This window comes from Streptomyces sp. NPDC057617, from assembly GCF_042800555.1.
Classification (GTDB): Bacteria; Actinomycetota; Actinomycetes; order Streptomycetales; family Streptomycetaceae; genus Streptomyces.
On sequence record NZ_JBHVGV010000002.1, the window covers coordinates 290929 to 346590 of the forward strand.

General features: G+C 71.0%; 55 protein-coding genes (1 of these 55 only partly in view). 22 read left to right on the forward strand and 33 right to left on the reverse strand.

The window, feature by feature from the left end; translation table 11 throughout:
• Positions 1-338 precede the first annotated feature (338 nt).
• From ACFU9P_RS06725 to ACFU9P_RS06765, 9 genes are all read right to left on the reverse strand, one after another.
• Positions 339-1805, reverse strand: a complete 1467-nt coding sequence (locus ACFU9P_RS06725; protein WP_384078073.1) for a ParB/Srx family N-terminal domain-containing protein — start codon at positions 1803-1805, stop codon at positions 339-341.
• 187 nt (positions 1806-1992) lie between these two features.
• Complete coding sequence (locus tag ACFU9P_RS06730; protein WP_384078074.1) at positions 1993-2460, reverse strand: hypothetical protein; 468 nt, start codon at positions 2458-2460, stop codon at positions 1993-1995.
• Between the two features lie 713 nt (positions 2461-3173).
• On the reverse strand, positions 3174-4754 hold the full coding sequence (locus ACFU9P_RS06735; protein WP_384078075.1) for a hypothetical protein: 1581 nt from the start codon (positions 4752-4754) through the stop codon (positions 3174-3176).
• Positions 4755-4858: 104 nt separating this feature from the next.
• Complete coding sequence (locus ACFU9P_RS06740; protein ID WP_384078076.1) at positions 4859-5671, reverse strand: ABC transporter ATP-binding protein; 813 nt, start codon at positions 5669-5671, stop codon at positions 4859-4861.
• Between the two features lie 192 nt (positions 5672-5863).
• Complete coding sequence (locus ACFU9P_RS06745) at positions 5864-6745, reverse strand: zf-HC2 domain-containing protein (RefSeq protein WP_384078077.1); 882 nt, start codon at positions 6743-6745, stop codon at positions 5864-5866.
• Complete coding sequence (locus tag ACFU9P_RS06750; RefSeq protein WP_376378788.1) at positions 6742-7281, reverse strand: RNA polymerase sigma factor; 540 nt, start codon at positions 7279-7281, stop codon at positions 6742-6744. The genes ACFU9P_RS06745 and ACFU9P_RS06750 overlap by 4 nt, the downstream gene beginning before the upstream one ends.
• Positions 7282-7379: 98 nt before the next feature.
• Positions 7380-7511, reverse strand: coding sequence for a hypothetical protein (locus tag ACFU9P_RS06755; protein ID WP_384078078.1), 132 nt, complete (start codon positions 7509-7511; stop codon positions 7380-7382).
• Positions 7512-7868: 357 nt separating this feature from the next.
• Positions 7869-8255, reverse strand: coding sequence for a hypothetical protein (locus ACFU9P_RS06760; protein WP_384078079.1), 387 nt, complete (start codon positions 8253-8255; stop codon positions 7869-7871).
• Between the two features lie 239 nt (positions 8256-8494).
• Entirely contained in the window at positions 8495-9025 is a 531-nt protein-coding gene (locus ACFU9P_RS06765; RefSeq protein ID WP_384078080.1) for a choice-of-anchor K domain-containing protein, read from the reverse strand.
• 378 nt (positions 9026-9403) lie between these two features.
• On the opposite strand from ACFU9P_RS06765, the gene tgmA reads away from it, so the two are divergent.
• The 5 genes from tgmA to ACFU9P_RS06790 all read left to right on the forward strand — a co-directional run bounded on the left by tgmA (position 9404) and on the right by ACFU9P_RS06790 (position 13227).
• A complete protein-coding gene (gene tgmA / locus ACFU9P_RS06770) occupies positions 9404-9715 on the forward strand; it encodes a putative ATP-grasp-modified RiPP (RefSeq protein WP_376378613.1) in 312 nt (103 codons plus the stop codon).
• Positions 9712-10662 (forward strand): ATP-grasp ribosomal peptide maturase, encoded by a 951-nt coding sequence (gene tgmB, locus ACFU9P_RS06775; protein ID WP_376378610.1) that lies wholly within the window; start codon positions 9712-9714, stop codon positions 10660-10662. Before tgmA ends, tgmB begins: the two co-directional genes overlap by 4 nt.
• Entirely contained in the window at positions 10659-11783 is a 1125-nt protein-coding gene (gene tgmC / locus ACFU9P_RS06780) for an ATP-grasp peptide maturase system methyltransferase (RefSeq protein WP_384078081.1), read from the forward strand. Before tgmB ends, tgmC begins: the two co-directional genes overlap by 4 nt.
• Positions 11784-12014: 231 nt before the next feature.
• Positions 12015-12854, forward strand: a complete 840-nt coding sequence (locus ACFU9P_RS06785) for a Scr1 family TA system antitoxin-like transcriptional regulator (RefSeq protein WP_384078082.1) — start codon at positions 12015-12017, stop codon at positions 12852-12854.
• A complete protein-coding gene (locus tag ACFU9P_RS06790; protein WP_384078083.1) occupies positions 12844-13227 on the forward strand; it encodes a DUF397 domain-containing protein in 384 nt (127 codons plus the stop codon). Before ACFU9P_RS06785 ends, ACFU9P_RS06790 begins: the two co-directional genes overlap by 11 nt.
• 86 nt (positions 13228-13313) lie before the next feature.
• Here ACFU9P_RS06790 and ACFU9P_RS06795 read toward each other — a convergent pair whose 3' ends face one another.
• The 7 genes from ACFU9P_RS06795 to ACFU9P_RS06825 all read right to left on the reverse strand — a co-directional run bounded on the left by ACFU9P_RS06795 (position 13314) and on the right by ACFU9P_RS06825 (position 19819).
• Positions 13314-14294 carry a threonine/serine dehydratase gene (locus ACFU9P_RS06795; protein WP_384078084.1) on the reverse strand — a complete coding sequence of 327 codons (981 nt, stop codon included), beginning with the start codon at positions 14292-14294 and terminating at the stop codon, positions 13314-13316.
• Positions 14295-14753: 459 nt separating this feature from the next.
• The gene (locus tag ACFU9P_RS06800) at positions 14754-15833 is read right to left on the reverse strand and encodes a sensor histidine kinase (protein WP_384078085.1); all 1080 of its coding nucleotides are present in this window, start codon (positions 15831-15833) and stop codon (positions 14754-14756) included.
• Positions 15826-16590, reverse strand: coding sequence for a response regulator transcription factor (locus tag ACFU9P_RS06805; RefSeq protein ID WP_384078086.1), 765 nt, complete (start codon positions 16588-16590; stop codon positions 15826-15828). Before ACFU9P_RS06805 ends, ACFU9P_RS06800 begins: the two co-directional genes overlap by 8 nt.
• A 176-nt stretch (positions 16591-16766) precedes the next feature.
• Positions 16767-17498, reverse strand: a complete 732-nt coding sequence (locus ACFU9P_RS06810) for a VanZ family protein (protein ID WP_384078087.1) — start codon at positions 17496-17498, stop codon at positions 16767-16769.
• Positions 17499-17637: 139 nt separating this feature from the next.
• Entirely contained in the window at positions 17638-18507 is an 870-nt protein-coding gene (locus tag ACFU9P_RS06815; RefSeq protein WP_384078088.1) for an SDR family oxidoreductase, read from the reverse strand.
• Positions 18504-19313, reverse strand: coding sequence for an SDR family NAD(P)-dependent oxidoreductase (locus tag ACFU9P_RS06820; protein WP_384078089.1), 810 nt, complete (start codon positions 19311-19313; stop codon positions 18504-18506). The genes ACFU9P_RS06815 and ACFU9P_RS06820 overlap by 4 nt, the downstream gene beginning before the upstream one ends.
• A gap of 173 nt (positions 19314-19486) precedes the next feature.
• On the reverse strand, positions 19487-19819 hold the full coding sequence (locus tag ACFU9P_RS06825; protein ID WP_376378580.1) for a winged helix-turn-helix transcriptional regulator: 333 nt from the start codon (positions 19817-19819) through the stop codon (positions 19487-19489).
• A gap of 83 nt (positions 19820-19902) precedes the next feature.
• Here ACFU9P_RS06825 and ACFU9P_RS06830 point away from each other — a divergent pair, with 83 nt between their 5' ends.
• Positions 19903-20325 carry an ester cyclase gene (locus tag ACFU9P_RS06830; protein ID WP_376378577.1) on the forward strand — a complete coding sequence of 141 codons (423 nt, stop codon included), beginning with the start codon at positions 19903-19905 and terminating at the stop codon, positions 20323-20325.
• An 85-nt stretch (positions 20326-20410) separates the two neighbouring features.
• Here ACFU9P_RS06830 and ACFU9P_RS06835 read toward each other — a convergent pair whose 3' ends face one another.
• The gene (locus ACFU9P_RS06835) at positions 20411-21880 is read right to left on the reverse strand and encodes a glycerophosphodiester phosphodiesterase family protein (RefSeq protein ID WP_384078090.1); all 1470 of its coding nucleotides are present in this window, start codon (positions 21878-21880) and stop codon (positions 20411-20413) included.
• A 232-nt stretch (positions 21881-22112) separates the two neighbouring features.
• Positions 22113-23006 (reverse strand): NAD(P)-dependent oxidoreductase, encoded by an 894-nt coding sequence (locus ACFU9P_RS06840; RefSeq protein ID WP_384078091.1) that lies wholly within the window; start codon positions 23004-23006, stop codon positions 22113-22115.
• A 180-nt stretch (positions 23007-23186) separates the two neighbouring features.
• Here ACFU9P_RS06840 and ACFU9P_RS06845 point away from each other — a divergent pair, with 180 nt between their 5' ends.
• Positions 23187-23570, forward strand: a complete 384-nt coding sequence (locus ACFU9P_RS06845) for a winged helix-turn-helix transcriptional regulator (protein ID WP_384078092.1) — start codon at positions 23187-23189, stop codon at positions 23568-23570.
• A gap of 123 nt (positions 23571-23693) precedes the next feature.
• On the opposite strand, the gene ACFU9P_RS06850 is transcribed toward ACFU9P_RS06845, so the two are convergent.
• The 4 genes from ACFU9P_RS06850 to ACFU9P_RS06865 all read right to left on the reverse strand — a co-directional run bounded on the left by ACFU9P_RS06850 (position 23694) and on the right by ACFU9P_RS06865 (position 30139).
• Positions 23694-24434, reverse strand: a complete 741-nt coding sequence (locus tag ACFU9P_RS06850) for an SDR family NAD(P)-dependent oxidoreductase (protein WP_384078093.1) — start codon at positions 24432-24434, stop codon at positions 23694-23696.
• 71 nt (positions 24435-24505) lie between these two features.
• Positions 24506-25375: a hypothetical protein gene (locus ACFU9P_RS06855; RefSeq protein WP_384078094.1), complete on the reverse strand. Its 870-nt coding sequence runs from the start codon at positions 25373-25375 to the stop codon at positions 24506-24508.
• 113 nt (positions 25376-25488) lie between these two features.
• Positions 25489-26148: a hypothetical protein gene (locus tag ACFU9P_RS06860; RefSeq protein ID WP_384078095.1), complete on the reverse strand. Its 660-nt coding sequence runs from the start codon at positions 26146-26148 to the stop codon at positions 25489-25491.
• A gap of 40 nt (positions 26149-26188) precedes the next feature.
• A complete protein-coding gene (locus ACFU9P_RS06865) occupies positions 26189-30139 on the reverse strand; it encodes a CHAT domain-containing protein (protein ID WP_384078096.1) in 3951 nt (1316 codons plus the stop codon).
• A 271-nt stretch (positions 30140-30410) separates the two neighbouring features.
• Here ACFU9P_RS06865 and ACFU9P_RS06870 point away from each other — a divergent pair, with 271 nt between their 5' ends.
• From ACFU9P_RS06870 to ACFU9P_RS06880, 3 genes are all read left to right on the forward strand, one after another.
• The gene (locus ACFU9P_RS06870; protein ID WP_384078097.1) at positions 30411-30866 is read left to right on the forward strand and encodes a hypothetical protein; all 456 of its coding nucleotides are present in this window, start codon (positions 30411-30413) and stop codon (positions 30864-30866) included.
• Between the two features lie 2 nt (positions 30867-30868).
• Positions 30869-31888, forward strand: coding sequence for a hypothetical protein (locus tag ACFU9P_RS06875; RefSeq protein WP_384078098.1), 1020 nt, complete (start codon positions 30869-30871; stop codon positions 31886-31888).
• A 77-nt stretch (positions 31889-31965) separates the two neighbouring features.
• The gene (locus ACFU9P_RS06880; RefSeq protein WP_384078099.1) at positions 31966-32784 is read left to right on the forward strand and encodes a hypothetical protein; all 819 of its coding nucleotides are present in this window, start codon (positions 31966-31968) and stop codon (positions 32782-32784) included.
• A gap of 25 nt (positions 32785-32809) precedes the next feature.
• Here ACFU9P_RS06880 and ACFU9P_RS06885 read toward each other — a convergent pair whose 3' ends face one another.
• Complete coding sequence (locus tag ACFU9P_RS06885; RefSeq protein WP_384078100.1) at positions 32810-33718, reverse strand: phosphorothioated DNA-binding restriction endonuclease; 909 nt, start codon at positions 33716-33718, stop codon at positions 32810-32812.
• 139 nt (positions 33719-33857) lie between these two features.
• Here ACFU9P_RS06885 and ACFU9P_RS06890 point away from each other — a divergent pair, with 139 nt between their 5' ends.
• The 4 genes from ACFU9P_RS06890 to ACFU9P_RS06905 are packed head-to-tail and all read left to right on the forward strand — an operon-like array spanning position 33858 to position 36560.
• Positions 33858-34376: a hypothetical protein gene (locus ACFU9P_RS06890; protein ID WP_384078101.1), complete on the forward strand. Its 519-nt coding sequence runs from the start codon at positions 33858-33860 to the stop codon at positions 34374-34376.
• Positions 34373-34756 carry a transcriptional regulator gene (locus ACFU9P_RS06895; protein ID WP_384078102.1) on the forward strand — a complete coding sequence of 128 codons (384 nt, stop codon included), beginning with the start codon at positions 34373-34375 and terminating at the stop codon, positions 34754-34756. Before ACFU9P_RS06890 ends, ACFU9P_RS06895 begins: the two co-directional genes overlap by 4 nt.
• A complete protein-coding gene (locus ACFU9P_RS06900; protein WP_384078103.1) occupies positions 34753-35685 on the forward strand; it encodes an ABC transporter ATP-binding protein in 933 nt (310 codons plus the stop codon). Before ACFU9P_RS06895 ends, ACFU9P_RS06900 begins: the two co-directional genes overlap by 4 nt.
• Positions 35686-35696: 11 nt before the next feature.
• A complete protein-coding gene (locus tag ACFU9P_RS06905; RefSeq protein WP_384078104.1) occupies positions 35697-36560 on the forward strand; it encodes an ABC transporter permease in 864 nt (287 codons plus the stop codon).
• Between the two features lie 69 nt (positions 36561-36629).
• Here ACFU9P_RS06905 and msrA read toward each other — a convergent pair whose 3' ends face one another.
• Both msrA and ACFU9P_RS06915 read right to left on the reverse strand, forming a co-directional pair.
• Positions 36630-37295, reverse strand: coding sequence for a peptide-methionine (S)-S-oxide reductase MsrA (gene msrA / locus ACFU9P_RS06910; RefSeq protein ID WP_384078105.1), 666 nt, complete (start codon positions 37293-37295; stop codon positions 36630-36632).
• A gap of 225 nt (positions 37296-37520) precedes the next feature.
• Positions 37521-38624, reverse strand: a complete 1104-nt coding sequence (locus tag ACFU9P_RS06915; RefSeq protein ID WP_384078106.1) for a hypothetical protein — start codon at positions 38622-38624, stop codon at positions 37521-37523.
• 221 nt (positions 38625-38845) lie between these two features.
• On the opposite strand from ACFU9P_RS06915, the gene ACFU9P_RS06920 reads away from it, so the two are divergent.
• On the forward strand, positions 38846-40045 hold the full coding sequence (locus tag ACFU9P_RS06920) for a cystathionine gamma-synthase (protein ID WP_384078107.1): 1200 nt from the start codon (positions 38846-38848) through the stop codon (positions 40043-40045).
• Positions 40046-40236: 191 nt separating this feature from the next.
• Here the strand turns inward: ACFU9P_RS06920 and ACFU9P_RS06925 are convergent, their stop codons facing one another.
• The 3 genes from ACFU9P_RS06925 to ACFU9P_RS06935 all read right to left on the reverse strand — a co-directional run bounded on the left by ACFU9P_RS06925 (position 40237) and on the right by ACFU9P_RS06935 (position 41818).
• Positions 40237-40509, reverse strand: a complete 273-nt coding sequence (locus ACFU9P_RS06925) for a hypothetical protein (protein ID WP_384078108.1) — start codon at positions 40507-40509, stop codon at positions 40237-40239.
• On the reverse strand, positions 40506-41057 hold the full coding sequence (locus tag ACFU9P_RS06930) for a sigma factor-like helix-turn-helix DNA-binding protein (protein WP_384078373.1): 552 nt from the start codon (positions 41055-41057) through the stop codon (positions 40506-40508). The genes ACFU9P_RS06925 and ACFU9P_RS06930 overlap by 4 nt, the downstream gene beginning before the upstream one ends.
• Before the next feature lie 182 nt (positions 41058-41239).
• Entirely contained in the window at positions 41240-41818 is a 579-nt protein-coding gene (locus tag ACFU9P_RS06935) for a MarR family winged helix-turn-helix transcriptional regulator (RefSeq protein WP_384078109.1), read from the reverse strand.
• 156 nt (positions 41819-41974) lie between these two features.
• Here ACFU9P_RS06935 and ilvA point away from each other — a divergent pair, with 156 nt between their 5' ends.
• From ilvA to ACFU9P_RS06950, 3 genes are all read left to right on the forward strand, one after another.
• On the forward strand, positions 41975-43204 hold the full coding sequence (gene ilvA / locus ACFU9P_RS06940) for a threonine ammonia-lyase (RefSeq protein ID WP_376378519.1): 1230 nt from the start codon (positions 41975-41977) through the stop codon (positions 43202-43204).
• Between the two features lie 345 nt (positions 43205-43549).
• Positions 43550-44608 (forward strand): ATP-binding cassette domain-containing protein, encoded by a 1059-nt coding sequence (locus ACFU9P_RS06945; RefSeq protein WP_376378516.1) that lies wholly within the window; start codon positions 43550-43552, stop codon positions 44606-44608.
• The gene (locus ACFU9P_RS06950; protein ID WP_384078110.1) at positions 44605-45456 is read left to right on the forward strand and encodes an ABC transporter permease; all 852 of its coding nucleotides are present in this window, start codon (positions 44605-44607) and stop codon (positions 45454-45456) included. The genes ACFU9P_RS06945 and ACFU9P_RS06950 overlap by 4 nt, the downstream gene beginning before the upstream one ends.
• 237 nt (positions 45457-45693) lie before the next feature.
• On the opposite strand, the gene greA is transcribed toward ACFU9P_RS06950, so the two are convergent.
• Together greA and ACFU9P_RS06960 are read right to left on the reverse strand one after the other, a co-directional pair.
• On the reverse strand, positions 45694-46191 hold the full coding sequence (greA, locus tag ACFU9P_RS06955) for a transcription elongation factor GreA (RefSeq protein ID WP_376378509.1): 498 nt from the start codon (positions 46189-46191) through the stop codon (positions 45694-45696).
• A gap of 249 nt (positions 46192-46440) precedes the next feature.
• On the reverse strand, positions 46441-46839 hold the full coding sequence (locus ACFU9P_RS06960; RefSeq protein WP_376378506.1) for a DUF4307 domain-containing protein: 399 nt from the start codon (positions 46837-46839) through the stop codon (positions 46441-46443).
• 121 nt (positions 46840-46960) lie between these two features.
• Here ACFU9P_RS06960 and mca point away from each other — a divergent pair, with 121 nt between their 5' ends.
• Together mca and ACFU9P_RS06970 are read left to right on the forward strand one after the other, a co-directional pair.
• On the forward strand, positions 46961-47842 hold the full coding sequence (gene mca / locus ACFU9P_RS06965; RefSeq protein WP_376378503.1) for a mycothiol conjugate amidase Mca: 882 nt from the start codon (positions 46961-46963) through the stop codon (positions 47840-47842).
• Between the two features lies 1 nt (position 47843).
• Positions 47844-48080, forward strand: coding sequence for a hypothetical protein (locus ACFU9P_RS06970; RefSeq protein ID WP_384078111.1), 237 nt, complete (start codon positions 47844-47846; stop codon positions 48078-48080).
• Positions 48081-48351: 271 nt separating this feature from the next.
• Here the strand turns inward: ACFU9P_RS06970 and ACFU9P_RS06975 are convergent, their stop codons facing one another.
• Positions 48352-51579 (reverse strand): tetratricopeptide repeat protein, encoded by a 3228-nt coding sequence (locus ACFU9P_RS06975; RefSeq protein ID WP_384078112.1) that lies wholly within the window; start codon positions 51577-51579, stop codon positions 48352-48354.
• Between the two features lie 310 nt (positions 51580-51889).
• Positions 51890-52492, reverse strand: a complete 603-nt coding sequence (locus tag ACFU9P_RS06980) for a TetR/AcrR family transcriptional regulator (protein WP_384078113.1) — start codon at positions 52490-52492, stop codon at positions 51890-51892.
• 213 nt (positions 52493-52705) lie between these two features.
• Between ACFU9P_RS06980 and ACFU9P_RS06985 the strand changes: the two genes are divergently transcribed.
• The gene (locus ACFU9P_RS06985) at positions 52706-53266 is read left to right on the forward strand and encodes a hypothetical protein (RefSeq protein ID WP_384078114.1); all 561 of its coding nucleotides are present in this window, start codon (positions 52706-52708) and stop codon (positions 53264-53266) included.
• Positions 53267-53389: 123 nt separating this feature from the next.
• Here ACFU9P_RS06985 and ACFU9P_RS06990 read toward each other — a convergent pair whose 3' ends face one another.
• Positions 53390-53956 (reverse strand): Uma2 family endonuclease, encoded by a 567-nt coding sequence (locus ACFU9P_RS06990; RefSeq protein ID WP_384078115.1) that lies wholly within the window; start codon positions 53954-53956, stop codon positions 53390-53392.
• A gap of 199 nt (positions 53957-54155) precedes the next feature.
• Between ACFU9P_RS06990 and ACFU9P_RS06995 the strand changes: the two genes are divergently transcribed.
• Positions 54156-55662, forward strand: the 5' portion of a protein-coding gene (locus tag ACFU9P_RS06995; protein WP_384078116.1) for a thioredoxin domain-containing protein. 563 nt of this gene lie beyond the right edge of the window; the window shows 1507 of its 2070 coding nt (coding positions 1-1507); its start codon is at positions 54156-54158; its stop codon lies off the right edge, out of view.

A 55662-nucleotide genomic window follows, 5' to 3' on the forward strand; every position in this document is an offset into this window, starting at 1 on the left:
TGACCGCGCGGGCACCCGTCTGTGCGCGGGCCGCGTCGGGTCAGGGCTGGATTCCGGGGGACCTGGGGAGCAGGTCCGGAATCACAGGAAGTAGTAGTGCGCGAACATGCCGTCGAGTGTAGCCGGGCCGCGCGGAGGCGGCCCGGCTGTTTTCCGCGCGGGCGGCGGTACGGGGGTACGACCGGGGGCGGTACGGACGTACGGCCTGCGGCATTACGGGCGTACGGCCCGCAGCGTCGTGAGGTCGCGAGTGGCTGCCTTCGTACGAGCCGCGGTGTTACGGACGTACGAGCCGCCGCGTCGCGAACGGCTGTCTTACGGAGGCACGGAGGCGCAGGCTACGAGGCGTTGCCCACGAGCTGGACCGGCCCGTTCAGCGTGTTCGGGGTGCAGCCGGGGCCCGACAGCGTCAGCCGTTCCTTCGTGTTGACGACGGACAGCGGCCCGGTCAGCGATATCCCGCACAGTTCGACGACCCGCGCGCCCACCGCCTGCACCGGACCCGTGATGTCCGCGCCCTTCGCGACCAGCCCGGCGCCCGCGCGGACCACGACCGGCCCGGTGACCCGGGTGCCGTCGAGACAGGTGACTCCGGCGGAGATGACCAGCGGGCCGGTGTGGGTGCCGGTCAGTGTGTTCGTACAGGCCGGCGAGGCCGGAACGCGGCTCCGGAAGTCCAGCGCGTATGCGAGCTTGCCGGGCTTGTCGTCGGAGATCGGCGCGCTGAGCTTCCCGAACTCGCCGCCGGTCGGCTTCTTCCCGTTGTTCCACTCGGCCATCCGGCCCAGCTCGTCGGCGGTGCGGCCGTCGGCGATGACGGTGTCGCCGGGGGTCGCCGACATGGCCTCGGAGGCCTTGCGGACGGCGGCCAGGTAGGGCGCGGGGCTGCTCAGGTCGTACGTACCGAGGTCCACGCGGTCCCGCAGCCAGGTGCCCCAGAGGAACTCCAGGTACTCGGCCGCGTCGGCGGGCGCCTGGTAGCCGATGTCGCGCGTGAAGTAGACGAGGCTGCGGTAGCGGTCGTCATGGAAGTTGGCGAGGCCGAGGCGCTTGGGGAGCTGGTCGACGGTGATGGGGCGGTTGTTCTCGTCGCGCAGCCAGACCCACTTCCGGTCCTGCATGGTCTGCCAGAAGGCGGCGGGGGAGAGGTCGCTGAGATTGCCGGTGACGCGCAGCCGGATGTGCATGGCGGGGCCGCCGTCGGGGGTCTCCAGGAACGACGTCAGGGTGTGGTGCCCGTCGGTCAGATAGAGCTTGCCGCCGGGGCCGATGACGACGGTCTTCATCTGGGCGCGCGTCTCGTCGGTCTCCTCGCCGAGCGGGACGGTGCAGGTGAAGCTCGACGGGTCGGAGAGACGGGCGCCCGGTTCGACGGTGTCCGCCTCCTCCTGCCCGTTGGTCTCGCACCAGTCGTCGAAGCGCTTGTTGAAGTCGCCGTTCTGCTCGTCCTTGGGGCTGCTGTAGCGGCCGAGCTTGTAGTAGATCTGGTCGAAGCCGATGGCGGGCTGGGTGGGGATGAGCTGATCCAGCGTCACATCGAGCAGATCGCCGGGCTGGGCGCAGAGGGCGGCGTTCGTGGCTGCGCCCTTGGCGGCGTTGGTGGCGTTGGCGGCGTTGGCGGCGTTGGTGGAGTTCTTGGTTGCGTTCTTGGCGACGGCGCAGTTCGGCTTCGCGACCGCGCCGGCCGGGCCGCCGTCCACGACGACCCCACCGAGCGCGAGCGCGCCCACGGCGAGCCCGGCGCCTGCCCCGCGCAGCGCGGCACGGGCCCGGGACGGGGACTGCGTACGGGATGAGCCGGTCATACGGTCTCCAGGTGAGGCGGACGGACACTGATGCGAGGGCACAGAAGGCCGTGCGTATCCACTCATCTTTTCCGCACCGCCGGGGCGACTTTCGGTGAACGTGCGGGTGTCGGCAGGGTGAACGGTGGTGGCGTTGGAGTACCGGACGCGCGCTCGACCGGTGCTCAGCCTGCCGCTCGACGGGCCGTCAGCGGCGCGACCCGGCAAGGGCGTACAGCAGCCCGCCGCCAACGGTGAGTACGGCCGAGGTCCAGGTGGCGGCGGCGGTGTCCGCCGGCTGGAGCAGCCAGGTTCCGATCCGGGCGGGCAGGTCCCCGGAGGACGGTACGAAGAACGCCGCCAGGCACCAGCCGAACGGCGCCATCCAGGCATGCCGTCCGCCCCACACCGCCGCCGCGCCCGCGGCGAGCCCCGCCAGCCCCGCACTGTTCCGTACGGCGTACCCCACCGACAACTCCCCGCCGCCCGGCGCCTCCAGCACCGACAACGCGGCGAGCACCAGCAGAACCCCCGCACCGACCGCGCCGATCCCGACGACATGCGCGGCCCGCCGAAGCCCCCACCGAATCGCGGCCGTCCGGTCGAGCGCGGGATCCTGACCGCTGAGCCCCACCGCCCCGACCGCCACAACGGCGGTGAGCAGCAGGGCCCCCATCCGGGGATCCCCGGCCGCCCCGCCTGGGACAACTGCCCATATGGCACAGGCGCTGAGGAGTACGGCGAGCAGGGACCCGGGGATCAGCCGCGAACGCGCGTACAGGCGTAGCCAGCGACCCGGACCGGGCCGCTTGAAAGCGCCCGAATCCTGGCTTACGGCTGCCGCCCCCAGGGCCGGGGCCAGGAGCCGCGGCCCGGCGGGCCTCGGTCGTACGGGCGGCGCCGACGCCCTGCCGGCGCTGTCCCGTGCCGGTTGCCCGGCAGAGGCAGGCCGTCCGCCCGCGGCCGGATCGCTGTCCCCGGCTCGGTCCAGGCCTGGTGACCGTGCTTCGGTCGGTGTGCGTGCTTCGGCCGGTGACTGTTCGCCAGCCGGTATCCGTGCTTCGGCCGGTGTCCGCTCGCCGCCCGGTGTCCGTTCGCTGGCCGGTGTCCGCTCGCCGCCCGGTGTCCGCTCCCCGCTCGGTGTCCGTTCGCCGACCGGCGTCCGTTCTTCGGCCGGTATCCGTGCTCCGGCCGAAGGTTGGACATCGCCCAATCCCGGGTGCTCGCCGGTGGCCTGGGGCCCGGCCGAGGATGGCCCGGCGCTGTTAGGCGTGAATCCGGTCCCGGACCCCGAGGGCCCGCCGGGTGCCCGCCGCCCGGCCGCGGGCCCGGTGTTGTCGGGCCTCCGGCCCTCCCCGGGCCCCGGCCGGTCCTCCGTTGTCTCGTCTCTCACCCTCGCGCGCCGTTCCTCAGGATCGTCAGCAGGTCACCCTCGCAGGCCAGCGATGCCGTCCGCAGTGCCGCGACGCGCTCCCGCTGCTCGTCGGCCGGCAGCGCGCGCAGCGCCGTCCAGGCCGGGCCGGCCAAGGCGTCCGCTGCCGCGCGTTGGTCGCCCGCGCCGGGGAGGGGCTTCAGGTCACCCGTGAACCAGGCCGCGGCGACCGTACGGGCGGCGAGTTCCCGTACCGCCTTCTCCGGGTCGTACACCTTGCGCTCCTCCTCCGTCGGGTAGGTCCTGAGCGGGACAACGCACGGCCCCGTACCGGCACCCGCCAGCACCGCGCGGAGAGTCTCGTCCCTCGTGGCGCCGCTGAGCGCCTGCGCCTCGAAGTCGACGGGGACGAAACCGGCGGGCTGCGGCGGCGCCTGCGGCCGCCACGTGCCGAGCGGCCACGCGGGGACCGTCTCGCGCACCGCGGACGGCGGGTCCGGCAGCCCGGCCAGCAGCCGCAGTGCCTCCTCCCCAGGGCCCTCGGGCCCGGCGAGCGCGGCCAGTTCCCGTTCGTGCGTCCGCGTCACACACACCCGCCCCTCGCACACCAGCGCCGTCGCCGCCTCGTCGATGACGTAGTCGCGGTCGTGCGAGGCCGGCAGCAGCGGCACTCCCACCGCCGCACCCACCACCAGCGGCACCAGCGCCAGCAGCCGCGCCCGCGCCCGTCCCGCCATCAGCAGCAGGAACCCCGTCCCCGCCAGGCCCAGCAGCCACACCGTCTGCCCGGCGTTGACCCGCCACGCCACCGTCAGGAACGTGCTGTGCACCTCGGCCAGCGACGGCGACAGCAGCACGATCCGGTTCGGGAACAGGTCCTTGGTGACCGCGTCATGAACGAGTACGACCGACATCAGCGTCGTGATCGCCAGTGCGGGCGGCGTCAGCGCGGACGGTACGGTCCTCGCGATCCCCATCCCCAGCCAGGCCGCCGCGACCAGCGCCAGCGCCCCGACCGCCACGATCGGCAGCCAGCGGAGATGCGCGTACCCGTCGTTGCCGATCACCTGGACCCCTCCGTAGAGGAACACCAGCAGATAGGCGGTGGCGAGGGCCAGCCCCAGCGCGGCGGCGGTCCAGGCCGCGCGCTGCCAGGGCGGACGCGGGGTGGTGGCGAGGAGTTCCGTCATACGGGAACGGCGGTCCCGCAGCCCCTGTACGGCCCCGGCCGCCATGGCCGACGGCCACAGGAACACCATGAGATACCGCTCCCACCAGGCGGCGGACGTCCACTGCTCGGTCCATGCCTCGGCGCCCGCTCCCCACGGCCCCTTGCTGAACAACTGGAGCAGCGCGACCGAGCCGAGCAGGAGCAGCAGCCCCGTCCACAGGCCGGTGGAGCGCCGGAGTTCGATCCGCAGGATCCGGCCCCGGCCCCGGCCCGGGTTCTTGGGCCGGGCTTTCGGGACCGGGCCCTGGGGGTTCTGGCCGTCGGGCGCCTGGCCGTCGGGCGCCTGGCCCGCGGGTCGGCCGTCCGCACCCGCCTCGCGTGCCGCCCCGACCCCACGTGTCCCGTCCGCCTCCCACGTCCCTTCCATGCCTCGCGCCCCTTCCGTATCCCGCATCCTGTCCGCCCCCCGAGTCCCTTCCGTGTCCCGCGTCCTGGCCGTGTCCCGGGCCCCGTCCGCCTCGTGTGCCGGTTTCACCAGGCACCGCCCCTGCCCCGCTCCGGCCGCATCAGCAGCGCCGCGTACCCCCGTTCGATCGGACTGTCCCCCGGGTCCTCCGGCCCGCCCGCGTCCGCCAGTTGGCCCGGCGTCCCGCTGAACACCGTCCGTCCGTCGGCCATGAGCGTCACATCCGTACACGCCGCCGCGACGTCCTCGACGAGATGCGTGGACACCACGACACACGCGTCTGCGCCGAGTTGGTGGAGCAGTTCGCGGAACCGCAGCCGCTGCGCCGGGTCGAGACCCGCCGTCGGCTCGTCGAGCAGCAGGATCCGCGGGTCGTTGACGATCGCCTGCGCGATCCCCGCCCGCCGCACCATCCCGCCCGACAGCGTCTTCATCCGCGCGTCAGCCCGGTCGGCGAGCCCCACGCGCTCGACCGCCTGCTGCACCGCGCCCGGTATCCGCGCCGCCGGAACCTCCTTGAGCCACGCCATGTACTCGACGAACTCCCGTACGGTGAACCGCCGGTAGTACCCGAACTCCTGTGGCAGATAGCCGATCCGCCGCCGCAGTTCCCGCCGCCCGCCGTGCGCCCCGGCAGGAGCGCCGAGCAACTCCAGCGACCCGGCGGCCGGCCGCAGTACGGTGGCGAGCGCGCGGATCAGGGTCGTCTTCCCGGCGCCGTTGGGGCCGAGCAGACCGTGCACGCCGGTGCCGAGGGCCAGGTCCAGGCCGTCGACGGCCATGGTATGGGCCCCGGCCCGTACCTTCAGTCCTTCGGCGTGGATCTCCCAGGCGTAGGGGGTGGGCGCCACTTCGGCCGCCGTCACAGCGCGCATCATGTGGTCACTTCCTCGGTCATCGTTGATGGCCTTTCGTTTCGAGTGCGTGTGTATGTGCGTGGGTACGTGCGTGTGTGAGCGCATGCGTGCCTGCACGCGTGAGTACGTGTGTGCGTGTGCGTGCGTACGGTTCGGTTGGGTTCGGTTCACGGCCGTACGGAAATGTCGGCGCCGGGGCGTCGGCGCCCGGCCTCAGCGGCGCGCCCCCACCACCGCGTACGCCCCCCTCCGCGCGAACACCACCGCCGCCCCCAGCACCAGCACCGCCCCCCACACCGGCAGCGCCTCCGTCCGGAGCAGGACCGGTGTACCGCTCGCCGCCACCGTCGGCGCCACGATCACCGCCGCCCACACCCCCACCAGCCCGGCCGCCGCCCGGGTCACCCCGACCAGCCCGCCGAACGCGAGCGTCCCCGTCGTGAACGCCAGGCAGGGCAGCAGCCATTGGGCGACCGTCGTACCGGTGATCCACCCCGCCACCCCCAGCAGCGAGATCACCACGACCAGCACGGAGGTCGTGCGCCGGAGCACCAGCGGGAGCCCGGCGCGCGGTGTCGCCATGGTGAGTTCGTACGCCGGATCGAGCCCCCGCGCCCAGGCCGCCGCGACACCCAGCACGGGCAGAACAGGAGCCATGAGCAGTACGAACGAGATCCGCTGTCCGCTCGTCCAGTCCAGGAACACCGCGAAGAGCGTGACGAAGACCGTCATGCACACCCACGGCACCATCACCGGCGACGCCCAGGCCGACAGCGTCAGCGCCCAGCGCCGGCGCGCGGGCATCGGCGCGGTCACGGGCAGCAGGGGCGCCAGTTCCGACCAGACGCCGTCGACCAGCGCGGTTACGGCAGGAGCGGCGGCCGGCGCGAGGTCGGCGAGCCGGGCGCGGCACACCGCACACGACTCCAGATGGGCTTCGAGCGCCCAGACCTCGTTGTCAGGAATCGCCGAATCGCCGTGCGCGTAGCGGGAGATGAGCCGCTCGGAGGCATGGTGCGCGGGCGCCGGGCCCGTACCCGTACCGGAGGCCGGACTCGTACCCGTACCCCTGCCCCAACGCTTGCGATTGCTCATGAAAGTGCCTCCCGCATGGCTTGCCGTGCCCGGCGGGCGCGGGTCTTGACAGTGCCCTCAGGCAGGCCGAGCAGCACGGCGGTCTCCCGTACGGTGAGCCCGTCGAGCACCATGGCCCGCAGTACGTCGCTCAGTTCGGGCGCGAGCCGCCGCAACGCGTCGCCGACCTCGCCGTCGACACTCGCCGCCAGCACCTCGTCCTCGGCGGCCGGCGCGGTAGTACGTACACTCCCGCCGGCCACCGCCTCGGGCAGCCGCGCGTGGTGCGCCCGCCGCCGGAACGCGTCGACGAGCCGCCGCGCCGCAATCGTCCACAGCCACCCGACGGCCGTACCGCCCACCGCCGCCCCCGCGAACGCGCTCGCCGCGCGCCACACCGCGAGATACGTCTCCTGCATGACCTCGGCGACGATCTGCTCGTCCGCGCACCGCCGCCGCAGCCGTACGGCCAGCCAGGGGGCGGTACGCCGGTACAGCTCCTCGAACGCGGCGCGGTCGCCCTTGGCGACGAGCCGGACGAGGCCTTCCTCGTCCAGCTCGTCGAGCGCGAGTGCCGCGAGTGTTCTCCTGCGTGATCCCACACCGGCAAGACGCGCGGCGGGGCGGCCAGGTTTTCGTGGGGGTGTGGGCTGCGTCACATGGGCGGTGGTACGGGAGTCTCGTCGAGCTGGACCACGATTTCAGGCACCTGCGCCCGCGCCACCGCCAGGTTGTGCCTCACGCGATCCTCCCCGCGCGAGTCACCCAGGGCACGGCGGGTGGACATGCACATCGCCGTTGATCGCCCCGGGAGGTACGGGACCGGCTCCGGGCACGGGCGCCCCCGCAGCCGTGGGCGCCGCCGCGTGCTCGCGCGCTGCTCCGGGCCGCCCCGCCCCGGGCGCGGCGGCCGGTGGGGGTGCAGGAGCCGCCTCGGGCTCGGGTGCGGGATGCCCCGCATCCCGTCCATTCCCTTGCGCGGCGCCGTCCACCTGTCCGCTTCCCCCATGCAGATGCTGTCGGTCGGTTACAACCAACAGGCTAGTACCGCCACCGCAGTTGATGTGGCAGGCGGCGCGCCGTACCGCTCGTACGGCACCGGCCACGAGATGGGAAGCGGCATGTCACCGCGTCGGTACGGGCGTCACAGCGTCGTCAGTACGACTGCGGCGAACGACATGACGACCACCGACATGGCGCAGAACGCGAGGTGTGAGCGCGGGTAGTCGTACCTCTCGCGTGTCACACCCTCGTCGATCTCGTGGGCCCACATCGTGAACAGCCTGCGGGTCGGGAACATCCCGATCGTCAGTCCGATGAGGGCGAACGAAAGCACGATGAGCATGGAGGCCAGTGTGAAGCCCTGTGCCCGGCCGACAGCGAGCATGCCGGATCCGCACAGTATCCAGATGAAGGGATAGCCCATCCGGAACTTCCGTAGAGGTATCCATAGCGCCATGGCGGACGAGTGGACCACGATGGCCGCCGCGGCCATCAGCCACAGCCACACGGTGGGAACGGACGCGAGCATGAACGCATCGTGGCACGTGACTGCGCCGCATTTCACTGCCGGGATCAGGCAGTCTTCACGGCGCGGCGCTGCATTGCCCTGACACGCCCTTGCAGGAAACCGCAGGGATCCGGAAACGTCCCGGCACCACACCCCGCATCGCCCGCAAGGGCACCGACTCCCTGGCCTTCACCAGCATCGCGTGCGCTCTCATCCGCCGGCGCCGGCCAACCGCATGAGACGGCCTGTACGTGATGTGGCTACGCCGGGCCCTGGTAGGGGGTGAACGAGGCCCTGAGTTCGGCCTCGTTGGGCTCCTTCGCGTCCTCGACACTGACGAAGTGCCTGGTGATCTCGCCGAACTGCAGGAAACCCTGGACATGCATGTCGTACCAGCGGCCCTCGACCTGCACGACCTGCTCGAACTTGACCTCTTCCAGCTCGACTGTGTCTTCCTGCGAGGGGCCCACGTTGGGCGTCTCGTGATGCTGGAATTTCAGCGGGCCGACGGTGCGCCTGTCCTTGTTCCCGAAGGCCACGGTGATGGTGAGTTCCGCGGTGAACATCGGGTTCGGCGGCATGGGGATCACGTGGTTGTAGTGCTTGAAGGAGCCGATCACGCTCGGGGTGCCGTCGAGCGCGACCTGGGTGGAGGCACCCTCGAAGACGTAAGCGCTCTTCACGTCGTCCGCGACGTCGCCCCAGGCGAGGCGCTTGGTCTGCAGACCGCTGAACTGTGAAGCGTCCACGTCGACACCCGTCCAGACGCCGCTGCTGAGGACATTGACCATGCCAGGAGTGCTCCTTCCCCGGGTTTGACCCGGTGAACTTTCCATCGGACTGGGGCAGTCGGTAACGCAGCCCTGACGCACCGTAAGCGGAGGCGCAGGGTGACCTAAATGTGAAATTGAGACAGATACGGCGCCGGATCCCGCTTGCGCCCGGGATTCGCCTTTGGTCGGCACGCGGCGCATGGATGTACCCGGCTGATCCGAGCCGGGTCGGCGGTCCGGGTGCTGATCGCTCTGCTGGGACTGGGCTGACGATTGCTCTGTCACGTTGCTTTCTGTAATGGATTAATTACGGAAAGGAAGGCGGATGCGTACGCTCCAACTGGGGCTACGGCTCGACAAGTCCCGTGTCACGTCGAACCCATCACGGAGGACGACATGTTCAACCACTCGGATCGACTCCCGACCAGTTCCCCACTGCCCCAGGGGCACGCAACGCCTGTGCCGTGGGGACTCCGGAGGATGGCCCCGTACCCAGCCATGGCCCCCGGCTACGCGCGGGCCGAGATCGATCCCACATCGCAGACCGCCCGCTACTTCGACCGTGACGGCCAGGGCATGGAGATGCCCGCACACGGCACCAGCACCGGCACCAACCCGGCCACCAACACCGGCAACCCGTCGGACGGGTCCGGGCCCGGCGGCTCCGGTGGCGGTGACCAGGACACCGGGAACGACAGCGACCAATGACCGACGTCGGCCCGGTGCTGGTCGTCACCATGATTGACGACCCTACGGCCGACTTGGTGATCAACGAGCTGCATGACCGGGGTGTCCCGGTCATGCGCCTCGACTCCGGGGACTTCCCTGCCACCTTGTCGGTCGCAGCCACGATCACTGAAGAGGGCATCAGCGGCACCCTGTTCACTCCGACCCGGATCGCAGACCTCTCGCAGGTCCGCTCTCTCTACTACCGGCGTCCTTCCGGATTCGCCTTCCCGCACCTCAACGAACAGGACGCGCGGTTCGCGGTCACGCAGGCCCGTTATGGGCTCGGTGGCATCCTCGCGTCCCTGCCCGGCTGCCTGTACGTCAACCATCCCCACCGCATCGGGGACGCCGAGTTCAAACCTTCTGGGCTCGCCGCCGCGGTGCAGTGTGGCTTCAAAATCCCCCACACGATGGTCACCTCCGACCCCATGGCGGCGAAGAAGTTCGTCAAGGACCACGGCCCCGCCGTCTACAAGCCCCTCTCCACCCCGTTGTACCGAGTGGACGGGGTGTCCTGCACTGTGGAGGTCGGCGAGGTCACCGCTGACCAGCTCGATGAGCGAGTGGCCGGCACCGTTCATCTCTTCCAACGGCTCGTTGACAAGGTCGCCGACGTGCGAGTTACGGCCATCGGCGACCAGGTCTTCCCCGTCCGCATCGACTCCGGTCTTCTGGACTGGCGGACCGACTACGCCAAACACTCCTACGGCGTCGTCCAGCCGCCGGACGGGATCGAAGCCGCGCTCAAGCGCTACCTCGCACACTTCGGCCTGGTCTTCGGCGCATTCGACTTCGCCATTGACCGCGACGGTGCATGGTGGTTTCTCGAATGCAATCCTTCCGGCCAATGGGCCTGGCTGGAGCCGCCCACCGGGCTGCCCATGGTCTCCGCCATGGCCGATCTACTGGAGCGTCGTCCGCAATGACCACCGACAAGGACCTTCGCGAAGCGCTGGCCGACCAGATCACGGCCAGCGGCGACCTGCGAACCCCGATGTGGCGTCAAGCCGTCCTCGACATTCCCCGTCATGAGTTCCTGCGTGACGGATTCTTCCGCCGGACGGACGAAGGTGGCCGTACGGGCTGGGTGCCGGTCCGTCCGGAGGATCCGGAATGGCTGCGAGCCTGCTACTCCGATGACTCGTTGGTGACCCAGATCGCCGGGACCGTGGTGCCGACCGATATGGAAGGCCGGATCTACCGGCAGCCGACCAGTTCGAGCACTCTGCCCAGCCTCGTCGTCCGGATGCTGGAGGAACTGAACGTCGGTAACGGTATGAAGGTGCTGGAGATCGGCACAGGTACGGGTTACTCCACCGCGTTGCTCTGTCACCGCCTGGAAGACGGACTGGTGACCTCCGTCGAGGTGGACTCAGACGTTTCCGGCCGTGCCCGAGTGTCCCTGGGGCACGTGGGCCACCTCCCCGACCTCATTGTGGGCGACGGACTGAAGGGCCACGCCGCGGGTGCTCCGTACGATCGGCTGATCGCCACCTGCGGGGTGCTGAACATTCCCGGGGAGTGGATTGAGCAGGTCAAACCGGGCGGACAGATCCTCGCCACAGTGGGCGGCTGGCTCTACTCCTCGGAGCTGGCGCGCCTCACCGTACGGGAGGACGGTACGGCGGCAGGACGACTGCTCGGGGGTGCGATCTCCTTCATGCTCGCTCGTCCGCAGACGCCGCCCCCGCTCGGAGTTCTGCCCGACATGAGCGAAGGCGAGGAGCGGGAAGCCGCCGTGGCGGGTGATGTGCTGGAGGACTGGACGGCACGGTTCGTCGCGCAGCTCGCCGCCCCCGGCGCTCAACGCTTCGGGTTGACGGGCGAGGAAGGCACGGTTGATGCCCTGTTGGACGTGAGCGGCCCGTCCTGGGCGGCCCTGCGTAACGACGGTGGACGGTGGTTCGTGAGGCAAGGCGGCGTCGAGCGGCTGTGGGACCGGATCGAGGACCATCTGATCCGGTGGCGCAAGGACGGAGCGCCGAGCCTGGACCGGTTCCTGATCACCGCGTATCCCGGAGGTCAGACGATCGCCTGGCCCGCCTGACGGCGCCAACGGCTCCCGCCGCGCCCCCGGCCGCAGTCGGCACCGCAAGGAGCGGTGAGTGACGGCGGTACGGGCAGTCGCGCTCGCGCGGTACGGCTCCCCGGGGCTGGGTTGACGTTCTTGGTGTCATGTCGCTTTCTGTGATGAATGCATTACGGAGTGAAGTGTGGGTGCGTACGCTCCAACTGGGGGCACTGCTCGACAAGTCGCCTGTCAAGAAGGAGCGTTGAAATGCGGCACGAGGACAAGCGCGAGACGCGGGACTACCTGTCCCCGCGCAAGCACTTCGGTCAGGAACTGCGCATCGCCCGCGAGGCCGCCGGACTGACCCAGACTCAGCTCGCTGACGGTGTGGTCTGCCACTACACACTGATCGCCCACTTCGAGGCGGGGCGGCGTATGCCCGTCCCGGAGGACGCGAAACGGATCGACCAAGTCCTTGGTACGGGAGGGCGGTTCTACCGGATGCTGCGGACTCTCGAAGAGGTCAAGTACGCGGAGCACTTCCGCGAGGCCGCCGAGGCGGAGCGCCTGGCGACCGCGATCCACGAGTATGCGGTCTCGCTGGTTCCGGGGATCCTTCAGACGACGGCATATGCGCATGCGGTGTATTGGGGCTTCAAGGTCAACCCGAACCCGAAGAGGGTCGACGAGCAGGTGGCTGAACGCGGCCTGCGCCGCAGCATTCTGGACAACCCCAGCACACCCATGATGTGGGTCATTCTTAGCGAAGCGGTTCTGCGGACGGTGGTTGGCAGTCCGGCTGTCATGGCAGAGCAACTCCGACACCTGGCACGGCTGATGCGCGAAGGCCGGATTCTCCTCCAGGTCGTCCCGTTCTCGGCAGGAGCCCACGCGGCCATGAGCAGCATGGTCACCCTGATGAGCTTTGATGATGCGCCCGATATGGCGTACATCGAGGGTGTCCTCTCTGGGGTGCTCTTTGACGATCCGCACCTCGTGCAACAGCTCCGACAGGCATACGATTTGACGAGGGCCGCCGCGTTGCCGCCAGCGGCATCCCTGGCCCTCATCGAATCGGTGGCTGAGGATTACGAAAATGACAGTTAGCCGCATTCCCAAGGCGTCGGCCCTCACTGGCTGGCGTAAGTCCAGCTACAGCGGTGGTGACCACGGCAGTTGCGTCGAGGTGGCCGACACCGTTCCAGCATCTGTCCTCACGGGTTGGCACAAGTCCAGTCACAGCGGGGGCGACAACGGCGATTGCGTTGAGGTGGCGGACACCATCCGCACGCCCTCGGGCTGGCGCAAGTCCACTCACAGCGGCGGCGACCACGGAAGCTGCCTGGAGGTCGCCGACAACGTCCCCGGCCTCGTCCCCGTACGCGACAGCAAGAACCCGGACGGCCCGGCCCTCACCATCCCCACCCCCGCCTGGACCACCTTCATCACCGCCCTCACCAAGAACGCCCCGAACGCCTGACCCGTACCCGTACCCGTACCCCTCCCCGTACTCCCCGCCGAGCCTCGCCGTCGTACCGGACAGCGAGGCTCAGCCCGGAGCAGTTGTCAGGACTTGTGGATGGGAGCGGCACCGACCCAGCGGTGGTAGGCGTCGACGTCGACGTTGCTGCCGCAGACGATGGTGACTACGTGCCGGTCGGCGAAGCGGTCACGGTCTTCGAGGATCGCGGCGATGCCGAGTGCGGCCGACGGTTCGACGACGAGGCCGGCGTGGTCGAGGAGCATCCGCATACCGGCGATGATCGACGCCTCCTGGACCAGGACGGCGTCATCTGCGACCAAGAGGAGGTCGTCCAGGACGGCCGGGATGGGACACCGGCCGGCGACGCCGTCAGCAATGGTGTCGGTCGAGTCGGTGGTGACGACGCGCCGTTGGCGCCACGAGTGTGTCATCGCCGGTGCGCCCAGCGGCTGGACGCAGATCACCTCGGCTTCGGGCGCCAGGGCCTTCACCACATGACCCACGCCGGTGGCCAGCGCCCCGCCGCCGAGGGCGATCAGGACGGTGTCGAACGACCGTGCGGTGTCGACCAGTTCCAGGCCGATGGTCGCCGCGCCCTCGCAGGTCTCGATGTCCAGGCTGTCTTCGACCAGCCGGATGCCGTCGTAACGCGCGATGGCCGCCGCCCGCTCGCGAGCCGTTTCGTGGTCGCCGTCCACCAGCTCCAGCCTGGCGTCCAACGCGCGGATGCGATCGAGCTTGGCCGCGGTCGCGAAGCGGGATGCTACGACGGTGACGTCGAGCCCCCGGCGGCGACCGGACCAGGCGAGGGCCTGGCCGAGGTTGCCCGCGCTGGCGCACACCACGGCTCGCGCGCCCTTGTCGGCGAGCAGGCTCGCGACCACCTCGGTGCCGCGGGCCTTGAAGCTGCGGACCGGGTTCGCCGTTTCGAGCTTGATGCTCACCGCGCACCCGAGGTGGGGCTCCAGTGCCTCGCAGCGGTACAGCGGAGTATCGAGAAAAACCGGGTCGATCACCCGGCGAGCCGCCCGGATCCGAGCAGTGTCAAGGCGCGTCTCCTGCACGACACGGCACCCTAGCGCCACCGACGCTGTTCGGTTTGGGCGGACGCCAAGACCTGTGCCGACGTGTCGCGCGGCTGCGTAGGCGTGCGCGGGGCGCATGTGTACCCGCGTACGTCCACAACGAGGATGGACTGCATCCGTTCCCGTGCCTCAACTGCGACAGCCGAGCCCATCTCGGCCCGGCCGGGGCCGCGCGGCGCGCGGCCGGTGTGTGCGGGACTACGCGGTGCGGGGGGCTCGTAACGGACGTGTTCAGCTACGGCCCCGACGGGGGCCTGGTCGACGTGGCTCGGCTGAGCTGCCCCGACTGTGGCACCAACGGGACGAAGGAGGCCGGCCGTGAGCGAGACGCGCGAAAACATCAGTCGCCCTCGTCCCGGCTGTGACGGGTCGAGAGCCGACATCGTCGCCGACATGATCCGCTCCCGTTCCACTGCCTCTTCACCACAGTGACGATGCCTACGGTGTGCCGGGGAGCCGGACTGTGGTGAGGAGGCCGCCGGCGGGGCGGGGGGTGAGGTGGAGGGTTCCGTTGTGGGCGCGGACGATGCTGTGCACGATGGCCAGGCCGAGGCCGACGCCCGCGTGTTCGTCGGTGCGTACGCGTTCTGTTCCGCGCTGGAAGGGTTCGGTGAGGGTCGGTACCAGTTCCGGTGGGAGCGGACGGCCGGTGTTCTCGACCCGTAGCACGCTGGTGTCGCCGTGTGCCTCGGTGTGGACCGTCACGGTGCCGTCGGCCGGGAGGTTGTGGACGATGGCGTTCTGGACGAGGTTCGTCACCATCCGCAGCAGGAGTTCCGCGGAGCCGCTGGTGCGGGCCGCCCCGCCGGTGACGTCGAGTGTGATGCGGCGCTGTTCGGCGAGGGGAAGCAGTGTTTCGGCGGCTTCTTCGGCGAGGAGGGAGAGGTCGACGCTCTCGCGGGTGAAGTTCCCGCGGTCGCCGCGGCTGAGCAGCAGGAGGGCCTCGGTGAGGTCGATCGCCCGCGTATTCACAGCGTGCAGGCGTTCGATGAGTTCGCCGCGGTCCCGGGTCGGGTCCTTGCGGGCGACGTCGAGGAGGGCCCGCGAGATCGCGAGCGGGGTGCGCAGTTCGTGGGAGGCGTTCGCGGCGAACCTCTGCTGTTCGGCGACGTGTGACTCCAGTTGTTCGAGCATGGAGTCGAACGCGTCGGAGAGTTCACGGAATTCGTCCTGGCGGCCCTTCATGCGGATCCGGTGGGACAGCGACCCGTTCCCGGCCGTGCTTGCCGCGTCCGTGATCTGTGTGAGTGGTGCGAGCATCCGGCCGGCGAGGAACCATCCACCCAGGAGGCCGAATATGAGCAGGAGGACCATCGCCACGGCCGCGGCGGGCGTGAAGGTGTGCACAAGGAGGTAGCGGTTGGGCGAGATCCCGAGCAGGCCCTTGGAGTTGTCGGGTACGTAGCGCAGCAGGAACATCCACACCACGGCCAGCAGGAGAGCGCCGGCGACGGCGAGGAATCCGACGTAGCTGAGGGTGAGTTTCAGCCGGGCGCTGAGCCCTGGGCGTCTACGCATGCGTACTGCCGGGGGCGGTGCGGTCCCTGCCGGGGGCGACGGTGTCCGTACGCGTGTCGATACGCGTGTCGATACGCGTGTCCGTACCGGTGTCCGTACGGGTGTCGATCCGGTAGCCGGTGCCGGGCACCGTGGCGATGATCCATGGTTCGCCGAGCCGTTTGCGCAGTGCGGAGACGGTGATGCGCACGGCGTTGGTGAGGGGGTCGGCGTTCTCGTCCCAGGCCCGTTCCAGCAGCTCTTCGGAGCTGACGACCCCGCCCTCGGCGGCGACGAGGACTTCCAGCACGGCGAACTGTTTGCGGGTGAGCGCGACGTAGCGTCCGTCGCGGAAGACCTCCCGGCGGAAGGGGTCGAGCCGCAGGCCCGCGATCTCGCGGACCGGGGGCCGGGCGTACGCGCGTCTGCGGTCGAGCGCCCTCAGCCGCAGGACGAGTTCCCGCAGCTCGAACGGTTTGGTGAGGTAGTCGTCGGCGCCGAGCCCGAAACCGGAAGCCTTGTCGTCGATCCGGTCGGCGGCGGTGAGCATGAGGATCGGGATGCCGCTGCCGGAGGCGACGATGCGCCGGGCGACCTCGTCGCCGGAGGGGCCGGGGATGTCGCGGTCGAGGACCGCGAGGTCGTACGAGTTGACGCTGAGCAGTTCCAGGGCGGAGTCGCCGTCGCCGGCGATGTCGGCGGCGATCGCCTCCAGCCGCAGACCGTCACGGACGGCTTCGGCCAGGTAGGGCTCGTCCTCCACGATCAGTACGCGCATGCCCGAAGCGTAAGCAGCACAACGTATCGCCGACGTATGCGAAGACGTGCGCGCACCGGGCACGCTGTGCAGACCAGGCACGCTGTGCACACTGGACACGGTGTGTACACCGGACACCGTGTGCACTCCAGTCACCGTGTGCGCACCGGACACGCTGTGCGCACCGGACACGTGGCTCAGCCTGCCGGTGTCGCCGCGGGGTGAGGCTGGTCCGACCGCGCTTCCGCCGTCGTGCGCGTAGTGCGCCACCAGCGGCGCGACGCCAGCCCGGCCAGCAAGGCGCCGGCGGCGTTGACCAGTACGTCGTCCACGGAGGACACCCGGTCAAGCCGCAGGACGTACTGTGCGGTTTCGATCAGGACCGAGCAGCCCGCCCCGAGCGCCAGGATCCGCGGTACGGACGCCAGCGCCGCGAACCGCATCGGGGCGAAGAACCCCAGCGCCGCGAAGATCAGCAGGTTGCCGACGATCCCGCCCGGCCCCATCGTGACCAGGTCCCGAAGCGGTACCAGGCTCACCCGGGCGGGGACGGTGCCCGCTCCGCCGCCCGGCATCATGGTCATCCACAGGAACGGCACCGTCCCGTGGACCATGCCCACCTCGGCCAGCGACATCCGCCACGCCGATGTGACGCCGGCGGCGCGCCGACGGTACGCCAGAGCCCACACCACCAGCGCGGCCAACGGCAGCGCGACCAAGGTGATGAGCACCACACCGTTGAACGTGTCGAAGCAGCCGTGCCACTGCCCGGCCATGCACCTCGGAGCGGACATCATGAGCGGCCGCCGCACGACGAACGCGCCGCCCGCCACGGCGAGGATCGCCAGGCCGAGGAGCACGACGCTGCGCGTGCGGCGGGGCGGTGCCGCCGCCGGCGCCGTCGCTGACAGAGGTGGGTTGTGGTTCATGCCCCCATTGGAGACGGGGGGCCGTTGCGGGGGCGTATGCGATTTTCGATACGCCCGCGATACACGCCATCCGCAGTGCGGATGAGCACACCCATGCCCACCCAACGCCACAACAGGCACACCAGTTACGGGACAGCCTTCAGCGGGACCGTTGTTGTGTGAGGAACGTTCGGAGTGACGTTGTGGGGTGGCCGGTCAGGCGCTCGATGTCGGCGGTGGGGGTGAACTCGCCGGCGGCGATGGCCTGGAACCATGCGCCGGTGAAGCGCGCCCAGGGTTCGGGCATCCCGGCTTGCGTGCGTGCGGCGACGTAGTCCTCGATCGGCGTGTCCTGGTAGGTCACGGGCGTGCCGGTGATCTCGCCGAGAATCGCGGCAACGTCGTCGAGGGTGAAAGCGTGGGAGCCGGCGAGAGTGTAGCTGTGTCCGGCGTGTCCGTCGGTGGCGAGGACGGCGGCGGTCGCTTCCGCCATGTCGCCGCGGGTCGCCAGGGCGGTCGGGGTGTGGCCGGCGGGCACGCGGATGATGTGATCCGGAGGGAGGTCGCCGATCAGCTTGTCGAACGACTCCAGGTACTGCGAGTTGCGCAGTACGGTGACGTCGAGCCCGGAAGCTGCCAGCTCCTTCTCGGTGTACTCGTCCCACTCCGTGGCCTGGGGGATCACAAAGGCCGACCCGGCACGGCGTTGCACAGCCGTGTAGTGGATGTGGCGCACCCCGGCCCGTTCGGCGGTGTGGATCACGTTCCGGTGTGCCGTCTTGGCGTCGGTGAACGATCTCGCCGAGATCAGAAGAAGCTTCTCCACGCCGTCAAAGGCTCTTTCGAGGCCGTCCGGGTCCTCGTAGTCGCCGTACCGTACGGAGACTCCGCGCCCGGCGAGATCGGCGAGCGCCTCGGGTCGGCGGGCCAGAGCCGCGACACGGCCGACGGGCACCCGTTCCAGTAGGAACTCGACGACGTGGCGTCCGAGCGCGCCGGTGGCGCCGGTGACCATGATGAGCCCGCTCATGCCTCGGCTCCCGCTCGTGCGTCCGCTCCTGTTGTCGCGGCCGGCCGGCCCGGTACGAAGGGAACGGTGTCGGGCGCCTCGCGTCGCGCCGCGAGAATCGCGCGCGCGGCATCGCCGATGGGGATGCGCAGCGGGAGCCGCGACGACTCGGCGGCGTCGGCGACCTCGGCGGCGGCCTGCTCAGGCGTGATCATCCCCGCCCTGGCGCCGCCGTTGTTGTCCGGCGCGGTGATCGCGTGGTACGGGTCGTCCGGAAGCGCGTAGCTGGTCACGTCGTCCAGCGCTCCCGAGCTGACCATTCCCGGCTCCAGCAGGGCGGCTTCGAGCCCGAACGGCGCGATCTCGATGGCGAGTGCCTCGACCAGCCCTTCGAGCGCCCACTTGGTCGCCTGGTAGGCGGCACCGGGGGGTGCGACGATGCGCCCGACGACGCTGGACATGAACAGCAGCCGGCCGTTCCCGCGCGCCCGCATGGCGGGGAGGACGGCCTGGGCCACCCGGAGCGAGCCCACCGTGTTCAGGTCGAACAGTTCCGCCAGCTTCGCCGGGGGCGTGGCTTCCACCGCGGCGTAGAAGATCACTCCCGCGTTCGAGACCAAGATGTCGACCTCACCGGCGTTCCGGACCGCCGCGGCGATGCTCTCGGCGTCGGTGACGTCGAGCGGCAGCCGCTGATCGACGTCGAGATCGGCGAGCGACCGGGGATCACGCGCGGTGGCCACCACTCGGTGACCCCGACGCGCGAACTCGGAGGCCGTCGCGCGGCCGATGCCCTTTGACGCCCCGGTGATCAGTACTGATGCCATGACTTCTCCTCAACAGGTTTGACTTTCGAACTCACCCTCCATGGGTACCGTAACACCAAGTTCGAAAGTCAGACTAACCATCGGACGGCCGACCAGCCCGCCTGCCCGGCCGGCTACCGCGGACTCACCGCAGGTTTCACCGTGCGGGGCACGGCCTCAAAAGGCGCACGGCCTTAAAAGGCGTAGTTCTCGCCCCAGATCTCCAGCTCTCGGAGCACCGGCGCGATGGCCCTTCCGGCGTCGGTGAGGACGTACTCGTCGCGCGGCGGGTGCTCGCAGTAGCGGCGGCGGGCGATCACGCCGGCCTCTTCCAGTTCGCGCAGTCGGCTTGTGAGCCTGTCCCGGGGGGCGCCGGTCCTGGCCTGGATGTCGTTGAAGCGATGGATGCCGCGGGACAGGTCGCGGAGTACGAGCAGGGACCACCGGTCGCCGACGATGTCCAGCGCGGCGGCTATCGGGCAGCCGCGACCGCCGCCGGCCTCAATGGATTTGCTTTTCAGACTCACGTTCCCTAGCGTAACCGACCGGCTAGGTTTGATTATCGTACTGACGCCGGGGGACGCACCACTTCCGACGAGGAGATTGCACGATGTCCGTGGATGGCACGACCGAGGCCGAGGCGCTCGTCCGGCGCTTCTACGAGCCGCTGAGCACCGGTGAGACGGATCTCGTTGACGAGGTGCTCGCACCGGAATGGGAAGCCCTTCCGGCCCTGCACGCCGGCCCTGGCCGCGACGGATGGAAGGCGACCACTGCCTATCTGCGCAGCGTCCTTGGGGACCTGGATTTCACCATCGAGGATGTCATCGTCGCAGGTGACCGGGTGGCCGTACGATCCGTCACGCGCGGTACGCACCAAGGTGAGCTGCTGGGCATTCCGGCCACCGGCCGCCAGGTCGAGATCCGCGCCTCCGACTACCACCAGGTCGAGGGTGGCCGCATAGTCCGAAGCTGGCACCTGGAGGACTACTACGGCGTCGTCCAGCAACTGAGCGCCGGAAACAACGCTTGAACGCCGGGAACCACGCTTGACGGTGCCGGCGTGTGGCGCTTGACGGTGGGCCCGGCGGGCCCCGAAGGCCCGCCGGGCGTGTCACTCAGCGGAGGCGGTCGAGCTGGAAGTAGTCGATGTTGAAGTTCTGGTACGCCGCCGGGTCCATCCGGACCGTGAACTCATGCGTGCCCTTCGACAGACGCTGGGCCGCGGCAACCGGCTGCGTCTCGAAGGCGTCGTGCGAGGTGGTGGTCATGACGTCCACCGGTTCGCCGGTCGTGGCATCGTCGAAGGTCAGGGTGAGCTTCCCGGCCGGCCGGTACGGGGACGAGACCCGGGCCGACACCGCGTACGTGCCCGAACTGGGAACGTACACCGAGTACTTGACCCACTCCCCGCCACGGATCCAGCACATCACCAGCGCTCCGGCCTGGTCGCAGAGGTCGACGCCCTCGTACTTCCGCGCGGCTCCGCCCCGGTTGTCGTCCTCCTGGTCGTGGTAGCCCGCGTCCTTCCCCTCGGTGGAGTAGTCCTCGGCCTGTACCCGGACCGTTCCCGCGGGAAGGGTGGGCCACTGCGCGTCCTTGCCGTGCGGGTGCCGCGACTTCAGCCAGCTACGGAGCTGCTCCTGGTTGTCCGTCTGGATCATGGAGGCGCCGTGCCGGTCGACCACTGTCCGCCAGCCGCGGGCGGGGTCGATCAGGGAAGCCTCATCGGTGTAGCCGGCGGCCAGCCCGTACCACATGGTGTTGACCCAGACACGGCCCTCCGCCTGTGCCCGGCGGACCGCGGCGGGCTGGATCTGCGGGTCGGTGAGCCGGTCGAAGATCAGCTCGTACGACTGCGGCCGGCGGCCGGTGAAGGCGCCGACGCTGGCGGCGTTCGCGTCGTCGACCACATGGCTGTAGAGAATGCCGGGGTCCTTGCTCAGGAACGCCTCGACCTCCGCGACCGGAGCGGAACTCTTGAAGATGGCGTGGTCCAGGGTGCCGGTACTGACCAGCAGGTCGTACTCCTGCTCCCGGAAGGCCCAGCCCTTGTCGAGATTGACCATCGCCCGGTTCTTGACGGTCGCCAGCGCTTCGGCGAGCGTGGGAACCCGGTCGTCGGTCAGCGCCGCCTGGCTCCCGCCGAGGCCGGCCCGCAGGCGCAGGTCCTTGATCTGGACGAGTGTCAGGTCCGAGACGTTTCCTGTGCCGTTGGTGGTGCGGTCGACGGATGTGTCGTGCATGAGGACCAACTGCCCGTCCTTGGTGCGCTGTACGTCGATCTCCACGACTTCGGCGCCCTTGTCCACCGCGAAATCGATGGCCCGGAGCGAGTTCTCCGGCGCGCCTCGCCAGTAGCCGCGGTGTGCCACGACCATGACGTCGGCGCCGGGTCTGTGATCGAGGTACTCGTCATATATCCGGTCGATGGCGGGGCGCGGTTTCGCGGGGTGGGCGGGGGCGGCGGGGGCCGCCGGGGTGGCGTCCGCTCCCGCCTCGACGAGACGGGGAGCGCCCCAGACAGCGGTAACGGTCAGTACGGCGGCGGCTGCCGCGCTGGTCAAAGACTTCCATCCGGTGCGCATGGTGCGGACAACTCCTGGAGTCGTGAGATCCGTTGAGATCCGTTGAGATCAGTACCGAGCGTTGAGATCAGTACCGAGCAAGGATGTCCACTTTGTGCGGGAGACCGGTGAACACGCCAACTACCGCATGAGGCGGCCGTTAACGTTCGAGGAATCCTGTGACCAGGGGGAAGACGGGAAAGAACCCTCACCGGAGCGCCGCCCACGCCGGCGCCGCCCGCCGCAGCCTCCTTCACCCCGCCCGCTGGTCCGCCTGCTTGATGCTCTCGATGATCCGGGCGAAGCCCTCCTCCCCGTGGCCCGCGTCGATCTGACGCTGGATCAGCCCCTGCACCACGGCCACCATCTCCGTACCGATGCCCTGGTCGGAACTCGCGGCCAGCAGATCACCGAGGTCGGAGAACACCAGACTCTGCTGTCCTTCGACCGCGTAGTCCCCGCCGTCGATGACCTCGGCGAACCCCTGAAACGCGCCGGTCATCGCCGTCAGCCAGGGCGCGGCCATGCCGGCGAACTCGCCCGCCGTCATACCGGCCGGCGCGACCATCGCGGCGCCGTGCATGAAGCCGGCGAACATGACGTACATGCTCGCGAGCAGGGCGAGGTCGTACAGCGACGCCAGCCCGGCATCCTTGCCGAAGTAGGTACTGGTACCCCACAGGTCGAGCAGCGGCTTGTACTGCTGGAAGACATCGAGCGATCCGCTGTACAGGATCGATGACCCGGGCCGGCCGATCATGGGCGGTACGGCCATGATCCCGCCGTCCAGATACGCGGCCCCGGCACCGGCGGCCCAGTCGGCCAACTCCCGTGCCTGGGCCGGTGTTGTCGTGGTTACGTTGATCAGGGTCCGCCCGGCCAGCTCCTCCGAGAGCGGATCGAGCACCTCATGGACCGACGCGTGGTCCAGCAGGCACACGATCACCAGTCGGCCGGCCCGGACCGCGTCACCGGCCGTGGCGGCGGCCTCCGCGCCCTGGGCGACAAGATCGTCCGCCTTCCCCGGCGAGCGGTTCCAGACCGTTGTCGCGCACCCGGCCTTCACCAGGGCGGCCCCGAGGGCGCTGCCCATCGCGCCCAGCCCGAGAAGACTCACCCGGACGCTGTCGTTGTCGTTGGTCGTCATTGTTGGGCTCCCCCTCGTGTTCGTCCCTCGACTGGATCCTCTCGGCTGCCAACAGCGTTGACCAGTACGGACTAATTAGTCAGGTACTCACTCATTGGTAAGTACGGTGGGTACTTGGTAAGTACGGTTGGACAGTACGTGCGGACGTGCGTGCGTACGGACGTACGGTTGGAGGGGCGGATGGCGACATCAGCACGACGTGGTCCTTACTTCTGCGGCATCGACGCGGCGATGGACGTCGTGGCCGGCAAGTGGAAGTCGTTGATCCTCTGGGAGCTGCATCACCACGGGACCCGCCGGTTCGCCGAGCTTCGACGCGGTCTGCCGGGCGTCAGCGAGAAGATGCTGATCCAGCATCTGCGGGAGATGGAAGAGGACGGGCTCGTGCATCGCGAGGTGTACCGCCAGGTGCCGCCGAAGGTCGAGTACTCCCTGACGGAGCACGGCATCTCGCTCAACGCGGCCCTGGCGCCCCTGGGAGAATGGGGCGCCGAACGCATGAGGCGGATCGGGGCCGAAAAGGTCCCCGTCTCCACCGAAGTTGCCACGACAGCTGGGCGGTAGGAGCGGATGATCCGGGATCTTTGCAACGTACGCGAAGTGCCGCCGGCGTACCGACCGCTGCCCCGCCAACTGCCGCTCGGCCAGGCCTGATTGCCCGCCTGATTGCCCGCCCGCCTGATGGGCTCACCGCCCGCCGGCGACCCGTAGCACCGCACCCGTGGTGTACGAGGCATCCGCCGACAGCAGCCAGGCGATCGCGGCGGCGATCTCGGCCGGCTGGCCGGGGCGGCGGAGGGGGATCCCGGGGGCGACCCGCGCCGGGCGGCCGGGGTCACCCATCGTCGCGTGCATGTCGGTGTCGGTGATGCCGGGGGCGACCGCGTTGACGCGGATGCCGTCCGGGCCGAGTTCCTTGGCGAGGCCGATGGTCAACGCGTCGGTGGCGGCCTTGGTCGCGGCGTAGTGGACGTACTCGCCGGGGCTGCCGAGCGTGGCCGCCGCGGAGGAGACGTTGACGATGGCGCCGGTTCCGCGCGGCGCCATGTCGCGGGCGGCGCGGCGGCAGCAGAGCAGATAGCCGAGGAGGTTGACGTCGATGACCCGGCGCAGGTCCTCGGTGCGGGCGTCGGCGAGCCGGGTGAGGGGGCCGGTCACCCCGGCGTTGTTGACCAGGCCGGTGACCGGGCCGAGTTCGGCCGCGGCGGTGTCGAACAGCCGCTCCACGTCAGCCTCTTCGGCCGTGTCCGCCCGTACGGTCACACACCGCGCCCCGCCCGCGCGCACCTCCGCCGCGACCTGCTCGGCGGCCGCGCCGTCCCGTACGTACCCCAGCACCAGGTCATGCCCCTCGGCAGCCAGCCGGACGCAGGTCGCCGCGCCGATACCGCGGCTGCCGCCGGTGACGACGGTGACGGGACGTGACACGGGTTGCCTCCTGAGATCGCTGCTACGCACGTGGTACCCCGCCACGCGCCCGGATTATCTGGGCGCCCTGATTATCCGTGCGCGCCCCCGCCGGACCCCGGGCCCGAGCGCTTCCGATGCACGTGCGGGGGTGGCAGGCGGCGGATCCGGTTCAGGCGTCCGGCGAGCAGGTCCTTGTGGGTGAGGACGAAGTCGCCGTTGAGCAGGGGGCGTTCGCCGAAGTAGGCGCCCATGACGGTGTCGGGGAGAAAACCGCGCAACTCGTGGCGCATGCGGGGCGGGTAGCTGACGGGCTCGCCCCAGCCGTCCGGGGCTTCGTCTGTTCCGTAAAGTACCCAGTGATCCGCGGGCACCTTGCCCTTGAGGTCCGGCGGCTCACCGGTGTGGCAGTCCAGGGCCGGCAGGGTCAGCCGGTTCGGGTACATCGGCTCGTACCACATGAGCAGCGGCTTCGCCTGTTCCGCCGCCGCGTTGTCGAAGCAGCACACGGCTATGGGGTACCCCGGGTAGTGGTCGGCGTAGAACTCCAGCAGCAGAGGGTTGAGCCGGGGACGCCGGTGCGGCGGGACCTGTGCGAGGGCGGCGTGCAGCAGCGTCGGGTCGGTGGCGAGAAGCACGGTGTAGATGTCGTGGTCGAAAACCTCGACCCGGCCGCTGTCGTCCGAGCCCATCAACGCGACGCCGGACCGCGTCCCGGCGACGGGCCGTACGGCGTCGACCATACGGCTGAGGACATCGGAACTGCGGCCCACCGGAATGAAGTTCGCCCGGCTCATCCGCCGAGCCGGGAGGTGCAGGAGCATGGCGTTGGGGCCATCCGCGAGATTCACCGCGGTGTTCTGGTAGCCCAGCACATGGATCAGCCCATGCGTGTCATGGCGCAGCCGCCCGGCGTACAGGGTGGTGCCGGAGAACTCGGCCTGATCCATGGATACGCACATGGGCCTACGCTAAACGTCCGCGTCCGCGGCCTCGGGCGCGGGCGTGCGCCGGGCCTGTGCTCGGCGGTCCGGCGTCGCGAGCGGGGAGCGGGTGGTGTTCCCGGGGCGAGGATTCAGTCCTCGTCGGGGGTGGTGAGTTCTGATGTGAGTGTTCCGGTCCTGTCCGGAGGGCAGGTCGCGCGCAGGTGGGCGATCGCCTCGTGGACGGATGAGGCGGTGTAGTCGGAGGGGACGGCACCGCGGGAGAGCAGCACGTTGAAGACCCAGTGCACTCCCGCGTCGCTGACGCGCCACAACGCCTTCGCGGCTTCCCGCTTGACCTCCGGCGCGTAGGCGTGTCCGAGGATGTCGGCGAGGCTGGTGAGGTTTCCGAGGTTGTCGCCGGTGAAGGCGTCGCGGAGGCACTGGATGACGACCCCGTCGTCGGGGTGGTGGAGGAAGGCGTCGATCCAACTGAGGCGCAGCCACTGCTCGGGGTGCTCGTTGGCGTCGACGAAAGCGCGGTACTCGGCGATGTCCGGCCAGAGGTAGGGCAGCGGCCGACGGCTCAGGAACTCGTCGACGTCGACCTGCCGTGGAACGCGGACGGGGATCTCCCGGTACAGCTCGCCCGTCCAGCCCGTACCGGAGAGCGTGATCATCCCGTCGCGGTCGGGTCCGGCGGTGTGTTGTGCTGCCGCCGCGTCCGCTGCCGTCGCCTCTGCTGCCGTCGGCTCCGGTGCAGTCGGCTCCGCTTCTGTCGCGGGCTTCCTTCGGAAGCGTTTGAACAGCATGTCGTCTCCGTTCGGTTCGTTGTGTCCACGTGATCCGTCCTCACGCCCCGACGTGGATATGCGCCGCCCACAGGAACGGATTCGCCGATCTGGTGAGGGGACCCGGAAGGTCCCGGCCGTCGCGTACGTCGCGGAGGGCGCTGTGCAGCGCGTACGCACCGCGGCGGGTGTCGAGGCCGCCCTCCGCGGTGCGCAGACGGCGGTAGAAGCCGTCGGCGACGGTGACGCAGAGCCGGTCGTCGACCTCCCAGAGCGTGCCGACGACCTGCGGAAAGCCCGCGATCTGGAAGGCCGAGGCGAGATGCAGGGCCTCGTCGAGGAAGCCCCGGTGGGTGACGGACGCGGTGCGGCAGGCCGACAGATAGGCGAGCTGGGCGCGGTCCAGTACGACGGGGGCGAGGGCGGCGATGGTGAGGGGGTCGCGCTCGTGGTCCTGGAGCAGCAGACGGCTGAGGGACGGGTCCGTACCGTCGCTGTGACCGTGGCAGGCGAAGTGGGCGATGGGGCAGTCCGGGAGCCGCTTCAGCACCTCGGCCTTGACCGGCGCGGCCGGGTCGTCCCCGCCGTCGAGGACCACGAGCCCGGGCAGATGCCCGCGGAGCGCGGCGACCTCCTCGCTCGCGTGGTGCAGACGTCCCCCGCCGGGCAGCCCGGGGGTGACGGGCATCGCGACGCCGAGGGCGCGCGGGATCCCGGACGGGGACGTGTCCGGGGCGGGCGCGTGCCGACGGGCGTGGTGGAGCGCACGGACGCTCGGTGTGTACGAGGACACCACGCGGTCCATGACGGTACGGGGGGCGGTGGTGGACGTGGCGTCGGTGTGGGGTGTGGTGGCGGGCGTGGCGTTCGTGTGGGATGCGGTGCTGACCGTGGACTCGGTGTGGTTGCCGGTGCCGGGCGTGGCATCGGTGTGGGGTGTGGTGCTGGGCTTGGCTTCGGCGTGGGATGCGGTGCTGGCCGTGGCTTCGGTGTGGGGTGCGGTGGCGGGCGTGGCTTCGGGCGTGGCCTCCGTGTGGTGTCCGGCGGCGTGCAGTGGCAGCAGGCTCAGCAGACCGCTCGGTACCCACCACAGCCGGGGCCAGGTGTCCGGCTCGCCGGCCGGCCGGTCCAGGAATCCCAGCTTCTCCAGGACGGGGCCGGCCGCCGCGTCCCACAGCCACTCCAGGACCTCGCGCATATCGCGCTGGGCCGCGCGGCGTTCGGTGCTGTCGCTGCCCGCCACCGCCTTGTCCAGTGCGCCGAGGAAGGTGTCCGTCCTGGCGATCACGGTCTCGAAGCCGAGCGCGGGGAGCGGGACGGCGGACACGCCGTCGCGGGTGAGCAGAAGGGCGTGGCTGCCGTACGTGCTGACGTTGAGCACCACCAGCGGGCCCTGCTCCGCCACGGCCACCAGGTCTTCGAGAGCGGGCGGCAGGCCGAAGGAGGCCAATCCGGGCTGGGCGCGGATCTCGGCGAGGGTGGCGGTGAACTCGGCCGCGAGGGCGGGCCTGTTCAGCGCCGCGCGCGGTTCCGGTGCCGGGGGAGAGGAGTGGCTCGGGGCGGCCCGGGAGCCGTCCCCGCTGGGCAGCGGGGGTACGAGCAGCGCGGGCGCCGGCTGGTCGAGGCGGTCCCGCAGGCCGGTGAAGCGCGTGGCCAGTCCGGGGTGGCGCGCGCGGAGTTCCGACAGGTCGTCCCGGGCGTCGAGTGCCTGGCCGATCAGGACGGTCCGTCCCGTCTCCAGGAGGCGCAGGGCGCGCAGGGCGGAGTCCTGGTCGCGGTCCTGGACGCCGTCTTGGGCGCTGGCTTGGGTGCTGTCCTGGGCGCCGTCTCGGGCGGTGGCGTCGGTGCCGGACCGCCGCGCACCGGCCAGTACGAGTGCCGCGGCGTCGCCGGCCAGCCGACGGGCATCGCCGAGCGCGTGCTGCTGATCGCCGCGTGCGAGTCGGCGCGGAGTGACCTCCGGGAGCAGCAGGACCGCCGCCTCCAGGAGGTCCGCGGCCCGGGCGGGGTCCGTGGGGGCGATGAGTCCGGCCGCGCTGCGTGCGGTGCCGACGCGATGGGAGGCCGGTGAGGATTCCGCTTCCGCCGCCTCGGTGAAGGCGGCGACGGCCGCGTCCAGATCCGCCTCGGCCGCGAAGTGCTCGTACCGGTCCTTCAGCGCGTTGCCGAGGTTGCCGAGGAACCTCGCCCGCTCGGGATGGTGGGCGGGAATCAGCGTGACGCTGTCCCGGCCCACGGTGACGGCCTCGTCCAAGTCCTGTTTCCCGCCGGCGAGTTGGAACCGCAGAGTCAGGGCGTAAGCGAGATTCGAGAGGTAGCGCGGGAGGTCGGTGTCACGCCGTGGGGTGAGGCGGACGGCGCGGCGGCCCGTGTCGATGGCGTCGTCGAGATCGGACGGCACGTCGGTCCGCTGGAAACGCGCCACCAGCGCGGCCGCGAGGTTGGACAGACGCGCCGCCAGTTCGTCCTCGTGGACGGTCGCTTCCACCGCCTCACGGCAGAACCGGATCGCTTCGTCCAGGTCGGCCTCGTCGTGCGTGCGCTCGTAACGGGTCCACAGCAGCATGCCGAGGAGAGCGAGCGGACGTGCCTGGTCCACCGGGTCGCCGGAAGCCGCCGCGAGGCTCGCGCGTGAGAGCGAGATCGCCTCGCCCAGGTCGTCCATGGAGCCGGTGTGCCGGAACCGTACGTACAGCGCCTGGACGAGGAAGTCGTACTGCCGTAGGGCGCCGGGGGATCCCGTGGGGAAGAACGCCAGGGCGTCACGGCCGACCGTGATCGCCTCGTCCAGGTCGGCGATGCCTCCTGCCTGTTCGAAGCGGCTGCGGAGGGCGTGGCCGAGGACGGTGAGATAGCCGCCCCCGACCTCCGGCTGGACCGGCGAGACCTCGTGCCGGGCGGACGCATCCTGCCGCGCCGGCGAGACCTCCTGGTGGCCCGTCGAACGCGTGGCCTCGGCCGCGGCACGCGAGAGCGCGACCGCCTCGTCGAGGAAGGCCGTACCGCCGCTCCGTAGCGATCGCAGGGCCAGGGCGTTCACCACGTGGGACAGGTATCCGGGGCGCTCCGGGTGGTGGAAAGGCGCCGCGGCGAGCGCCTCGCGGCCCAGGAGGAGCGCTTCCTCGATGTCCGCGTCCGCGCCTCCCTGTTCGTACCGGAGTGCGAGTCTGTTCACGAGGTTGACGAGGAGCGGTGCCCGTCCGGTGTGGCCGCCCGATGTCAGCGCGACGGCCTCGCGCCCGAGGGCGACGGATTCGTCCAAGTCCGTGCTTACGCCGTCCCGTTCGTAGCGGAGGTGCAGGGCGTTGCCGAGGTGGGTCAGACAGGCCGGCCGGCTGGCGTCGGCGGCCGGTTCGGCTCTGACGGCCCGTTCGGCGAAGGCGACGGCCTCGTCCAGGACCTCCGGCCGGCCGGTCCGGAGGTAGAGCGAGGCCAGCCGGCTGCCGAGATTGGTCAGGCTTCCCTTGCGCGCGGAGGACCGGGGTGGGGTCAGTGCCAGCGCCGTACGTTCCAGATCGACCGACTCCTCCAGGTCCGCCACGGACCCCGTCCACTGGAATCGCTGGTGCAGCGCCGTGCCGAGGTTCGTCAGCGAAGCCTCGACGTCGTACGGGTCCGTGGGCCGGAGCGTGATGGCCCTGCGGCCCAGCGCGACGGCCTCTTCGAGATCGGCGGCCCGGCCGGTCTGGTCGAAGCGCTCCGCGAGGACGGCGCCGAGGACCGAGAGGTGGCCCGCGTGGGCGGGAGTGAGGGCGACGGCTTCCCGCCCGGCGGCGACAGCTTCGTCCAGATCCGCCAGGGCACCGGTCCGTGCGTTGCGCGTATGAAGAGCGACTTGGAGGTTGTACAGAAGGTTCGCACGGTCCTTATGGCGCCGAGGTGTCCATGCCGCGGCCGTGCGGTAGGCGGCGATCGCTTCGTCCAGGTCCGCGGTGGCACCGGTCCGGCCGAATCTCTCCCACGCGTCGTATGCGCGCCGGATCCACGCCTCGTATCCGCGCGGGGTCCGCACCTCGTGTCCGCGTGGGGTCCGAGCGTCCTGTTCGTACCGGGTCCGCGCTTCCTGTTCGTGCCGGGCCCATGCCTCGTGTCCGTACCGGGTTTGCGCTTCCTGTCCGCGTCCGGCCCGGCGCTCCGGCCGTTCGCGACCGCGACCGCCGGTGAACGGCATCCACCGCATTCGGCACCTCGTCTCCGAACATCCCTGCCACACTGCACAGTTGGGACCACCAGTGTCCCGCAACACTGCCCAGAGGTGTGCCGCATCACTACAGGGAGGACGTGTGAGTGACGGCCTCGACCGTTCAACTGTTCGCAGAGCAAACGCCGTGGCGTATGTCTGCCAGAACCTGGAGCTGCTCCGGGCCCAGTTGTCCGAGGGGCAGTTGGGTCATGACGGACCGCTGGAGCGGCTCCTCGCGGTGATGCGCTCGGGCGGGGATTCCGACGGGGCCCTGGACCATCTGCATCAGGTGCTCCAGGCGGACGGCGACGCCCGCGGGGTGTACGGGTTCCACGACGGGGAGGGCGGCTCGCGCGGCCCGGTCAGCGGTGGTTGGCCCGGTGGCCCGGGGCTGCACCAGGTGACCGGGCTGTCCCGGGGCGCGGCGCCGGGTCCGGCCGACATCGTCTATCTGTGCCCGGCGCGGCGGTGCGCCCGCTCCTGGGCTCCGCACCCCACCGAGCCCCTGCCCCGCTGTGCCATCACCGGCGAACCACTGCGACGGGACTGCCTGTAGCCATGGGCGGCCTGCTCTCCGAACTCGGGAGGAAACTCGCCGAACGCTGGCTGTCCCTCCTCGTCCTGCCGGGCGCCCTCTACCTTGCCGTCCTCGGCACGGCGGCCCTGCTCGGCCACGGCCACGCCGTCGATCCGCACCATCTGACCGGGCGGATCTCCGCCGCGGCGGAAGCCCGTACGGTCCGTACCGCCGGCGGGCAGATCGTGATCCTCGGCGCCGTGCTGGCCGGCTCCGCCGCGGCGGGGCTCGCCGCGCAGGCGCTGGGCTCACTCGTCGAACGTGCGTGCCTGGCCGCCGACTGGCGCTCCTGGCCGCGCCCGTTGCGCGCCGTGGCCCGGTTGCGCGTCAGCAGCCGCCGGCGCCGCTGGACCGCTGCCGCCCGCCAGTACGACCAACTGGTGGCGGAGGCGCGGCTCGCCCGTGGACTGGGCGAGCGCGGCGATCCCGCCGAACGGTGGGCGGCCCACCGCTCCATGACCCGTATCGCTGCGGAACTCCCCGACCGCCCCACCTGGAGCGGCGACCGTATCCACAGCGTGTCCGCCCGCCTGGAGCGGGTCCACCGGCTCGATCTGGCCACGGTGTGGCCGTACTTGTGGCTCACACTGCCCGAGACCGCCCGGACGGAGATCTCCGCGGCACGCCAGTCCCTGTACCGCGGCAGCACGCTCACCGCATGGGCGCTGCTGTATCTGCCGGTTGCCGGATGGTGGTGGCCCGCCGCTCTCATCGGCCTCGTCCTGGCCTTCGCGGGCCGGTCGCGCACCCGTGCCGCCGCCGACAACTACGCCCTGCTGCTGGAGGCCACGGCCCGGCTGTACGGGGGTGAGCTGGCCCTCCGCCTCGGCCTCACCTCCGTACCCCCGGGATCCGCAGCCCTGCCGGGTCCCGCGTCCCCGCCCGACGACGCGGTGGACGGCGCTGTGGCCCCGCCGCCGTCCCTCACTCCGGACGTCGGCGACGCTCTCACGCGCGCGTTGTACGTACCGCCTCCCGCACCGCCGCCCGATCCGGCCTGATCCAAAGGGCAGGCCGCATCGGACCATCACCCCTCACCCCTGACACTCACCCCCGACCGAAGGACGAAGGCTCCCGCATGGTGACGACATGGACACAGCAGTTACTCGACGAGGCGGACGCGCACATGACGTCGCACCGGCACCGATCGGCCCTCGCACGTCTGCTGGTCGTCCTCGACGTCTACCCCGACCTGCCGGAGGCACGGCAACGGGCCAGTTCGTTGATCTACATCGGGGCCCGTACGACGAGTGACGCCGCCCCCGGGGAACAGCTCGGTCCCAGGCAGTTGTTCGACACCCGTCTGAACGCGGTGTTCTGCGCCTGCGAAGCGCCGGAATGCGGCGTGTCGTGGGTGAGCGCCCACCATCTGCTGGACGGCCACGGCGACGCGATGATCACCAACCCGATGGGCGGGTACTGCGAGGCGTGCGGTGTCACCCTGTGCAAGCGGCATGCGCGACCGGCCGGCTACAGCCTCGGCTGTCCGCGCTGCGCCCGGCAACTGGACCCCGCCCCCGCACCGAACGGACGCCGTCGGTCCGCTCAGACCGAGCGCCTCAACAAGCGGCTGGTCCATGTGATCGTGCTGGTCGAAGGGCGGAAGCCGCCGTCCGCGGAGTTCATGACCGGGCTCTGCGACAGCGTGACGCCCGACGTGTTCGACGACAGCCCCCGGATCACCGGCAACTGCGCCCGGAAATTCAAGGGGGACGAGGGCCGGACCGAGGCCGTGTTCCACGCGGGAGCGCTGGAGCCCGCGTACCTCACGGACGGCTACGACCTGCGGATCTACCCCGGCAGACAGGCCGGCCGGCGCGGACAGCGATGGGTGATCGCCAAGGTCTTCGAGAACCGCCCCAAGCACATCGACCCCGAGAACCCGCCGACCACCTGACCGGCATCCCGCCCCGCGCCCCCGCTCAAACCCGCTCCGGCACCCGGGCCTCGCCGCGGAACACCTGCTCCGTATGCCAGCGCACATGCTCGGGCGCGACGTGTGTGCTGCCGTTCTGCGGCCCGAGGAGCGGGCGCCCCGTGAGGTCCAGGACCTGGCTCCTCGCGGCGTCGCCGCGTCCCACGAACTCCCGCGACACGGTGATCCGCCGCCCCGAGTCCAGCCCGAGCACCCCTCGGTCGAACAGCTTGTGGTGCAGCGAGCACAGGCACAGCGCGTTGGAGAGGTCGTCCGGCCCCTGGAACGCCCACCACTGCACATGGGCCGCCTCCAGCCCGACCGGCACGCGCCCGATCGAACCGTCGAAGCCGCAGAACGCGCACCGGTACTCGTACGCCACCAGCACCTGCCCACGCAGCTCCGCCGCCCGGCGCCGCGCCTCCGCCGCGGCCGGTGCGGGCCCGCGCCGGGCTCCGTCGGCCAGATCCAGGTCGAGGCCGACAGCGGCGGCGATGTCCGGGTGCAGCGACGGCGGGAAGTGCAGGTCCAGCAGCAGATGCGCCAGCCGCCCGAGCAGCGCCGGGTCCGCGCCGAGCGCGGCCCGCAACTCCGGTACGAGCCGCCCCTCCGCCCCACGCGCCCGCAACACCCGCACCCCCGTCCCCGGACTGCCCGCCCCGTCGTCGGTGCGTACCTCCCAGACCCCGTCGCTGACGAGATGGTGGAACGGGTACGCGGGCGAAGTCCGGCGCGGCGGACCGTAATCCCGCAACAGCTCCGCCAAGTCCCCCTCGACATCCGAATACCGCAGCCCCTGCCCGGGCTCACGCTGGAACCACCCCAGCGCATACAGCATCAACAGCGGCTTGTGCGGCGCCCGTTCACCCGCATTCACCCACTGCCGCAGCCTCCCCACCTGCTCAACCCAGTCCATGCCGACCGACCCTAACCCCCGCCCTGCGCCGTGCGGCCACGGCCTTCAGCCCCGCTGCGGATCGCCGACTTGCCTGTGGGGAAAGTCAAAGGTAACTTTCCTTGTAGGAAAGTAAAGCGGGGACGGGAGGGCACGAGACGTGAGCTCGTCGGTGGATGCCGAACAGGCATGGAGAGATCTGCAGCGCATCCGGGTGCCGCAGGAGCGGGTGTATGACGAGGTCGAGCGGTCCGCTGCGGGCGGGGCGGGTGCTACTTGGGGTACGGCTGTGCTCATGTGGCTCTTTCTGGCCGGGCTGGGGCTGGACCTGCCCGGGTGGGGCGTGGGGCTGGCCGTTGCCGCGTACGTCGGGCTGCTGAGCGTGCTGGGCGTGCTCCACAACCGTCGGAGCCGGGTGCGGCTGCACCACACCAGGTGCACCCCGCGGATGTTCGGCACCTTCGTCGCGGGGGCGGTGGTGACCGGCGGGACGACCCTGCTGTCCGGCCGTCTGGTCGATTCGCTGGAGCCGATGCCCGCCAGTCTGATCCAGGCCACGGTGTCGGCGACGGTCTTCGTACTGTTCGTCGGGCCGACGAGCCGCTGGGCGGCCGGGTCGGCGAGGGCCCGTGGCACACAGGCCGACGGCGCGGGCGCAGGCGCGGGGGCGGACCGATGAGCATCCCCGCCGGCTTCGACGAGCTGATCCACCCCGCCACCCGGCTGTCGGTGGTCGCGCTGCTCGCCGCCACCGAATGGGCGGACTTCGCGTTCGTCCGCGACAGCCTCTCGCTCAGCGACTCCGCGCTCTCCAAACAGTTGCACACCCTGGAGGAGGCCGGATATCTGGAGCTCCACAAGGACGGCGGCGGCCGCAAGCGGCGCACCAGGGTACGGCTGACGGACCGCGGCCGTACCGCCTTCGAGGGGCACGTCGCGGCGCTCCGGGCGATCGTCGAGGGCGCCGGTCCCGCAGGACCCCAGGCGGCGGCCGAAACACCATCAGGGGCGGCCGAAACACCACCAGGACAGCGACACCACTCGGGGGCAGGACGATGACGCCGCGCCACACACACGCCCAGCCCGTCGTCCACGCGCGCGACGTGACGATGACGTACGGCGCCATCGACGTCCTGCACGGTGTCGACCTGGACATCCACCGCGGCGAGGTCTTCGCGTTGCTCGGACCCAACGGCGCCGGAAAGACCACCACCGTCGAAATCCTGGAGGGCTTCCGGCGGCGTTCCGCCGGTGAGGTGAGCGTCCTCGGTACGGACCCGGAGCGCGGCGACGACGCGTGGCGCGGCCGGATCGGACTGGTCCTGCAGTCCTGGCGCGACCACCGCCGCTGGCGGGTCGCCGAACTGCTGACGCACTTCGCCACGTACTACCCCGATCCGCGCGACCCGGCCGAACTGCTGGCCCTGGTCGGCCTCGCCCACCAGGCCGGCCGACAGGTCGACCGGCTGTCAGGCGGCCAGCGCCGGCGGCTGGACGTCGCGCTCGGCATCGTCGGCCGCCCCGAACTCCTCTTCCTGGACGAGCCGACCACCGGCTTCGACCCGGAGGCGCGGCACGAGTTCCATGTCCTGGTCGAACGGCTGGCCCGCGACGAGGGCGTCACCGTCCTGCTCACCACCCACGACCTGGTGGAGGCCGAGCGGCTCGCCGACCGGATCGCCATGCTGGTCGGCGGCCGGATCCGGGCCTGCGGCACGCCCGCGGAACTGGCCCGGCGGGCCGCCGCCCAGGCCGAGGTCCGCTGGACGGCCGACGACGGGACGGCCCGCCGCGTACGCACCGAGGACCCCTCACAGCTCGTCTGGGAACTCCACCGGCACGCGGACGCCCCGATCGCCGGCCTGGAGGTCCGCCGCCCGACGCTGGAGGACACATACCTGCACATGGTCCACCAGGAGGCCGACGGCCAAGGGGCCGACGGCACGGATACGGATGGCGACACGGACGAGGAGGCACAGGCCGCATGAGGAACTCGCCCATGAGGACACCCACGCCGAACGCCTGGCGTGCCGGGCTCCAGCGCGGCGGAATCGAGCTGCGGCACCTCCTGCGCAACGGCAAGGAGATGTCCAGCCACCTGACCAACGTGGTCGTCGCGCTCCTCGTCGCCGCCTACGTCAGCGACGACGTGCCCGGCACCCGGACCCCGATGGCCCATCTGGTGCTGGCCGGCTTTGCCGCCTACCTGCTGTTCCAGACCGGACTGATCAACCTCCCGCAGACGCTCGTGGCCGAGCGCGAGGAGGGCGCCCTGCTGCGGCTGCGCGCCACGCCCGGCGGGATACCGGCCTATCTCGTCGCCAAGTGCGTGCTGGTGGTCGTCGTGGCGGTCGGCACCCTGGCCCTGCTCCTGGCGGCCGCGGCGCTGCTGGTGGACGGGCCACTGCCGCACGGTCCTGGCGACTGGCTGACGCTGCTGTGGGTCACCACGCTCGGACTGCTCGCCGTCGTACCGCTGGGCGCGGCCATCGGGGCGGTACTGCCCAACCCCCGCGAGGCGCTGGCGTTGGTCATGCTGCCGACGATGGGGCTCCTGGTCACCTCCGGAACGGTGTTCCCGATCACCTCGCTGCCCGTGCCGGTCCAGCAGGTGGCCGCGGTCTTCCCGCTCAAGTGGATGGCGCAGGGCCTGCGTTCGGCGCTGCTCCCCGACACGGCGCGGACCGCCGAGGCGGCCGGCTCCTGGGAACTGCCCATGGTCGCCCTGGTCCTGACCGCCTGGGCAGTCCTCGGGTTCCTCCTCGCGGTGCCGCTCCTGCGCCGCGCCGCCCGCCGCGAGTCCGGCTCCCGCCTGTCCGCGCGGCACCGCAAGGCGGAACAGACCGGCGCGCTGCCCGCGTAGGCGGCCGCACGACCGTTGGGCGACGGCCCGGCCCGGGCCCCATCCGGGCCCCCGGGTGGGGCCGACCCCTCAGCTTTCGGCCTTGGCCACGCCTATGGGGCAGGAGACGCCGGTACCGCCCAGGCCGCAGTAGCCGCCCGGATTCTTGTCCAGGTACTGCTGGTGGTAGGCCTCCGCCGGGTAGAAGGGGCGGTCTTCCGACGGGAGGATTTCCGTGGTGATTGCGCCGTAGCCGGAGGTGGCGAGGACCTTCTGGTAGGCGTCGCGGGACGCGGTGGCGGTCTCGGACTGGGCGGGGGAGTGGGTGTAGATGGCGGAGCGGTACTGGGTGCCCACGTCGTTGCCCTGGCGGAAGCCCTGGGTGGGGTTGTGGGACTCCCAGAAGAGCTTGACCAGCTCGGCGTACGAGATGACCTTGGGGTCGTAGACGACGCGGACCGCTTCGGTGTGGCCCGTCAGGCCGGAGCAGACCTCTTCGTACGTCGGGTTCGGAGTCGTGCCGCCCTGGTAGCCGACCAGCGTCGTCCAGACGCCGTCCTGCTGCCAGAAGGTGCGCTCGGCGCCCCAGAAACAGCCCAGGCCGAAGTCGGCGATCTCCAGGCCCTCCGGGTACGGGCCGAGCAGCGGGTTGCCGAGGACCGTGTGGCGGGAAGGCACCGGGAAGTCGCGCTCGGGGCGGCCGGGCAGGGTCTGTTCAGGGGTGGGCAGCTCAGGGGTGCGGCGGGTGATGAACATTTCAGGTCTCCTCGGCTTCCTCGGCTGTGGGGTCCTGCCGAAATAACGTACCGGGCGCCTTGGACATTCCGTGGGGCCTGTGGATGGGCATGGAGGGCTGTGGAAAAACCTGTGGACGGGGCTGGGGTGGCCTGTGGAAAACCACCCCCGGCCGCCTGCCCCGGCCCCCGGCGTGCGACGGCCCCCACCCGCCGCGTCCGCCTCAGCACAAGCCAGCACACCCCCTCACTGCCGCAGCGTCGCCGGGCTCCCGCCGTTCGCCTCGTACCCCGCCACCGCCAGCGCCCGGTACACCGCGTACACCGCCGCCGGGTCCCCCTCCAGCGTCCACGGCAGCGCGCCCACGTGCCCGTCCACCCGTACGAGCTGGTGCATCGCCTCCGCCCAGCGCTCCTGCCGTACGAGGAAGAGGATCAGCATGTGCCGTACGTGCGCGAGCAGCGGGTCGTCCGGCCGCGCCGCGTGCACCGCGAACAGCGCGCCCTCCACCGCCTTGGTCACCACCGCGCTCTGGTAGAAGCCCTGCACGAGATTGACCTCGGGCAGGTGCTCGTACACCGCGAACAGCGGCAGCGCCGCCAGCAGCGAGCCCCGCGGGGCGCGCGCCGCGGCCGTCGTCGCGAAGTGGTCGGCCTCCTCGCGCGAACCGTGCCACTTCTCGCACCAGTAGTGCAGCGCCGCGAGATGCGCGCCCATGTGCTCCGGTGCGCGGTCGATCACCTTCGCCCACACCTGGTCGAACTGCTCATGTGCATAACCGAGTCCGCGCGCCACGGCCAGCTCGGTGAGGTACGGAACCGGGTCGCCCGGCGCCAGCAGCGCCGCCTCGCCGCAGACCGTACGGGCCTCCTCCAGGATGATCCGGAAGTCGTCGGTCCCCGCCGACGAGGAACGCCAGGCCTGCTGCACCAGGAACTCCGCGTGCACCGCCGCGCCGCCCGCGTCCTTCGGCGACTCCGCGCGCCACGCCCGCAGCCATGCGCCGCCCACGCCGGGCCGCTGCTGGAGCTCCAGCGAGGCCGCCCCGGCGAACGCCTGGACGCGCTGCCAGCGCACCTCGCCCTCCTTGGGCGTGCCAGCGAGCAACTGCGCGGCGGCCCGCCAGTCCTGGGTCCCCTGTACGACATCGAGTACGTCGAGGAGATCCTGGTCGGGGCCCGGCAGCCGGATGTCCAGCTCCTCCTGGAGCAGGAAGCCGTACGCGGCCGGGTCGGCGGCGTCGGGCGAACCGGGCGCGACCTGGCGGATACCGCCGCGGCGGCGCAGCACATACGGGCCGAGGGCGCCGGCCAGCAGGCCCATCGCGATCAGGAACCAGAGAATCTCCATGGCCCCATTGTCCCGGACGCCACGCCCCACGTATCCGGCGGTGCGGCGCGGTGTACGGCCGGTGAGCGCCCGGCGCGTGCCGGGCGCGTGCCCGGCGGTGCGGCGCGGTCTCCGACCGACCTCCGCACGGTCTCGTACCGGTCTCGGGCCGGTCTCCGCGCGGCGGGCCGCCGTGCTCCATTGTGCGGGCGGGTGCTCGTACGGCGTTACGCTCGGGCCTCATGAGCCACGAGCACCCCACCCAGCGCCCGGCCGACGGGCAGCATCCCGGCGAGCCGCACGAGCCGCAGCACTTCGAGACGCTCGCCATCCACGCGGGCAACACCGCGGACCCCCTGACCGGCGCGGTCGTCCCGCCGATCTACCAGGTGTCCACCTACAAGCAGGACGGAGTGGGCGGACTGCGCGGCGGTTACGAGTACAGCCGCAGCGCCAACCCCACCCGTACCGCCCTGGAGGAGAACCTCGCGGCCCTGGAGGGCGGCCGGCGCGGGCTCGCCTTCGCGTCGGGCCTGGCCGCCGAGGACTGCCTGCTCCGTACGCTGCTGTCGCCCGGCGACCATGTCGTGATCCCGGATGACGCGTACGGCGGCACCTTCCGGCTGTTCGCCAAGGTCGTCTCCCGCTGGGGCGTGGACTTCTCGGTCGCCCACACCTCCGACCCCGCGGCGGTACGGGCCGCGCTCACCCCCCGCACGAAGGCGATCTGGGTCGAGACCCCCTCGAACCCGCTGCTCAACATCACCGACATCGCGGCCCTCGCCGGGATCGCGCGCTCGGCCGGCGCGCGGCTGGTCGTCGACAACACCTTCGCCAGCCCCTATCTCCAGCAGCCGCTCGCGCTGGGCGCGGATGTCGTCGTCCACTCGACCACGAAGTACATGGGCGGGCACTCGGACGTGGTCGGCGGCGCGCTGATCGTCGACGACGCGGAACTCGCGGACGAACTCGCCTACCACCAGAACGCGATGGGGGCCGTCGCGGGCCCCTTCGACGCGTGGCTGGTGCTGCGCGGCATCAAGACGCTCGCGGTACGGATGGACCGGCACAGCCGGAACGCCACGCGGATCGCGGAGATGCTCAGCACGCACCCCCGGGTCTCGAAGGTCCTCTACCCGGGCCTGCCGGACCACCCCGGTCATGAGGTCGCCGCGAAGCAGATGAAGGCGTTCGGCGGGATGGTCTCCTTCCAGGTCGCGGACGGCGAGGAGGCGGCGGTGGCGGTCTGCGACCGCGCGAAGCTGTTCACGCTGGGCGAGTCCCTGGGCGGGGTCGAGTCGCTGATCGAGCACCCGGGCCGGATGACCCACGCCTCTGCGGCGGGCTCGGCGCTGGAGGTGCCGTCGGACCTCGTCAGGCTGTCGGTCGGTATCGAGTCGGTCGACGACCTGCTCGCAGACCTCCACCAGGCGCTGGCCTAGGACGCGTTGGCGGACGGGGTCGGTCCGGCCGCGTCCGGCTGCCGGACCCTCCGGATCCGGTCCCTCCGGATGCCGGTCCGCCCGGATGCCGGTCCGTCCGCAAGCGTTGTCCTCAAGCGCCTGACGGGCTGGGTGTGTTGTCCTCAAGCGCCGGACCGGCTGGGGGAGTTCAGCCGGTCACCGGTCACCGGTCACCAGTCCTCCAGCGGCGGGGTGGTCTCCGACGGCGGTACGGTCCAGGGGTGGGCGGCGGACGCCCAGACCGCGAACACGATCAGCCCGACCAACAGCAGTGCCCAGCACACCCGTTGGACCGCCCGGCGGCGGTACAGCAGCCGGGCGCCGAGGGCGGCGGCGCGCGGTACGAGATCGCCGGGGACGGCGGGCCGCCCCGTGTCCAGCATCCGGCGTACCTCGGTGGCCTTGCGGTCGCGGTGGTCCCGGTCGCCGCCGCCCCCGCTCATGTCCGGGCCTCGCCCACCCGCGCCTCGCCCACCCGGCTGTCGCCGATACGGGGTGCCGGGCGCGGAGGCGTATTCCTGTCCCCGTTCCCGTTCCTGACCCCGTTCCCGCGCATCGTTCTGATCGCGCGGGCGCAGAGTGTGTGGACGCGCTCCACCGGCAGCCCGATCAGGGCCGCGGTCTGCTCCTCGGCGACCCCTTCGTACAGCCGCAGCACCAGCACCACCCGCTCCTGCCGGCCCAGCCCGGCCAGCACCCCCGCCGGAGCACGCCGACGCCGCCGGGGGTGCCAGGCGGTGCTGGCGTACCGCAGGGCGAGTTCCTGGCGGGTGTGGTCGTACGGGTCGTCGTCGCGCAGCCGGTGCCAGTCCGCGTACGTACGGGCCAGCGCGGCGATCAGCAGGCGCTCCGCGCGCGGCGCGGCCTCCGGGGGCTCGCCCGTGAGCAGCGCCGCCGCATGCAGCAGCCGGCCGGCCGCACCCGCGGCGAACGCCTCGAACTCACGCTCACGGGCGCGGCGGCGATCCGTGGCAGTCCGCCGCTCTCGCACGTTCACCATTGACGCGAGTCGGCGGGCCCAGGTCAAGAGGGCCTTTTCGCTTACGACCTGATTCGAACAGGGGCTTTCCGGGCAGAGCCCCGCCCCCGTTCACACCGGACGTACCCGGCCGCGCGCCCCGGGCTGCCCCGCCTGCGCGTACCGCCCTGCCCGTACCGCCCTACGGCGTACGGCTACGCGTCCGTACCGCTCTCGCCCGTACCGCCCTCGATCTGCGGCTGCCCCGCCGCCCGCGCCGACAGCGCGCCGTTGAAGCGGGTGAGCAGTGTGGTGAAGGAGGTGCGCTCCTCAGCCGTCCAGCCGCCCGTCACCTGCGCCATCAGTTCGCGCCGCGACGAGCGGACCTCGTCCAGCCGGGCCAGCCCGCGCGCCGAGAGCTGGAGCACCACGGCACGTCCGTCCTCCGGGTGCGAAGTCCGTTTGACCAGGCCGGTGTCGACGAGCGGAGCCACCTGGCGGGTGACGGTCGAGGAGTCGATGCCCATACCGGCGGCCAGCGCCTTGACGCCCATCGGGCCTTCCTGGTCGAGCCGGTTGAGCAGCAGATACGCGGCGCGGTCCATCGAGTTGCGGACCTGGCCGACACCGCCGAGCCGGGTCTGCTCGGCCCGCCGGGCGAAGACGGCCACCTGGTGCTGGAGTGCATCGAGGAGGACGGCTTCACCCGAGGGTTCTGAGCCGGCCCCCAAGGGTTCGGAGGCCGTCTCCCGGGAGGCCGACGCAGCGGAAGTCATGTCCTGAATGGGGGGCATGGCTGGGGGCTCTCTTGTGCGGGGGTCGGTTGGTGGGGGACAGAGTACGCGGGGATGACCCCGCCCGTACCGGCCCTGCGTAAACCCATGGGCAGGGATTCACACTCAGCCCTCACGGGGCCGCCGGGCGGCCGGTGAGCTGCGAGACTGGCAGACATGAGCTTCGGTACGTCCCGCCCCGTGCGTCCCCTCATCCTCGATGACATCCGAGGGGCGCAGAAGATGCTCTCCGGCGTGGCGAGGATGACCGCGATGGAGGGCAGCAGATATCTGACCGGCCTGGTCGGCGCCCCCGTCCTGCTCAAGTGCGAGAACCTCCAGCGGACCGGTTCGTTCAAGCTGCGCGGCGCGTACGTACGGATCGCGGGCCTGACCCCGGAGGAGCGCGCGGCGGGCGTCGTCGCCGCCAGCGCGGGCAATCACGCGCAGGGCGTCGCGCTCGCCTCCACCCTGCTCGGGGTCCGCTCGACGGTGTTCATGCCGGTCGGGGCGCCCCTGCCCAAGGTCGCGGCCACCCGCGACTACGGCGCCGAGGTACGGCTGCACGGCCAGGTCGTGGACGAGACCCTGGCCGCCGCCGAGGAGTACGCCCGCGACACCGGCGCGGTCTTCATCCACCCCTTCGACCACCCGGACATCATCGCGGGTCAGGGCACGGTCGGGCTGGAGATCCTGGAGCAGTGCCCGGAGGTACGGACGGTCGTCGTCGGGGTCGGCGGCGGCGGTCTGGCCGCGGGTATCGCCCTCGCGGTGAAGGCCGTACGCCCGGAGGTCCGGGTGATCGGCGTGCAGGCGGAGGGCGCCGCCGCGTATCCGCCCTCGCTGCGCGCGGGCCGGCCGGTGGCGGTCGAGGCCCCGCAGACCATGGCGGACGGCATCAAGGTGGGCCGCCCCGGCGACGTACCGTTCCAGCTCCTCCAGGAACTGATCGACGAGGTGCGTACGGTCAGCGAGGACGAGCTGTCCAGCGCGCTGCTGCTCTGCCTGGAGCGTGCCAAGCTGGTGGTGGAGCCCGCGGGCGCGAGTCCGGTGGCCGCGCTGCTGAGCGATCCGGGCGCGTTCCGCGGTCCTGTGGTCGCGGTGCTGTCGGGCGGCAATGTGGATCCGGTGCTGATGCAGCGCATCCTCCGGCACGGCATGGCGGCGGCCGGACGCTATCTGAGCCTGCGGGTCCGGGTGACGGACCGGCCGGGCGCGCTGGCGACGATGCTCACCGTGTTGTCAGTGGCGGATGCCAATGTTCTCGATGTGAGCCATGTACGGACCGATCCCCGTCTGGGGCTGACGGAGGCGGATGTGGAACTGCATCTGGAGACGAAGGGGCCGGGGCACTGCGCGGAGGTCGAGGCGGCACTGCGGAAGGCGGGGTACACGGTCCTCACCTGAGGCACCCGCTCCCCGCCGAGGCATGCCCGCCGGCCGCCCGGCCGCGTGACCGTACGCCGGCCGCGTCACCGTACGCCCGTCGGCTGCCTCGCCGTACGTCCACCGCCGTACGCCTTTTGCCGTATGCCCGCCGGTCGCTTTATCGCGCGCCGGCCGCCGCGGCCTGCGCATGGTCAGCCCGGCTTGCGCGCGGCCGGTCGGTAAATCGTGTGCTTGTTGAGCGCTCGTACGGTTTTCTTTACTTCGGGCTTACAATCACCCCTTGTTCGGTCGCGATGTATCGCGTTACCGTGCTGCGTCAGCAAGCACGTAGCAAGCACCGTCAGCACCCACTGGAGACACTTCATGCCAGGCGCCATCTACGCCGAAGGCCTGGTCAAGACCTTCGGCGATGTAAGGGCTCTGGACGGCGTCGATCTCGATGTTCCGGAAGGCACGGTCCTGGGGCTCCTCGGCCCCAACGGCGCCGGCAAGACGACCGCCGTACGCGTCCTGACCACCCTCCTCCGGCCCGACAGCGGCAAGGCCGTCGTCGCCGGGATCGATGTCCTCAAGCACCCGAACGAAGTCCGCCGCTCGATCGGCCTCTCCGGCCAGTTCGCCGCGGTCGACGAGTATCTGACCGGCCGCGAGAACCTGCGGATGGTCGGCAGGCTCTACCAGATGAACGCCCGCGAGGCGAAGGCCCGCGCGGACGAGCTGCTGGAGCGCTTCAACCTCTCCGAGGCGGCGGACCGTACGGCCAAGACGTACTCCGGGGGCATGCGCCGCCGGCTCGACCTCGCCGCCGCGCTCGTCGTCTCCCCGCCCGTGATGTTCATGGACGAGCCGACGACCGGCCTCGACCCCCGCAACCGGCAGCAGCTCTGGAGCATCATCCAGGAGCTGGTGGCCGGGGGTACGACACTCCTCCTGACCACGCAGTATCTGGAGGAGGCCGACCATCTCGCCCATGACATCTGTGTCGTGGACCACGGCCGGGTCATCGCCCGCGGCACCTCCGACCAGCTCAAGGCCCGTACGGGCGGCGAGCGCGTCGAGGTCGTCGTGCACGAGCGCGAGCAGATCGACCCGGCGCGCGCCGTCCTCGCGGCCTTCGCGAAGTCCGGTGAATCCGGTGCGTCCGGCGAATCAGGGGCCGGCGCGGTGACCGTCGAGGAGCACACCCGCAAGCTCACCGTCCCGGTCACCGGCGGCGCCAAGCTGCTCGCCGAGGTCATCAGGGAACTGGACACCCGAGGGGTCGAGATCGACGACATCGGTCTGCGCCGCCCCACCCTCGACGATGTCTTCATCTCCCTGACCGGCCACGCCGCCGAGGACAGCGCGGCCGAGTCGGACGACCCCGGCAAGAGCAAGAGCGCGGCCAAGTCCGCCAAGTCCACGAAGGAGGCCCGGAAGTGACCGCCACCACTCAGGCACCGGCGACCGTCGCCCCCCGGCCGCGCGGCGGAGTCGTCCAGTCGGTCACCGACTCACTGGTCGTCGCCCGCCGGAATCTGATCCGTATGACCCGGATCCCCGAGGTCGTCCTCTTCGGCCTCATCCAGCCGATCATGTTCGTCGTGATGTTCAGCTATGTCTTCGGCGGCTCGCTCCAGGTGGGCGGCACGGTCAGCCCCGACGTCTACCGCAACTTCCTGATGGCCGGGATCTTCGCGCAGACCGTCACCTTCGCCACCGCGGGCGCGGGCGCCGGGATCGCCGACGACATGCACAAGGGCCTGATCGACCGGTTCCGCTCGCTGCCGATGGCACGCGGGGCGGTCCTCACCGGCCGTACTCTCGCCGACCTGGTGCAGACCGCGCTCACCGTCGTGGTGCTGTCGATCGTCGCCGTACTCGTCGGCTGGCGCATCCACGAGGGCGTCCTCAAGGCGCTCGGCGCGTTCGCGCTGCTGCTTCTGCTCGGGTACGCGTTCTCCTGGATCGGCGCGCTGATCGGCCTGTCCGTCCGTACCCCGGAGGCCGCCACCTCGGGCGGACTGATCTGGCTGTTCCCCGTGACGTTCATCTCGAACGCCTTCGTGGACACCAGCGGGATGACGGCCTGGCTGCGGCACATCGCCGACTGGAATCCGTTCAGCGCCACGGTGCAGGCGTGCCGGGTGCTCTTCGGGAACCCGGGGGTCTCGGAGTCCAGCGCCTGGCCCATGGAGCACCCGGTGCTGGCCTCGGTGATCTGGTCGGTCCTGATCATCGTGGTGTTCCGGACGCTGGCGGTACGGAAATACCGCTCGGCCACGGCGTAACGTCCGTAACCCTCGTACACGTGCAAAACAGCCCCCGGCTCCCAGGGCGTGTCCGCGAAGTATCGCCGTCCGCCCGCAGGGCGGGGCCCGCGGCGTCCGGTGCGTGCAATCGCAAGGCGGAGGGTCGTCCTCGTACTGGACGTACTTGGACGACTCCGACAACGCAGCGAGTGCGCGTGCCGGGCGTCGCGGGCCAGGCGAGACTTCGCGGACACGCCCGGCCGGGGGCTGTCGCGTTCAGCCTCCGTACGGCTTGGCGTCGAGGATCTTGACCGACGCCGTCTTGCCGTTGGGCAGTTCGTACTCCGCGTTGTCGCCGACCTTCTTGCCGTTCACACCGCTGCCGAGCGGGGACTGCGGCGAGTAGGTCTCGATCTCCGAGCTGGCGTACTCGCGCGAGGCCAGCAGAAAGTCCAGCGTGTCGTCAGGATCGCCGTCGAAGGCGATCGTCACGACCATGCCGGGCTCGACGACACCGTCGTCCGCCGGCGCCTCGCCGACCTTCGCGTTCTGCAGGAGCTGGGTGAGCTGGCGCACGCGAAGCTCCTGCTTGCCCTGCTCCTCCTTGGCCGCGTGGTACCCGCCGTTCTCCCGGAGGTCGCCCTCCTCACGGGCCGCCGCGATCTTCGTCGCGATCTCGGTACGGGCGGGACCAGACAGGTACTCCAGCTCGGCCTTGAGCTGGTTGTACGCCTCCTGGGTGAGCCAGGTGACGTTCTCGCTGGTCTGGGTCACAGGTGCTCCTCGTAGGTACCGGGAATACAAAGCAACGCCCTACCCAGAAGAATGTTGTCTTCTCGGGCGGGCGAAACCACGAGCCTAACAATTTCGTGGCCAGGAGGGGAGGACGAAAGCCATCAGATTCACATCAACGCAGGTCAGCGCAGCTCAGCCGGGGGCCGGCGAGGCGCCGTCCGGCGGGTCTCAGCCGGTCTCGGCGAGTCTCAGCCGGGTCCCGGGCGACCGCGGGCCATGTGACGCGGCTCAGTCGGAGGTGCAGTCCAGCAGTTCCGCGCTGGTGGCGACCGCCGTTGTACGTACGGTCACGACCTGGTCGATCCGGGTCTCGCCCGGGCCGAAGCGGACGTCCTTGCGGCCCACCTCCGCGCCGTTCTCCGCGAGGGAGCGGAGCGTACAGCTGCCGGTGGCGTCCCGGTCCTTGCGGACCTCCAGATGGACCTCGACCGACGTGGCGGAAACCACCTTGAACTTGATGAGCTCCCCGGAGACACTGCGATCGACCACATAGTGATAGCCGAACCAGCCGATCAGGGCGATCAGTGCGACGCCGAGCACGGCGCCGACGGTCCGCAGCCGGTGGTCCGCCCGCTCGTCCGCGGAGCGGCCGTAACGGCCGACAGGACGCTCGCGCACCTCGGCCATGATCGTTCCTCTCTGCGATCTGTGATCTGCGACGGGCGGCGACGGGCGGCCGGAATTTCCGCCCCCCGGTATCCGTCACTATAGAAGCCGCCCGAAGCGACGAATCACTGAGGACCGAGCCTTGACAGAGCAGCTACGGCTGATGGCCGTTCACGCCCACCCCGACGACGAGTCGAGCAAGGGCGCGGCCACGATGGCCAAGTACGTGTCCGAGGGGGTGGACGTGCTGGTCGTGACCTGCACCGGGGGCGAGCGCGGCTCCATCCTCAACCCCAAGCTCCAGGGGGACGCCTATATCGAGGAGCACATTCACGAGGTCCGTAAAAAAGAGATGGACGAGGCGCGCGGGATCCTCGGCGTCGAGCAGGAGTGGCTCGGCTATGTGGACTCCGGGCTGCCCGAGGGCGACCCGCTGCCGCCGCTGCCCGAGGGCTGCTTCGCGCTGGAGGACACCGACGAGGCGGCCGGCCGGCTGGTCCGGCTGATCCGCTCGTTCCGGCCGCAGGTCATCACGACGTACGACGAGAACGGCGGCTACCCGCACCCCGACCACATCATGACCCACAAGATCTCGATGGTGGCGTTCGAGGCGGCGGCGGACAAGGAGAAGTACCCGGAGGACGAGTTCGGTCCGGCCTGGCAGCCGCAGAAGCTCTACTACAACCAGGGCTTCAACCGGCCGCGTACGGTCGCGCTGCACGAGGCGCTGCTGGCGCGGGGTCTTGAGTCCCCGTACGGCGAGTGGCTGGAGCGGTGGAAGGAGTTCGCCCGCGCGGAGCGCACCCTGACCACGCACATTCCGTGCGCGGACTTCTTCGAGATCCGGGACAAGGCGCTGATCGCGCACGCCACCCAGATCGACCCGGACGGCGGCTGGTTCCGGGTGCCGATGGACATCCAGCGGGAGGTCTGGCCGACCGAGGAGTACGAGCTGGCGAAGTCCCTGGTCGATACCTCCCTCCCCGAGAGCGACCTCTTCGCGGGCATCCGCGACAATGCCTGATATGTATGCGACCCAGGCAATGACGCACATGATCCCGCTCGCCCAGGAGCTGGACCAGAACAAGGTGACGCCCGGTGTGCTCGGGTTCATCGTGTTCGCGGTGATGGCGGGCGTGGTGTGGCTGCTCATGAAGTCGATGAACCGCCATATGAACAAGGTCGACTTCGAGGAGACCCCGGAGCCGGAGAAGGCCGAGGCGGGCACTCCGGCGAAGTCGCAGCGGTCGCAGGGAGATTAGTGCCGGTCACGGCACTCGCGTCATGCCGCACCGGCCGCCCCCGCCAGGGCGGCCGGACGTACGGGCACGGGGTACGGGCTGGTGCGCGGCCTCAAGGCCCGCGGCCCTGAAGCCCGCGGCCCGCGCAGGCCGCTTGAAGCGCCGTACCCGCTCAGGGCCCGCGCTCGCTCAGGGCCCGCGCCTGTTCGAGGCCCCTGCCTCTGAGTCCGCGGCCTACGCCGGCCACTTGAAGCCCGTACCCGCGCAAGGCCCGCGCCCCTGAGCCCGCGCTCTACGCCGGTGTCGTCTCCACAGGTACGCCCATCACCTCGCGCGCGTGTCGCGTCGGCACCATGCCGAGCTGCCAGGCCTGCCAGCCGTCCTCCAGGCTGACCCCCCGGCCGAGCATCACCGCGTAGGCGTCGGCGCAGTCCTCCAGCTTGCCGTCGCGCAGCGCGTGGCGGGCGGCCGACAGCTCCGACAGCTCCTGCTCCGCGACCACCGAGCCCACCTCCGTCCCGCCCGCCGAGGCGTACGGAAGCAGCGTGCAGCGCAGGAAGCGCGCCCAGTCGGCGCCGCGCAGATCCCCGTACGACTCGAAGAGCGCCGTCGCCTCGTCGCAGAGCTGGAGTGCCTGGGCCGCCCGGTTGTTGCCCGCGTCGACGATCGCCAGCTCCAGACAGGTCCAGGCCTCGCCGTGCGCGAGCCCGATCCGGTGGAAGTCCGCGCGGGCGTCGACCAGGAGCTGACGGGCGAAGCCGGAATTGCGGAGATTGCCGGTCTGGGCGGCGCGCTGGTCACGGGTGACCCGGCCCGAGTGGTGCCGGGCGCAGGCCAGACCGTACACGTCGCGCATCCGCGAGAACATCGTGCGGGCCCGCTCCAGCTCCCGTACCGCCTGGTCGCGGTCGCCGTTCTCCTCCAGCGCCTGGCCCAGGTAGTAGAGCGTCCAGGCCTCGCCGCGCGCGTCCTCGTTCTCCCGGTGGCGGGCCAGCGCGTCGCGCAGCCCGCCGACCGCGGAGGACGCCTCGCCGTCCACCAGCCGCGCCCGTGCGAGCTGGGTCAGCGCCCAGGCCTCGCCGCGGGCGTCGCGGGTCCTGCCGTACAGCTCCAGCGCCTCCGCCAGCTCGGCCTCCGCGCGCGGCACATCGCCCATCCGCAGACAGACCTGGCCGAGCTGGAAGTGGGTCCAGGCCTCGCCGTGCACGGACTCGCTCTCGCGGTGCAGTACCAGCGCGGTGGCGAGCAGCGAGACGGCCTCCGCGAGACCGCCCCGGTCGCGTTCGACGGCGGCGAGGGCGTGCAGGGTCCAGGCGCGGTCCCCGGCCAGTGCGTCGGCGGACTGGAGGGCGAGCGCCTCGCGCAGCTTCGCCGAGGCCTCGGGGAGATTGCCCTGGTGGTGCAGGGTGATGCCCAGCGAGCCGAGCGCGCGGGCCGCGCCGGCGTCGTGCTGCGCCTCGCGGTAGAGGTCGACCACCGAGGTCAGTGTGGTGCGCGCCTTGTCCAGCTCGCCGAGCTGGCGGGCCGCGATGCCCGTACGCCACTGGACCGACCGTACGAGCAGCCCCTGGTCCACCGCCTGCGTCAGCTCGCTGATCTCGCCCAGCCGGTAGAGGTCGCCGCGCAGCAGGCAGTAGTCGCAGAGCGCGCCGAGCAGGTCGAGTACGGCCTGCTGGTCGACGCCCTCCGCGTGCCGGAGCGTGGCCGTGATGAAGCTCGACTCCTCGTCCAGCCAGCGCAGCGCCGCGTCGAGGGACGAGAAGCCATGGGCGCCGGCCGCGCTCTTGAAGAGATCCGCGCGGGTCGAGGTCTTGCCGTCGACGAGCCGGATCACGGAGTCGGCCAGCTCGGCGTAGTTGCGGATGAGGCGCTCCTGCGCGGCGGTACGGTCGGCCGCCTCCTCCTCGTCCTGGAGGCGGGCCTGCGCGAAGGTCCGTACGGCGTCGTGCAGCCGGTAGCGGCTGGCGCGTACATGGTCGATCAGTCCGGCCCCGGACAGGGCCGTCAGGAGCTGCCCGGCCTCCTGCTCGTCCGTCGCCAGCAGGGCCGCAGCCGCTGCGGCGCCCAGGGAGGCGCGGCCGGCGAGCGCGAGCCGGCGCAGCAGCCGGCGGGCCTGCTCGCCCTGGTCGGTGTAGCGCAGCCACAGCGCGCGTTCGACGGGGCCGCCCTGGCCGTACGCGGCGAGGTCGGCGGCGAGGCGCTGGGCCGTACGCTCCCCGAGCGAGGACCCCGCGATCCGCAGGGCGAGCGGCAGTCCGCCGCACAACTCCCGTACGCGGTCCGCCGACTGGGCGTCGTAGGGTGCCCCGGCCGCGCCGGGTCCCGCCGGGGCGACCTCGCGCAGCAGCTCCTCGGCGCCCGCTCCGTCCAGCGCCTCCAGCGGAAGCTGGTGCACCCAGGCCGGGGTGGCGGCGGGCAGCTCCAGGGGCTGACGGGCCGTCACCAGCACCAGGCTCTCGGAGCGTTCGGGTACGAGCGTGGCGACCTGCGCGGGATCCGAGGCGTCGTCCAGGACGACCGTCACCGGCAGGTCCGTGAGATGCCGGTGGTACAGCTCGCTCAGCCGGCGCACCTGCTGCTCCGGGGAGGTCCGCTCACGGAACAGGAGCTGCTCGCGCGGGGCGCCGAGCCGGTTCAGCAGATGCAGCAGCGCGTCCCGGGTCGACAGCGGCGCCTCGCCCGCGCCGCCGCCGCGCAGATCGACGACGCACGCCCCGCGGAACTGGTCCTTGAGCCGGTGCGCCGCCCGTACCGCCAGCGCGGTGCGCCCGGAGCCGGGGTCGCCGTGGATCACCACGACCGTCGGCCGGGTCTCGGTCGAGGCGCGGGCGGCGTGGACCCACTGCGCGATCTGCGCCAGCTCGGCGCGGCGGCCCGCGAACGGCCCGTCGGGCTGCGGGAGATGGCCGAAGGACTGCTCCAGTACGGTGCGTCGGCGCGCGGCGGCGCTGCGGTCGCTGCCCCTGAGCTGGGGCGCGGACTTCTTGGCGGGGCGGCGGTTCGCGGAGGTGAGGACGCGCTGCTGGTCGAGGAACGGGCGGATGCCCCGTACCTCCAGCGCCGTCAGCCACTGGAGCCTGAGCTGCTCGGTGCCGCCGGGTCGGCCGGCCGCGCCCGCCCGCTGGTGCGCGGCGGGCCAGTGCGACGCGGTCACTTTCGCGACGGTGGTGGCGGCCCCGGCGACGGCGACCACCGCGCCCGCGCCGAGCGCGACGCCGGTGGCGGTGCCCAGCGCGACATCCGCGCCGATCGCGGCGGCGGTGGCAACGGCCGTGACCAGCACGGGAGTTCCGAGGGACTTACGGCTGAACCGCCCCGACAGCCGTTCCGCCTCCGCCGCCTCCAGCGCCCGCGCGTACGCCGCGTACTCCTCGGCGGCCCCGGCGGCCAGCGACTCCAGCGCACCACGCCCGCGCGCCAGCAGCGCCCCGCCGTCAACCTTCCCGCCCGACCGCCGCACCTCCTCCTCCACGGCCCGCACCAACAGCCTGTCGGCCTCGGCCCGATGGCTTTCCCGCATCTGCGTCCCCCTCAGAATGCTTTGACTGGAGGCACATTGTCCTGCCCGGGCCCGCGTAAGGCGAGGGTGACATTCCTCGGCGCTCAGTCCTCGGCGCCCCTCGGCGCCCCTCGGCGCTCAGCCCGGCCCAGGCGCCGACAATGTCCCGGGGCTCCCGGAGCAGCCCTCCCCGCTCCGGTTACGGCACCGGCCGCCGCTCCGCCGCGCGAGGCGACGACCGGTCCGGTGCCGCCGGGGACAAAACCCGGCAACCGCGCCGCGCCCTGCTCCAGGGCGGTGAGCAGCGGCGAGGCCGGGTCGGCGCACTCCGCTACATGCGAGGGCTCGACAGGGCGGTGCGCGCCTGAAGGATTCCCTCCACGCCCTGGAGGAAGGTTTCGCAGACCAGTTCGGGGTCGAAGAGGCAGCCGGCCGCCATGGCGCCGTCCCGGAGCATGACGAGATGCCGGCCGGCTGCGTCGGCGGGTGCGTCGCCGGTCTGTGCCAGCAGGCTTGTGACGGTGTCCAGGAACCATTGCCGGTGGGCCAGGACGGCCTGGTGGACCGGGTGGGCGGGATCGGGGTACTCGGCCACCGCGTTGAGGAAGGCGCAGCCGCGGAATCCCGGGGACCCTATGCCGTCGGCGATGGACCTGGCGACGGCCCGGACCCTGTCGGCCGGTGACCCGCTGCCCGCCACGGCGGCGGCGGCCTGTTCCCGGATTGCCAGGTCGGCCAGGCCGATGTACGCGAGGACGAGTTCCTCCTTGCCCGAGAAGTGCCGGTACAGCGTGGCCCGAGTCACCTGCGCCTCTTTGGTGATCCGGTCGATGCCGACGGAGTGGATCCCCTCTGCGTAGAAGATGCGGGTCGCCGTGCTGAGCAGCCGCGCTCGCGCTGCGGAGGTGCTGCCTCCTTCTGGGCTCCGACTCATGCGGCCGAGTGTACCAAGCGGATGAGGGAGAACGTTCGGTCTTGACAGTGGTCGTACGGTCGCCTTAGATCTCAAGCAAGACCGAACGTTCTCCCTCATGATGGGTGGTGCCTTCATGGCCCTCCGCCGCAACGACCGGATCGGCGCGCACACAGAGCGCACGCGATGACTCAGCCGTCCCGCACCACTACGCCGCCACTGAAAGGCACCCCTGTGGACACTCTTGTGAGCACTGCCCCCGCCAGCGTTCCCGTGACCTTGCGCAAGCTGTACTTCGTCCGCTTCGCGTTCGCCGCCGTGTGGGCCGTCCTGCTGTTCGCGACCGCGGACACCCTGGGTCCGCTGAGTGCGGCGCTCCTGGTGATCTACCCCTTGTTCGACGTGGCGGCCGCAGTCGTCGACGTCCGGTCCGCCAAGGCGAACGGCGGTACGGCTCCGGCCCTCTACGTGAACATCGCGATCAGCTCACTGGCGGTCATCGGCCTGGCTGTCGCCGCCACGTCCGGCATCCCGGCCGTCCTGCGGGTCTGGGGAGCCTGGGCGATCGCCTCGGGAATCGTCCAACTCGTCGCGGGCGCCGTCCGCCGGCAGCTCGGGGGCCAATGGCCGATGATCACCAGCGGCGCCATCTCCACGCTCGCCGGCGCGTCGTTCTTCACACAGGCCGGCAGCGGCAATCCCACGCTGGGAAACCTCGCCGGCTACGCCTTCCTCGGCGGCGTCTTCTTCCTCATCTCGGCATTCCGACTGAACCGCGCCCGCAACGGGGCATGACCCCACCCGCATCGAGCCCGTCAGTCTGGCGGGTCCAGGCATCTGGGGTCCGCCGGTGGACAGGGACCAGTCCACCGGCGGACCCGACGGGCGCTGGAACCCGGCGTCGGGACGGTCCGGGGGTCACACGGTCCCGAGGTCGACCGTGACGGAGAAAGGCGCGGCAGCCTTGATCACGCCGGTGAACATCTCGCCGTCCCTGTACGCCTTGGTGGCTGGGTCGAGAACATAGGTGTAGATGATCGGGACACCGGTGGCGGCCTGTTCGATCCGCCAGTAGAAGGGGATCCCGGCCTTGGCGTACTGGTCCACCTTCACGATCCGGTCGGTGGTCTCCGAGCCGGGCGACACGACCTCGACGACCAGGAGTACGTGTTCGGGGCGCGTGGGCGTGAGGTCGATGGTCTCCGCCCGGTAGACGATGACATCCGGACGGCGGTTGGTGAGTGGAACGTCCTGCAGGCGGACGTCGAAGTCCGTGTCGGCGTTCCAGTCCGGGCCCGCGGCGGCGTCCAGGGCATTGGCCAGGATCCGGGCCATCCGGTTGTGCCGCTTGGACGCGCTCGGGCTCACGACGACCATCCCGTCCACGATCTCAATGCCGGCACACTGCTCCTCGGACCAGGAGTCGTACTGCTCCGCGCTGATCTGCGTATGCATCCACGCGGGCGCCACCATCTCGGCGGTCATGGTGTACCTCCTTCGAGGAGCCCCGACAGGTCCAGCGCTGCTGCGCTCAGCCTACTGTCCAGCGTGCCCCGACTCGGGTGAGAGCGGAGGCCCCGTCTCTGTTCCAGTGCGCCGACAACCCGGTCGACCGGTGGGGCGCATTCTCTGGTTGAGGCCTGATCTGCCAGGCTGCTGGGCGTCGCATGAGAGGGTGATTACTGTGAACCGCTTGGCTGGTACGACCTCGCCTTATCTGCTTCAGCATGCTGAGAATCCGGTCGACTGGTGGCCCTGGGGACCGGAGGCTTTCGAGGAAGCGCGGCGGCGCGATGTGCCCGTACTGCTGTCGGTCGGCTACTCCGCGTGTCACTGGTGTCATGTGATGGCGTCGGAGAGCTTCGAGGACCTCACGACCGCGAAGTACATGAACCGGCACTTCGTGAACATCAAGGTCGACCGCGAGGAGCGGCCCGATGTTGATGCCGTGTACATGGAGGCCGTGCAGGCTGCCACCGGGCAGGGTGGGTGGCCGATGACGGTGTTTCTGACGGCCGACGGGGAGCCCTTCTACTTCGGTACGTACTTCCCGCCCGCGCCCCGGCACGGCATGGCGTCCTTCCCGCAGGTGCTGGAGGGGGTCAGTGCCGCGTGGACCGACCGGCGGGAGGAGGTCGCCGAGGTGGCCGGGCGGATCGTGCGGGAGCTGGCCGGGCGGTCGCTCGGGCATGGCGGGGAAGGGGTGCCGGGAGAGGCGGAGCTGTCGCAGGCGCTGCTCGGGCTGACCAGGGAGTACGACGCGCGGCACGGCGGATTCGGCGGGGCGCCCAAGTTCCCGCCGTCCATGGTGACCGAGTTCCTGCTGCGGCATCATGCCCGTACCGGCGCCGAGGGCGCGCTCCAGATGGCCGCGGACAGCTGTGAGGCGATGGCGCGCGGCGGGATCTACGACCAGCTCGGCGGCGGATTCGCGCGCTACTCGGTCGACCGCGAGTGGGTGGTGCCGCACTTCGAGAAGATGCTGTACGACAACGCCCTGCTGTGCCGGGTGTACGCGCACCTGTGGCGGGCCACCGGATCGGAACTGGCGCGCCGGGTCGCGGTCGAGACCGCGGACTTCCTGGTACGTGAACTGCGCACGGAGGAGGGCGGGTTCGCCTCCGCGCTGGACGCCGACAGCGACGACGGCACCGGCCGGCACGCCGAGGGCGCGTACTACGTCTGGACGCCCGAGCAGCTCCGCGAGGTCCTCGGGGAGTCCGACGCCGAATTCGCCGCGCGGTACTTCGGAGTGACCGAGGAGGGCACGTTCGAGGAGGGCGCCTCGGTGCTGCAACTCCCGCAGGACGGCGGGGTGGTGGACGCCGCCCGCACCGAGTCCGTACGGGCACGGCTCCTCGCGGCGCGCGAGCAGCGCCCCCGCCCGGGCCGGGACGACAAGATCGTGGCCGCCTGGAACGGTCTCGCGATCGCCGCGCTGGCCGAGACCGGGGCGTACTTCGACCGGCCGGATCTGGTGGAACGCGCCACCGAGGCCGCCGACCTGCTCGTACGGGTCCATCTCGACGACACCGCGGGCACCGCCGCTACCGGCCGTGCCGCAGGGGTCGCGCCGCGCCTCGCCCGTACCTCCAAGGACGGCCGGTCCGGCGCCCACGCCGCGGTCCTGGAGGACTACGGGGACGTCGCGGAAGGGTTTCTGGCGCTCGCGTCCGTCACCGGCGACGGCG

Bases quoted from the DNA above. Each gene is read 5' to 3' on its own strand.
- ACFU9P_RS06725 (WP_384078073.1), bottom strand. From the start codon at position 1,805: ATGACCGGCTCATCCCGTACGCAGTCCCCGTCCCGGGCCCGTGCCGCG.
- ACFU9P_RS06730 (WP_384078074.1), bottom strand. From the start codon at position 2,460: ATGGGGGCCCTGCTGCTCACCGCCGTTGTGGCGGTCGGGGCGGTGGGG.
- ACFU9P_RS06735 (WP_384078075.1), bottom strand. From the start codon at position 4,754: ATGGAAGGGACGTGGGAGGCGGACGGGACACGTGGGGTCGGGGCGGCA.
- ACFU9P_RS06740 (WP_384078076.1), bottom strand. From the start codon at position 5,671: ATGATGCGCGCTGTGACGGCGGCCGAAGTGGCGCCCACCCCCTACGCC.
- ACFU9P_RS06745 (WP_384078077.1), bottom strand. From the start codon at position 6,745: ATGAGCAATCGCAAGCGTTGGGGCAGGGGTACGGGTACGAGTCCGGCC.
- ACFU9P_RS06755 (WP_384078078.1), bottom strand. From the start codon at position 7,511: ATGTCCACCCGCCGTGCCCTGGGTGACTCGCGCGGGGAGGATCGCGTG.
- ACFU9P_RS06760 (WP_384078079.1), bottom strand. From the start codon at position 8,255: ATGCTCGCGTCCGTTCCCACCGTGTGGCTGTGGCTGATGGCCGCGGCG.
- ACFU9P_RS06765 (WP_384078080.1), bottom strand. From the start codon at position 9,025: ATGGTCAATGTCCTCAGCAGCGGCGTCTGGACGGGTGTCGACGTGGAC.
- tgmA (WP_376378613.1), top strand. From the start codon at position 9,404: ATGTTCAACCACTCGGATCGACTCCCGACCAGTTCCCCACTGCCCCAG.
- tgmB (WP_376378610.1), top strand. From the start codon at position 9,712: ATGACCGACGTCGGCCCGGTGCTGGTCGTCACCATGATTGACGACCCT.
- tgmC (WP_384078081.1), top strand. From the start codon at position 10,659: ATGACCACCGACAAGGACCTTCGCGAAGCGCTGGCCGACCAGATCACG.
- ACFU9P_RS06785 (WP_384078082.1), top strand. From the start codon at position 12,015: ATGCGGCACGAGGACAAGCGCGAGACGCGGGACTACCTGTCCCCGCGC.
- ACFU9P_RS06790 (WP_384078083.1), top strand. From the start codon at position 12,844: ATGACAGTTAGCCGCATTCCCAAGGCGTCGGCCCTCACTGGCTGGCGT.
- ACFU9P_RS06800 (WP_384078085.1), bottom strand. From the start codon at position 15,833: ATGCGTAGACGCCCAGGGCTCAGCGCCCGGCTGAAACTCACCCTCAGC.
- ACFU9P_RS06805 (WP_384078086.1), bottom strand. From the start codon at position 16,590: ATGCGCGTACTGATCGTGGAGGACGAGCCCTACCTGGCCGAAGCCGTC.
- ACFU9P_RS06810 (WP_384078087.1), bottom strand. From the start codon at position 17,498: ATGAACCACAACCCACCTCTGTCAGCGACGGCGCCGGCGGCGGCACCG.
- ACFU9P_RS06815 (WP_384078088.1), bottom strand. From the start codon at position 18,507: ATGAGCGGGCTCATCATGGTCACCGGCGCCACCGGCGCGCTCGGACGC.
- ACFU9P_RS06820 (WP_384078089.1), bottom strand. From the start codon at position 19,313: ATGGCATCAGTACTGATCACCGGGGCGTCAAAGGGCATCGGCCGCGCG.
- ACFU9P_RS06830 (WP_376378577.1), top strand. From the start codon at position 19,903: ATGTCCGTGGATGGCACGACCGAGGCCGAGGCGCTCGTCCGGCGCTTC.
- ACFU9P_RS06835 (WP_384078090.1), bottom strand. From the start codon at position 21,880: ATGCGCACCGGATGGAAGTCTTTGACCAGCGCGGCAGCCGCCGCCGTA.
- ACFU9P_RS06840 (WP_384078091.1), bottom strand. From the start codon at position 23,006: ATGACGACCAACGACAACGACAGCGTCCGGGTGAGTCTTCTCGGGCTG.
- ACFU9P_RS06845 (WP_384078092.1), top strand. From the start codon at position 23,187: ATGGCGACATCAGCACGACGTGGTCCTTACTTCTGCGGCATCGACGCG.
- ACFU9P_RS06855 (WP_384078094.1), bottom strand. From the start codon at position 25,375: ATGTGCGTATCCATGGATCAGGCCGAGTTCTCCGGCACCACCCTGTAC.
- ACFU9P_RS06860 (WP_384078095.1), bottom strand. From the start codon at position 26,148: ATGCTGTTCAAACGCTTCCGAAGGAAGCCCGCGACAGAAGCGGAGCCG.
- ACFU9P_RS06875 (WP_384078098.1), top strand. From the start codon at position 30,869: ATGGGCGGCCTGCTCTCCGAACTCGGGAGGAAACTCGCCGAACGCTGG.
- ACFU9P_RS06880 (WP_384078099.1), top strand. From the start codon at position 31,966: ATGGTGACGACATGGACACAGCAGTTACTCGACGAGGCGGACGCGCAC.
- ACFU9P_RS06885 (WP_384078100.1), bottom strand. From the start codon at position 33,718: ATGGACTGGGTTGAGCAGGTGGGGAGGCTGCGGCAGTGGGTGAATGCG.
- ACFU9P_RS06895 (WP_384078102.1), top strand. From the start codon at position 34,373: ATGAGCATCCCCGCCGGCTTCGACGAGCTGATCCACCCCGCCACCCGG.
- ACFU9P_RS06900 (WP_384078103.1), top strand. From the start codon at position 34,753: ATGACGCCGCGCCACACACACGCCCAGCCCGTCGTCCACGCGCGCGAC.
- ACFU9P_RS06905 (WP_384078104.1), top strand. From the start codon at position 35,697: ATGAGGACACCCACGCCGAACGCCTGGCGTGCCGGGCTCCAGCGCGGC.
- msrA (WP_384078105.1), bottom strand. From the start codon at position 37,295: ATGTTCATCACCCGCCGCACCCCTGAGCTGCCCACCCCTGAACAGACC.
- ACFU9P_RS06915 (WP_384078106.1), bottom strand. From the start codon at position 38,624: ATGGAGATTCTCTGGTTCCTGATCGCGATGGGCCTGCTGGCCGGCGCC.
- ACFU9P_RS06920 (WP_384078107.1), top strand. From the start codon at position 38,846: ATGAGCCACGAGCACCCCACCCAGCGCCCGGCCGACGGGCAGCATCCC.
- ACFU9P_RS06925 (WP_384078108.1), bottom strand. From the start codon at position 40,509: ATGAGCGGGGGCGGCGGCGACCGGGACCACCGCGACCGCAAGGCCACC.
- ACFU9P_RS06935 (WP_384078109.1), bottom strand. From the start codon at position 41,818: ATGCCCCCCATTCAGGACATGACTTCCGCTGCGTCGGCCTCCCGGGAG.
- ilvA (WP_376378519.1), top strand. From the start codon at position 41,975: ATGAGCTTCGGTACGTCCCGCCCCGTGCGTCCCCTCATCCTCGATGAC.
- ACFU9P_RS06945 (WP_376378516.1), top strand. From the start codon at position 43,550: ATGCCAGGCGCCATCTACGCCGAAGGCCTGGTCAAGACCTTCGGCGAT.
- ACFU9P_RS06960 (WP_376378506.1), bottom strand. From the start codon at position 46,839: ATGGCCGAGGTGCGCGAGCGTCCTGTCGGCCGTTACGGCCGCTCCGCG.
- ACFU9P_RS06970 (WP_384078111.1), top strand. From the start codon at position 47,844: ATGTATGCGACCCAGGCAATGACGCACATGATCCCGCTCGCCCAGGAG.
- ACFU9P_RS06975 (WP_384078112.1), bottom strand. From the start codon at position 51,579: ATGCGGGAAAGCCATCGGGCCGAGGCCGACAGGCTGTTGGTGCGGGCC.
- ACFU9P_RS06980 (WP_384078113.1), bottom strand. From the start codon at position 52,492: ATGAGTCGGAGCCCAGAAGGAGGCAGCACCTCCGCAGCGCGAGCGCGG.
- ACFU9P_RS06990 (WP_384078115.1), bottom strand. From the start codon at position 53,956: ATGACCGCCGAGATGGTGGCGCCCGCGTGGATGCATACGCAGATCAGC.